Source organism: Pseudomonas putida, from assembly GCF_030159595.1.
In the GTDB taxonomy this organism is placed as follows: Bacteria; Pseudomonadota; Gammaproteobacteria; order Pseudomonadales; family Pseudomonadaceae; genus Aquipseudomonas; species Aquipseudomonas putida_AC.
In genome coordinates this window covers 437696-487636 of sequence record NZ_BSKJ01000005.1, presented here as the reverse complement: position 1 = coordinate 487636, position 49941 = coordinate 437696, and the positions used below count along the sequence as shown (strand labels likewise).

40 protein-coding genes and 1 pseudogene are annotated in these 49941 nt (G+C 62.2%); 21 read left to right on the top strand and 20 right to left on the bottom strand.

Annotation, left to right across the window (positions count from 1 at the left end):
• From QQL85_RS14610 to QQL85_RS14565, 10 genes are all read left to right on the top strand, one after another.
• Positions 1-1206 (top strand): acetolactate synthase large subunit (locus tag QQL85_RS14610; RefSeq protein WP_284368774.1); only part of this gene is annotated, 1206 nt, incomplete at its 5' end.
• Between the two features lie 147 nt (positions 1207-1353).
• A complete protein-coding gene (locus QQL85_RS14605; protein ID WP_284354238.1) occupies positions 1354-3291 on the top strand; it encodes a flavin monoamine oxidase family protein in 1938 nt (645 codons plus the stop codon).
• A 145-nt stretch (positions 3292-3436) separates the two neighbouring features.
• The gene (locus QQL85_RS14600) at positions 3437-4333 is read left to right on the top strand and encodes a nitrilase family protein (protein WP_284354237.1); all 897 of its coding nucleotides are present in this window, start codon (positions 3437-3439) and stop codon (positions 4331-4333) included.
• Positions 4334-4343: 10 nt separating this feature from the next.
• Positions 4344-5498, top strand: a complete 1155-nt coding sequence (locus QQL85_RS14595) for a hypothetical protein (RefSeq protein ID WP_284354236.1) — start codon at positions 4344-4346, stop codon at positions 5496-5498.
• Positions 5495-6484, top strand: coding sequence for an asparaginase (locus QQL85_RS14590; protein ID WP_284354235.1), 990 nt, complete (start codon positions 5495-5497; stop codon positions 6482-6484). The genes QQL85_RS14595 and QQL85_RS14590 overlap by 4 nt, the downstream gene beginning before the upstream one ends.
• Positions 6485-6575: 91 nt before the next feature.
• Complete coding sequence (locus QQL85_RS14585) at positions 6576-7127, top strand: UPF0149 family protein (protein WP_284354234.1); 552 nt, start codon at positions 6576-6578, stop codon at positions 7125-7127.
• Between the two features lie 476 nt (positions 7128-7603).
• The gene (locus QQL85_RS14580; RefSeq protein WP_284354233.1) at positions 7604-8233 is read left to right on the top strand and encodes a glutathione S-transferase family protein; all 630 of its coding nucleotides are present in this window, start codon (positions 7604-7606) and stop codon (positions 8231-8233) included.
• A 27-nt stretch (positions 8234-8260) separates the two neighbouring features.
• Positions 8261-10297: a pyridoxamine 5'-phosphate oxidase family protein gene (locus QQL85_RS14575; RefSeq protein ID WP_284354232.1), complete on the top strand. Its 2037-nt coding sequence runs from the start codon at positions 8261-8263 to the stop codon at positions 10295-10297.
• Between the two features lie 56 nt (positions 10298-10353).
• Entirely contained in the window at positions 10354-11250 is an 897-nt protein-coding gene (locus QQL85_RS14570; RefSeq protein ID WP_284354231.1) for a LysR family transcriptional regulator, read from the top strand.
• Positions 11251-11407: 157 nt separating this feature from the next.
• Positions 11408-12703, top strand: coding sequence for an MFS transporter (locus tag QQL85_RS14565; RefSeq protein WP_284354230.1), 1296 nt, complete (start codon positions 11408-11410; stop codon positions 12701-12703).
• 49 nt (positions 12704-12752) lie between these two features.
• On the opposite strand, the gene QQL85_RS14560 is transcribed toward QQL85_RS14565, so the two are convergent.
• The 11 genes and pseudogenes from QQL85_RS14560 to QQL85_RS14510 all read right to left on the bottom strand — a co-directional run bounded on the left by QQL85_RS14560 (position 12753) and on the right by QQL85_RS14510 (position 26271).
• Positions 12753-13622, bottom strand: coding sequence for an aldose 1-epimerase (locus tag QQL85_RS14560; RefSeq protein ID WP_284354229.1), 870 nt, complete (start codon positions 13620-13622; stop codon positions 12753-12755).
• A gap of 24 nt (positions 13623-13646) precedes the next feature.
• A complete protein-coding gene (locus QQL85_RS14555; protein WP_284354228.1) occupies positions 13647-14570 on the bottom strand; it encodes an EamA family transporter in 924 nt (307 codons plus the stop codon).
• Positions 14571-14626: 56 nt separating this feature from the next.
• Complete coding sequence (locus QQL85_RS14550) at positions 14627-15907, bottom strand: TRAP transporter large permease (protein WP_019472239.1); 1281 nt, start codon at positions 15905-15907, stop codon at positions 14627-14629.
• Complete coding sequence (locus tag QQL85_RS14545) at positions 15908-16435, bottom strand: TRAP transporter small permease (RefSeq protein ID WP_284354227.1); 528 nt, start codon at positions 16433-16435, stop codon at positions 15908-15910. It abuts the gene before it with no gap.
• A 67-nt stretch (positions 16436-16502) separates the two neighbouring features.
• Positions 16503-17474 carry a TRAP transporter substrate-binding protein gene (locus QQL85_RS14540; protein WP_284354226.1) on the bottom strand — a complete coding sequence of 324 codons (972 nt, stop codon included), beginning with the start codon at positions 17472-17474 and terminating at the stop codon, positions 16503-16505.
• Positions 17475-17539: 65 nt separating this feature from the next.
• Entirely contained in the window at positions 17540-18421 is an 882-nt protein-coding gene (locus QQL85_RS14535; protein WP_284354225.1) for a glucurono-1,5-lactonase, read from the bottom strand.
• 26 nt (positions 18422-18447) lie between these two features.
• Positions 18448-19254 (bottom strand): NAD-dependent epimerase/dehydratase family protein, encoded by an 807-nt coding sequence (locus QQL85_RS14530; RefSeq protein ID WP_284354224.1) that lies wholly within the window; start codon positions 19252-19254, stop codon positions 18448-18450.
• A 231-nt stretch (positions 19255-19485) separates the two neighbouring features.
• Positions 19486-20723: pseudogene (locus tag QQL85_RS14525) on the bottom strand (OprD family porin).
• A gap of 703 nt (positions 20724-21426) precedes the next feature.
• Positions 21427-22677, bottom strand: coding sequence for a ribonucleotide-diphosphate reductase subunit beta (locus QQL85_RS14520; RefSeq protein ID WP_003254823.1), 1251 nt, complete (start codon positions 22675-22677; stop codon positions 21427-21429).
• Between the two features lie 443 nt (positions 22678-23120).
• Positions 23121-23252: a hypothetical protein gene (locus tag QQL85_RS14515; RefSeq protein WP_256589582.1), complete on the bottom strand. Its 132-nt coding sequence runs from the start codon at positions 23250-23252 to the stop codon at positions 23121-23123.
• 139 nt (positions 23253-23391) lie between these two features.
• Positions 23392-26271 carry a ribonucleoside-diphosphate reductase subunit alpha gene (locus tag QQL85_RS14510; protein WP_284354223.1) on the bottom strand — a complete coding sequence of 960 codons (2880 nt, stop codon included), beginning with the start codon at positions 26269-26271 and terminating at the stop codon, positions 23392-23394.
• Positions 26272-27040: 769 nt separating this feature from the next.
• On the opposite strand from QQL85_RS14510, the gene QQL85_RS14505 reads away from it, so the two are divergent.
• Entirely contained in the window at positions 27041-27739 is a 699-nt protein-coding gene (locus tag QQL85_RS14505) for a response regulator transcription factor (protein ID WP_284354222.1), read from the top strand.
• On the top strand, positions 27736-29343 hold the full coding sequence (locus tag QQL85_RS14500) for an ATP-binding protein (protein WP_284354221.1): 1608 nt from the start codon (positions 27736-27738) through the stop codon (positions 29341-29343). Before QQL85_RS14505 ends, QQL85_RS14500 begins: the two co-directional genes overlap by 4 nt.
• A gap of 3 nt (positions 29344-29346) precedes the next feature.
• Here QQL85_RS14500 and QQL85_RS14495 read toward each other — a convergent pair whose 3' ends face one another.
• Together QQL85_RS14495 and QQL85_RS14490 are read right to left on the bottom strand one after the other, a co-directional pair.
• The gene (locus tag QQL85_RS14495; protein WP_284354220.1) at positions 29347-30048 is read right to left on the bottom strand and encodes a 4'-phosphopantetheinyl transferase family protein; all 702 of its coding nucleotides are present in this window, start codon (positions 30046-30048) and stop codon (positions 29347-29349) included.
• Positions 30049-30124: 76 nt separating this feature from the next.
• Positions 30125-30919, bottom strand: a complete 795-nt coding sequence (locus tag QQL85_RS14490) for a dienelactone hydrolase family protein (protein ID WP_284354219.1) — start codon at positions 30917-30919, stop codon at positions 30125-30127.
• A gap of 129 nt (positions 30920-31048) precedes the next feature.
• Between QQL85_RS14490 and QQL85_RS14485 the strand changes: the two genes are divergently transcribed.
• From QQL85_RS14485 to QQL85_RS14470, 4 genes are all read left to right on the top strand, one after another.
• Positions 31049-31654 (top strand): outer membrane beta-barrel protein, encoded by a 606-nt coding sequence (locus tag QQL85_RS14485; RefSeq protein WP_284354218.1) that lies wholly within the window; start codon positions 31049-31051, stop codon positions 31652-31654.
• Positions 31655-31741: 87 nt separating this feature from the next.
• The gene (locus QQL85_RS14480) at positions 31742-32419 is read left to right on the top strand and encodes a response regulator (protein WP_087502856.1); all 678 of its coding nucleotides are present in this window, start codon (positions 31742-31744) and stop codon (positions 32417-32419) included.
• Positions 32416-33762, top strand: coding sequence for an ATP-binding protein (locus QQL85_RS14475; protein ID WP_284354217.1), 1347 nt, complete (start codon positions 32416-32418; stop codon positions 33760-33762). The genes QQL85_RS14480 and QQL85_RS14475 overlap by 4 nt, the downstream gene beginning before the upstream one ends.
• A 349-nt stretch (positions 33763-34111) precedes the next feature.
• Positions 34112-35434 (top strand): dicarboxylate/amino acid:cation symporter, encoded by a 1323-nt coding sequence (locus QQL85_RS14470; protein ID WP_284354216.1) that lies wholly within the window; start codon positions 34112-34114, stop codon positions 35432-35434.
• 63 nt (positions 35435-35497) lie between these two features.
• Here the strand turns inward: QQL85_RS14470 and tsaA are convergent, their stop codons facing one another.
• From tsaA to QQL85_RS14450, 4 genes are all read right to left on the bottom strand, one after another.
• Positions 35498-36190: a tRNA (N6-threonylcarbamoyladenosine(37)-N6)-methyltransferase TrmO gene (gene tsaA, locus QQL85_RS14465; RefSeq protein ID WP_284354215.1), complete on the bottom strand. Its 693-nt coding sequence runs from the start codon at positions 36188-36190 to the stop codon at positions 35498-35500.
• 6 nt (positions 36191-36196) lie between these two features.
• Positions 36197-36658, bottom strand: coding sequence for a DUF1456 family protein (locus tag QQL85_RS14460; protein ID WP_284354214.1), 462 nt, complete (start codon positions 36656-36658; stop codon positions 36197-36199).
• A gap of 47 nt (positions 36659-36705) precedes the next feature.
• Positions 36706-37416 carry an rRNA pseudouridine synthase gene (locus QQL85_RS14455; protein WP_284354213.1) on the bottom strand — a complete coding sequence of 237 codons (711 nt, stop codon included), beginning with the start codon at positions 37414-37416 and terminating at the stop codon, positions 36706-36708.
• 77 nt (positions 37417-37493) lie between these two features.
• The gene (locus tag QQL85_RS14450; RefSeq protein ID WP_284354212.1) at positions 37494-37946 is read right to left on the bottom strand and encodes a GNAT family N-acetyltransferase; all 453 of its coding nucleotides are present in this window, start codon (positions 37944-37946) and stop codon (positions 37494-37496) included.
• Between the two features lie 198 nt (positions 37947-38144).
• Between QQL85_RS14450 and QQL85_RS14445 the strand changes: the two genes are divergently transcribed.
• From QQL85_RS14445 to QQL85_RS14430, 4 genes are read left to right on the top strand one after another with little or no spacing between them, the layout of a single operon-like run.
• Positions 38145-38816, top strand: coding sequence for a hypothetical protein (locus QQL85_RS14445; RefSeq protein ID WP_434482134.1), 672 nt, complete (start codon positions 38145-38147; stop codon positions 38814-38816).
• 57 nt (positions 38817-38873) lie between these two features.
• Positions 38874-39668 (top strand): DUF6502 family protein, encoded by a 795-nt coding sequence (locus tag QQL85_RS14440; protein ID WP_284354211.1) that lies wholly within the window; start codon positions 38874-38876, stop codon positions 39666-39668.
• Positions 39665-41356 carry a DUF5666 domain-containing protein gene (locus tag QQL85_RS14435; RefSeq protein ID WP_284354210.1) on the top strand — a complete coding sequence of 564 codons (1692 nt, stop codon included), beginning with the start codon at positions 39665-39667 and terminating at the stop codon, positions 41354-41356. The genes QQL85_RS14440 and QQL85_RS14435 overlap by 4 nt, the downstream gene beginning before the upstream one ends.
• 54 nt (positions 41357-41410) lie before the next feature.
• A complete protein-coding gene (locus QQL85_RS14430) occupies positions 41411-42160 on the top strand; it encodes a hypothetical protein (RefSeq protein WP_284354209.1) in 750 nt (249 codons plus the stop codon).
• Positions 42161-42228: 68 nt separating this feature from the next.
• On the opposite strand, the gene rimO is transcribed toward QQL85_RS14430, so the two are convergent.
• Entirely contained in the window at positions 42229-43560 is a 1332-nt protein-coding gene (rimO, locus tag QQL85_RS14425; RefSeq protein ID WP_284354208.1) for a 30S ribosomal protein S12 methylthiotransferase RimO, read from the bottom strand.
• A gap of 234 nt (positions 43561-43794) precedes the next feature.
• Between rimO and QQL85_RS14420 the strand changes: the two genes are divergently transcribed.
• Positions 43795-45705 (top strand): potassium transporter Kup, encoded by a 1911-nt coding sequence (locus tag QQL85_RS14420; RefSeq protein ID WP_284354207.1) that lies wholly within the window; start codon positions 43795-43797, stop codon positions 45703-45705.
• A 34-nt stretch (positions 45706-45739) separates the two neighbouring features.
• Here QQL85_RS14420 and QQL85_RS14415 read toward each other — a convergent pair whose 3' ends face one another.
• Together QQL85_RS14415 and mprF are read right to left on the bottom strand one after the other, a co-directional pair.
• The gene (locus QQL85_RS14415) at positions 45740-47032 is read right to left on the bottom strand and encodes a virulence factor family protein (RefSeq protein WP_284354206.1); all 1293 of its coding nucleotides are present in this window, start codon (positions 47030-47032) and stop codon (positions 45740-45742) included.
• Positions 47032-49674 carry a bifunctional lysylphosphatidylglycerol flippase/synthetase MprF gene (gene mprF, locus QQL85_RS14410; RefSeq protein ID WP_284354205.1) on the bottom strand — a complete coding sequence of 881 codons (2643 nt, stop codon included), beginning with the start codon at positions 49672-49674 and terminating at the stop codon, positions 47032-47034. Before mprF ends, QQL85_RS14415 begins: the two co-directional genes overlap by 1 nt.
• Positions 49675-49941: the final 267 nt, after the last annotated feature.

Genomic DNA, 49941 nt, shown 5'->3' with positions numbered 1-49941 from the left:
GAAGAAGAAAAGCCGGGTGCGGTACACCTGGAGCTGCCAGAAGACATCGCCGCCGAGCAGACCGACGCACTGCCGATCCCGCGCAGCCTGCACCGCCGTCCGCTGGCCGAGCATGTGGCCATCGAAGCCGCCGTGCAAAAGCTGCAAAACGCCCGTAACCCGATCCTGGTGATCGGCGCCGGCGCCAACCGCAAGATGACCGCCAAGGTCCTCAAGCAGTTGATCGACAAGACTGGTATTCCGTTCATCACCACCCAGATGGGTAAAGGTGTGGTCGATGAGCGCCACCCGCGCTTCCTGGGCAACGCAGCGCTGTCGTCAGGTGATTTCGTGCACCGCGCCGTCGAAGCGGCCGACCTGATCGTCAACATCGGCCACGACGTGATCGAGAAGCCGCCATTCTTCATGGTCCGTGGCGGCACCGAGGTCATCCACATCAACTTCCGCTCCGCCGAAGTCGATGCCGTGTACTTCCCGCAGGTGGAAGTGATCGGCGACATCGCCAACGCCGTGTGGCAAATCGGTGAAGCGCTGACCGAGACGTCGCACTGGGACTTCACCCGCCTGATGGCCATCCGTGAAGCCAACGAAGCACAGATCGCCGAAGGCGCCGACGACAACCGCTTCCCGGTCTACCCGCAGCGCCTGGTGGCCGACATCCGTCGCGTACTGCCATCCGAGGGCATCGTTGCCCTGGACAACGGCATCTACAAAATCTGGTTCGCCCGCAACTACAAGGCGCACAAGCCGAACACCGTGCTGCTGGACAACGCCCTGGCGACCATGGGTGCCGGCCTGCCTTCGGCCATGGCGGCGCACCTGGTGCACCCCGACCGTCCGGTGATTTCGGTGTGCGGCGACGGCGGCTTCATGATGAACAGCCAAGAGCTGGAGACGGCTGTTCGCCTGGGCATGCACATCACCGTGGTGATCCTGCGTGACGACGGCTATGGCATGATCCGCTGGAAGCAGGCCAACATGGGCTTCACCGATTTCGGCCTGGACTATGGCAACCCGGACTTCGTCAAATACGCCGAAGCCTACGGTGCCAACGGTCACCGTGTGGAAAGCGCCGAAGGCCTGCTGCCGTTGCTTGAGCACTGCATCAAGACCCCCGGCGTACATGTGATCGACTGCCCGGTCGATTACAGCGAGAACGACCGCATCCTCAACAGCGAGCTGCGTGAGCGTGCGCTGGCGGTGTAACGCCTAACGCCCTTATCGGGACTGCAAGCTGGCACCCACAGGTATCTCACGATTCTGTGGGTGTTGGTTGGTGGCACATAACCAACACTTCACACATCTCAATGTCGATCATGCTCAGGCTCTTCAATTCATGGAGAGTACGAGAACATGACCATCGGTTCCACCCACAATCACCCTGCTGATCTGGCCATTGAGCCATCCTCGCCCATGCAGCCGTGGGCCGCGCGTTTTCCGAATCCTCCAGACCTCTGCTTCGACTATCGCCGTTTGGTTGAACAACAGGGAGGTGTTGCATGTGCCGCCCAGCCGGAGCATCGGATCTGTATTGTTGGTGCTGGCGTAACGGGGCTAACCGCTGCTCGGGAATTGTTGCGCTGTGGTTTTACCCGCATCACCTTGATTGAGCAGTCTCAGCGCGTGGGCGGTCGCCACCTGACAGTGGTGAACAATGAGGGCAATTACAAGCAGCCTTCAACCCCATTCGAGATGGGGGCCATGCGTATGCCTTTGTTCAACAGGACAGGCGAACCGCCTAAAGATGGGTGCTCGCTTATGGCTTACTACGCGAAGCTGTTCAAGCTACGGCTTTCCGATTTCCCGAACCCAGGGACACCTTGGGTGAATGCAACCGGTATCTATCTTCGTGAGGGGCAACTAGAGGGGGAGGGGACGCCGGAGCTGCTGGTTTGGCGTAATCCAGAAGGGGATACTCCTCCACCTACCGCAACGCTGCAAAAGGTCTATGAAAAATGGCATCGCTTCGCCAGGCAGTTTGCCGAGCGCATCGCCATGGTATATGGCACGCAATGTTGGGCGTCGACATGGCAGGCTGTAGTCGAGCGCTATCACCTGTTGTCATTCAGGGATCTGGTGCATTTGCCCATGCTCACTGCATGGAATCCTGCAAACCCTGGTGATTTTGGCGGGTTGGGCATGAGCAGTGAAGAGTCGGCCATTTTCTATTCAATCGGCATTGGTGATGGTAGCTGGGGTGCGTTTTACGACGTCTGCTGCCTGTACCCCCTGCGTACTGCAATCTTTGGCTTCAGCAGTCATTTGCAACTGGTGCATGGCCGTGTTGATCAGGATGGAGTGCCTTATGCTGCGCCGTATCTGGAAGCCAGCAATGTTCCTGATAGTAGAGGGCTGATGTTCAAAGGGCCAGCCTATATCGGTCTAGCGGCGATGGATGAAAGCCTGTTGTTTCTGGATACAGGAATGAACGGCACTTCGCTTTATGATCACCTCCTTCAACAAGATAACGGGCTGTTGACGGACACCTCGGTCCGTTCCTTACAAAAGCTTGAAGCGGGTCGTATTCGGGTTGGATACTGCTGGCACTGCAGTGATCCTGCGAATCAAAGCCTCCAATACGATGACTTCGACAGTGTGATCTTGACCACCCCTTCCTGGTTGATCGAGACCAACATCCGCCTCGACGGTTTCAGCCGTCAGATACTGCCGCAGTCGATTGTGGACGCGTGGAAGCACGCTCATTGGGAAACCAGCTGCAAAGTCTATGCGCCACTGAAGAAGCGTTATCTGGACCGTAAGTCAGCGTTACCCCAGATCCTCGTCACCGATAGCTTTGTCCACGACGTCTACGCCTATCGGTACAACGACCGTTACCCCGACGACTGCATCCTGCTCAGCTACACCTGGGAAGACGACGCGACGAAATTGACCGCATTCACTGATGAAGAACTGGCCAACAAGTGTGTCGAGGAACTCGACCGGATCCTCCTGCGCTGTAGCAATGTGGGTGAAGCCATATCGCCCTACATCGATACCCGAAACATCCGGATACAGCGTTGGATCACCGACAGAAATGCGCTTGGTTGCGCGAAGTTGTATCGGGCAGGCACCTACTACGATGCAGTAGGCCTGATGAAATACAACCGAGATTTCAGTGCCAGCTCAGGGCTGTATCTGGCTGGAGAGTCCTTCTCTGTTGACGCTGGCTGGACCGAGCCGTGTTTACGCACCGCGCTCGATGCAGTCATCAACCTCTGCAATCGAACAACTGCAGTATTCAATGGTGGCTTCACCCTGGAGCACTACCCACATTACCAAGTTGGGAAATAGCGACGTTTGGGTGTTTTTGTGGGCGTTTTCCTACTGCAACTAATCGCTAGTCCTTCGACCCCATAGGACCTGCCCGACTGTCCCTCCCAAGCCCAACCCCGCTCTACTGGCGACCTTCCAAAACAACCACAAAAAGGAAGCCGCCATGTCTGAGCATTGCACCCCTGTCAGCCCCGTATGTATCGCTGTCATCCAGTACGACCCGCAGGTTGGTCTCGAACACTGCGACGGCAATTTGAGCAAAGGCCTGGCACTGGCTCGGCGTGCGGCGCGTGAAGGTGCGAACCTGATCGTGCTGCCCGAGTTGGCCAACACCGGCTATACCTTTCACTCCCGTGCTGAGGCCTACGCCCATGCCGAGACGTTGCAGGCAGGCCGCAGCCTGAAAGCCTGGGCAGCGTTCGCCAGCGAGCATCAGGTATATCTGGCAGCAGGCTTCGCTGAGCGTGACGGGCTGAAACTTTACGACAGTGCCGTATTGTTCGGCCCCGACGGCCTGCTGGGGCACTATCGAAAGGCTCACTTGTGGAATCAGGAAAAGCTCTGGTTCACCCCAGGCGACCTCGGTTTCCCGGTGTTCGAGACGCCCATCGGCCGTATCGGCCTGCTGATCTGCTGGGATATCTGGTTCCCGGAAGTGCCGCGGCTGATGGCGGCACAAGGCGCCGACATCATTTGCAGCCTGAACAACTGGGTGTGGACCCCACCACCGCTGTTCGACGAAGCAGGGCGTTGCATGGCCTCGTACCTGACCATGACCGCCGCGCATGTAAACAATGTCTATATCGCCGCCGCCAACCGTATCGGCAATGAACGGGGAGGGCGCTTCCTCGGTTGTTCGTTGATTGCCGGTACCAATGGCTGGCCTATCGGGGAAGTTGCCAGTGCGCAGGAGGAGAGCATTCTGTATGCCGATGTCGACCTCAGCAGCGCGCGTTCAGCACCGATCTGGAACAGCCTCAACGACCTGCAGCGTGACCGCCGCACCGATCTCTATGATGCGGCGCTTGGCTATCGCCTGCATGCGCCTATGCCACGCTGAGGACCCGCACATGAAGGTATTTTTGTTGCCCGATCGGCAGCGCTCCCCTGTGCTGATCTTCACTTGCCTGTTGATGCTGCTGGTAGCGAGTCTGCTCCTGGGCCAGTGGCCGGACTACGCGCAACTGGCTACGACGCTCGACCAGCCTCTGAGCCGCTTGCGCTGGATAGTGGGTGATATCAGCGAGGTGGCTTTCTACAAGCATGAACTGCCTGCCTTGGGCCTGCTGCTGGGGGCTTGCCTGGCACATTGGGCCCATGTTCGTGGGTATCGATGGCAGGGCTTCGCCATCTGCTACGGCAGCGGGCTGTGGCCATGGGTGTTCATCAGTTCGCTGATGGGCTTGCTGCTGAGCCACACGTTGTGGGGATGGACCTTGACCAGTGGCACCTGGCAACCCACCTTCGTCGCCTTCGTGTCATTACCGGCAGCCATGGTACTGCTGTTTGGTGCGGGCTGGCGGGTGACGTTGACCGGCGCACTGCTGGGCGCGCTACTGGTAACGCCGGCTAGCCTGCTGATAGTCAATTACCTGTGCTATCCGCTGCAATTGCCGGTGGTGGTCGGCAACGTGAGTGGCATGGCTGTGGCAAGCCTTGTCGCTTTCCTGCTGTGCAAACGCTTTCCTGCATGGGTGCGCCCAAGCCAGGCACCTGTCGCTGTGGAGCCTGTCGCCAGCCAACCCGACTACGGTGTGGTCTGGACCTTGCGGCGTGTGCTGGCCGACTTCAGCGAGGCACCATTCTTTGGCAATGAACTGGCCAGCCTCGGTCTACTACTGGGCGTTTTGCTGGCTTACCTGTTGGCGCCGGCGGCCCCGGCGTACGGTTCAATGCTGGTGATGCACATCGTGGCCGGGCAGGCCATGGCGTCTCTGGTCGGGATCGTATTCTGGCGTGGCCAGTGGCAAGCCCGTGGGTGGTACCCTACCTACATTCCGATTGTCTCGATCGTGCCGGCCGCAGTGCTGACGCATGGAGGCAGTTGGCAAGTAGTCGTGGCCAGTGCAGTGCTGGGTGCGCTGGTGGCTCCTCCGCTGGCAGTGGCGATCACTCAGCGGTTGCCGGCCTATGTGCATGGCTACATCGGCAACGTAGTCTCGATGGCCATCAGCACGTTGGGGATCGTACCGCTGATCGGGTTACTTGTGGGGGGAGAAGCATGATTGAGCATTCGGGCCTGCCCAGGCTGTCGATCGCCAGTTTGGGAGGGACGGTCAGTATGCAGGCTGCGGCGGTTGGGTGTGGTGTAACGCCAACCCTGGATTGTGAGCAGCAACTGCTTCAGGTCCCACAGTTGCGGGAGATGGCGAAGTTGAACGTAACGTCATTGTGCCTGGTACCCAGTGCATCGCTCAGCTTCAGGGCGCTGCTGGATGTGCTGGCTTGGGCTCGCAGCGAGGTGGAGCGCGGTGCCCAGGCCGTGATACTGACCCAAGGCACCGACAGCCTAGAGGAAACGGCCTATTTCCTGGATCTGCTCTGGCCATTCGATGCGCCATTGGTGATGACCGGAGCCATGCGCTCGGCCAGTCAGCCAGGCAACGATGGCCCGGCCAACCTGTTGGCTGCGGCACAGGTTGCATTGGCACAAGGCAGCAATGGGCGTGGTGTGCTTGTGGTGATGAATGATCAGGTCCATTGCGCGGTAAGGGTTCGCAAGACGGCCAGCTTGGCGATGGCGGCATTCGAGTCGCCTGGCTTTGGCCCTCTGGGCGAAGTTGTAGAGGGCGTTGCGGTGTATCGCCATCCGCTTGACCGACGCGAGGTGCTGCCGTTGCCAGGCCGGACCGACCAGCGCGTTGCCCTGCTGGAGGCCTGTCTGGGCGCGGACACAGCGCTGCTGCAGGCAGTGTCCACACTGGGTTACGAAGGGCTGGTCATCGCCGGCTTCGGTGCTGGCCACGTTTCCGGTAGTTGGTCTGATGTTCTGGACCACCTAGCGTCAACCTTGCCGGTCATTGTTGCCACGCGTACAGGTAGAGGCCCAACAGCCCAGGCAACATACGGTTTTTCCGGCGCCGAGATCGACTTGCAAAAGAAAGGCGTGTACATGGCCGGGCAACTCTGCCCGCGCAAGTGCCGCATCTTGCTGTGGCTGCTGATTGGCACCGACCGGCAGGATGAGCTGCGGAGCTGGTTGCCCAGCTGAAGAATCTGCCCGCGCAGTGGTATACGCGGGCAGCCCTTGCTGCATTGCTGTGCTAGGGTGCTCACACTTTTGCTTCCCAGGATGTACACCCATGCTCCCCGCACTCAGCGAAAAAGAACTCGACCGCCTCGAAGACCTGTTGATCACCTACGGCAACGACTACTCGGTGCTGAACCTGGCCGAGCTCAATGGCTTTTTCACCGCACTGACCAGTTCCCCGGTCACCCTCTTCCCGGAGCAATGGCTGCCTGTGGTAGCCGGTGGTAAGGTGCCGAAGTTCAAGAAACCTGCGCACGAAGAAGCGTACACCGCGTTGATGCTGCGCTATGCCAACCAGGTGGCAGAAGCGCTGGGTGACAACGTCGACCACTTCGAGCCGCTATTCGAAGAAAACGAAGGCGAGGAAGGCAATGTGATCGTCATGGAGGAGTGGTGCTTCGGTTACATGCGAGGTACTCAGGTCGCTGGCTGGGAGGTGTTGCCGCCGGAACAGGATCAACTGCTCAAGGCCATTTCGCTGCATGGGCTGGAAGATAACTTCGAGTTGTTGGACCAGATGAGCGAACACGATATTCAAGCGTGTGTGCCCCTGGTAGTCGAGGCTGCACGCAAACTTTACCGTTTCCACCGGCTACAAAACTGAAGCGTATGCCTATCGCGACGACCGACCAAGAGCTGGACTGCTTTTCAAGTATGGCAATGATGACGCCATACTTGATCTCAGTGAGCTCGACGGTTTCTTTAATCCCTGTGTAGCTCGCCACGTCTCGTGCTTCCGAGTGAGTGGCTGCCTGAAGTGGTAGGTGGCAAACTGCCGGACTTCAAAAGCAAGGCAAAGGCTCGGCGGTATGCGGTCGCGAAGAGAATTTCGCTGTTCTGGAAACGATGCGTCTCGAAGAGCACCAGGCCACCGTACCGCCGGTGGTTGATGCCGTGCATGTCCTTTATCTTTACCAGCTACAGCAGCGAATGAGTTGATATCGATTACCGGTGTGGGAATCCGAAATTATTGCGCTGCGCGAAATTATGGTTTCCCCACCACACGGATTCTGCTCCCAGCCGAACAGGTGCAGCATGTGCTCCATCAGCCCACTCCGGTGCTGACCAGGAGCCAAGCCCATGTTGAACCCCATCAAGCTCTACAACTTCCCCAAGTCCGGCCACGCCCACCGCATCGAGCTGATGCTCTCGTTGCTCGACCTGCCCACCGAGCTGGTATTCGTCGACCTGGCCAAAGGCGCGCACAAGCAGCCTGACTTCCTGGCCCTCAACCCGTTCGGCCAGGTACCGGTCATCGATGACAACGGTACGGTGATCGCCGACTCCAACGCGATCCTTGTCTACCTTGCCAAAAAATACGACAACGGCACCTGGCTGCCCGAAGAACCCGTCGCAGCCGCCCGCGTGCAACGCTGGTTGTCGGTCGCTGCAGGCCCGCTGGCCTTCGGTCCCGCCGCCGCCCGATTGGTGACCGTGTTCGGTGCCGCGTTCAACACCGACGAAGTGATCACCCGTGCCCACACCCTGCTCAAGGTGATCGACGCCGAGCTGGCCAAGTCGCCCTTCCTGGCAGGCAGCACACCCACCATCGCCGACATTGCCAATTACTCGTACATCGCCCACGCCCCCGAAGGCAACGTGTCGCTGGAGCCCTATGCCAACGTGCGCAGCTGGCTGGCACGTATAGAGGCGCTGCCGGGCTTCGTGCCCATGCCACGCACTGTGATCGGGCTGCAGACCAGCGCCTGATACCCCGCCATCGGGAGGAACGCCGCCATGCAACAGACCCCGGACCACCGCCCCTCGCCCTGGCATGCGGGCGAGAAAACCCTGCAGGAAAAGGTCGGTGTAGCAGAGCGCATGGAGGCGTTCGGGCAAAAGGTCATTCGTGACTACATGCCCGACCAGCACCGCACGTTCTATCACCAGTTGCCGTTCATGGTGGCGGCCAGCGTTGACGCTCAGGGTCGGCCCTGGGCGACGCTGCTGGAAGGGCCAGAGGGCTTTGTTCGCTCGCCCGAGCCTCGGCAACTGATGATCGACACCACGTTGCCAGCAGATGACCCTGCCACCCCGGGGTTGGTCGCCGGGCAGGCAATCGGCCTGCTGGGCATCGAGCTGCACACCCGCCGACGCAACCGCCTCAACGGGCAGATCCGCCAGGCTGCTGCGGGGCAATTGCAGGTGACGGTGGAGCAGTCGTTCGGCAACTGCCCGCAGTACATCCAGCTGCGCGACTATACCCGCGTCACCGAACCGGCCCAGGGGCGCGTCGATGCGACAACACTGGATGCCACGACCGTCAGCATGATTCAGTCTGCCGACACGTTCTTCGTCGCCAGCTATGTCGAGCATGAAGGCGGCCAGCGCTCGGTGGATGTTTCCCACCGTGGCGGTCGGCCAGGGTTCGTCAAGGTCGAAGGCAAGACGCTGACCATTCCCGACTACGCGGGCAACCTGCACTTCAACACCTTGGGTAACTTGTTGGTTAACCCGAGGGCAGGTTTACTGTTCATCGACTTCAGCAACGGCAACGTACTGCAGATGTGCGGGCGTGCCGAGGTGCTGCTGGAAAGCCCGGCCATCCAGGCGTTTGAAGGTGCAGAGCGGCTGTGGACGCTGGAGGTCGAGCAGGTGGTGTGGCGGCCGGCTGCGGTTTCCCTGCGCTGGGCCTTCAAGGAGTACGCACCGACCAGCCTGATGACAGGCATCTGGGCCGAGGCCGATGCGCGTTTGCAGCAACGTCAGCAACAGCGCCAATGGCAAGCCTGGCGCGTGCTGCGGGTCGAGCAGGAGAGCCGCGATATCCGTTCGTTCTACCTGGAGCCGCCCGCCGATAGCGCTGTGGCTTTTACGCCCGGGCAACATGTTCCGGTGCAAGTCCAGCGCGACGGTGAAGCGGCGCTGATCCGCACCTATAGCCTGTCCAGTGCACCTTCCGACGGCTACTTGCGCATTAGCGTCAAAGCCCAGGGCCCGGTTTCCCGGCATTTGCATGAGCGCATCGTGCCAGGCGATGTGCTTAACGTGCGCCCACCCATGGGCAGCTTCACACTGGAGCTGCAGAGCACGCGGCCGCTGGTGCTGATTGGCGCGGGGGTGGGTATCACGCCATTATTGGCCATGCTGCGCGAGCAGTTGAACAAGCCTCAGACGCGGCACATCCACTTGTTCCATGGCGCGCGTAGCCTGGCCGACCTGCCGTTCAGGGGGGAGCTGGCGAGCTTGCGGCAACAGGCGGGAGGCTTGCTGCACATCCATCGTGCCCTGAGCCAGCCAGAAGACCATGCGATGATTGGGCAGGATTATGAGTTTGCCGGCCGCTTGGGTATCGAGCAGGTCAAGGCGACACTGGGGCTGGACGACTACGATTTCTACCTGTGTGGCCCAGGCAGCTTTACCCAGGACCTGTATGAAGGGCTGCGCGGGGTGCATGTGCCAGATGCGCGGATTCACGCTGAAGCCTTTGGCCCGTCGACGTTGCGGCGGCACACGGACGCCGACCAGCCCGCCTTGCAACAGCCGCCTGCCGCCAGCGAGCCCGTACCTGTATATTTCGCGGCGTCGGCCAAGGAGGCGCGTTGGGCACCGGGTAGCGGCACCCTGCTGGAACTGGCCGAGGCGCGTGGGCTGGCGCCGGAATTCAGTTGCCGTGGTGGGTCATGCGGTACCTGCAAGACCAAGCTGGTGAGTGGCCAGGTGCATTACCCGAACCCACCGGCAGAGCTGCCGGAGGCGGGATCGGTGCTGATCTGTTGTGCAGTGCCGGCGCAAGTGGAGGCGGGGGCACAGGCGCTGGTGCTGGATATCTGATACACCAGTGCCACGGATAATCGATAATCCCCACCCCCCCAATGCCGGGAGCCCGCATGGACCAGATCCACCTGATGAAGGTGTTCGTCGCCGTAGGCGAACTGGAAAGCTTCGCCGCCGCCGCCCGCCGCCTGGACATCTCCCCTGCCGCCGTCACCCGCGCGGTCAGCGCCCTGGAAGACCAGCTCGGGGTCAAGCTGCTGCTGCGCACCACCCGCAGCGTGCGCCTGACCGAAGCTGGCGGCCGTTACCTGGAAGACACCCGGCATATTCTCGCCAGCATCAACGAGGCCAACGCCGCCGCTGCCGGTATCAACGCCACCCCTAAAGGTGACCTGGCAGTTACCGCGCCGATCCTGTTCGGCAAGAAGTTCGTCATGCCGTGCATCGTTCGCTACCTGCAGCAGTACCCGGAAGTCGATGTTTCTGCCTACTTCCTCGACCGAGTGGTGAACATGGTCGAGGAAGGCATGGACGTGGCCGTGCGCATCGGCCCCTTGCCCGACTCCGGGTTGAAGGCGTTGCGGGTTGGCAGGGTGCGGCGCATGTTGTGCGCATCCCCCGATTACCTGGCGCGCCATGGTGTGCCTAAGCATCCCTCGGACCTGGCCGGGCATGCGGTAATTGGCACCACCAACCTGTCGCCCCGTGCCGGCTGGCGCTTTGGGGTGACAGAAGAGCCGACCATGGTGCGCATGAAGCCGCGGCTCACGGTGACCAGCAATGATGGGGCCATCGCTGCTGCCAGCGGCGGGCTGGGGATTGCCCGGCTGTTGTCGTACCAGGTGGCAGATGAGCTGGCCAGTGGGCAGTTGCAGGTGATCCTGGCCGAGTACGAAGAGGCGCCTTGGCCGATTCATGTGCTGCACCGGGAGAGTAAGTATGGCTCGGCCAAGGTCAGGGCCTTCATCGACATGCTGGCGCAGGCGCTGCGAGCCCAGCAGCTGGATTGAGATCGTACAACAATGCTCGAAATGACTTGAAATAATAATTGTTGTACGACGACCTATGACATGGCACTCTTTCACCTGAAACAATTTGTCGCAAATAGCCCTGCCGGCGTTTGCGCCAATCGCTCGCCACTCTAAAAACAAGAAATTCAGGTGAACCATGAAGATGAAAGGCATCCGTTGGTGGATGGTCAGCCTTGTCACGGCTGGGCTCGTCGTCAACTACCTCGCCCGTAACACCCTCTCGGTGGCCGCCCCCACCTTGATGACCGACCTCTCCATCAGTACCGAGCAATACGCCAAGATCGTCGCCAGTTGGCAGGTGTGCTACGCCCTCATGCAGCCGATCGCCGGCTGGTTTATCGACTTCATCGGCACCAAGCTGGGCTTTGCCGTGTTTGCCATGGCCTGGTCAGTGGCCTGTGCCGGCGCGGCCCTGGCGACCGGCTGGCAGAGCATGGCGTTCATGCGCGGGTTGCTGGGCATGACCGAAGCCGCCGGCTTGCCGGCCGGGGTCAAGGCCACCACCGAGTGGTTCCCGGCCAAGGAGCGTTCAGTGGCGATCGGCTGGTTCAACATCGGCTCGTCGCTTGGCGCCTTGCTGGCACCGCCTCTGGTGGTATGGGCGATCCTGCACAGTGGTTGGCAGCTGGCATTCGTGCTCGTTGGCGTCTCGGGCATCGTCTGGACCCTGCTTTGGATGCTGCTGTACAAGCACCCGCGCGACCAGAAACGGCTGAGTGACGAAGAGCGCGACTACATCCTGGCCGGGCAGGAAGCGCACTTCAAACAGGACACCCGCGAGAAGGGCGCGTGGAAGCGCATTTTCAAGAGCCGCAACTTCTATGCTATCGCTTCGGCGCGGATTCTCTCCGAACCGGCCTGGCAAACCTTCAATGCCTGGATTCCGCTGTACCTGATGACCGAGCGGCACATGAACATCAAGGAAGTGGCGATGTTTGCCTGGTTACCGTTCCTCGCAGCCGACATCGGCTGTGTGCTGGGTGGTTACCTCAGCCCGATGTTCCACCGTTACTTCAAGGTGTCGCTGTTCACCTCGCGCAAAATGGTGCTGGTGTTCGGTGCCAGCTGCATGATCGGCCCGGCCTGCATCGGCCTGGTGGAAAGCCCGTACACGGCCATCCTGCTGTTGTGCATTGGCGGATTTGCCCACCAGACGTTGTCGGGGGCGCTGTACTCGATCACCTCCGACTCGTTCAGCAAGGACCAGGTGGCCACGGCGACCGGCATGGGTGGCATGTGCGGATACCTGGGGGCGGCGGCGTTTACCCTGGTGTTCGGCGTGCTGGTCACGCAGATTGGCTACAGCCCGTTGTTCGTGGTGCTGGCAGCGTTCGATATCGTGGCGGCGGCGTTGGTGTGGAAGGTGGCGCGAGAGGTACGGACGCCATCTTCGGAGAAGCCGGTAATGGCTTCGACTGAGGCGCTTGCATAAGGCTTGAGATTTTGGGGCCGCTTTGCAGCCCCAATTCCAGGTGACACGATTACAGCGCCTGATACCGCAGCTTGAACCCCAGGTTCATCGCTTCCCCACGCTGCAACAACCTCAGCCCTGGCCGCCCCGGCAGGTGATGCGCATTGACCGGGTGAGTAACCGGCTCAAAGCAGAAAAAACCTTGCCCCTGCGGGCAGAACAGCAAGAAATGCTCAGCCCCACTGGCACTGCACGCCAAGCGGTATCCGGCACCGGGCTGTTCGATCACGCAGTCCCCCGGCCAGCCATTGAAGGCGTGGTCCACGACCGTGTCAGGCAAGCCTCCCTGGGTTTCAAAACGCCAACGCTCTGGTATCTCAGCCTCATACGAAGGCAGTCGACCCGCCTCGGCCAGCCATACCTTGCGTGCCGCTGCATACAGCTTGGTATCGGGATATCGCGGGAAATAGGGATGCAACCCCAACCCATACCAGTTAGCCTGCTCATCCAGGTGCGTGACATGCAGGTCCAGGTTCAGGCACCCCTCGTGCAAATGCACATCCAACGTAGCCTGGTAGGCAAACGGCACTTCACTGTGCAGCGTCAGGCGTGCGCGGCGCTCGCTGTGGTGCTCCACCTGCCAGGCCTGCTGCCAGGCGCTGCCATGAATCGGGTAAGCGTCGTGCGTGGTATTGGGCGCCAGTGCCTGCCAGCCTTCGGGCCGGGAAAAGCCACCCTCGGCAATGCGGTTGGACCACGGAGCCAGCGGGTAACAGGCAAGCCGTCGCGGGGTACCGCTGGCCAGCGCGGCCGCGTCGGAATGGCGCAGCAACGGCTGCCCGGTTGCCTTCACCTCCCAGTTGACCAGGCTGGCGCCCAGCTCCGGGGCCAGGCTCAGGCGGGTCAGGTTGTCGTGCAGGTGCAGCTCGGTCACGGCCATTCAAGGCTCCTTTCAAATGAACAGTCAACGGGCCCGACGGTAGGTAAGCAGCACGATGCCGCACACCACCACGGCAGCGCCGATCAGTTGCTGGGTACTCAGGTGCTGATCGAGCAAGGCCCAGCCCAGCAGCAGTGTCGCGATGGGTTCGACATTCATCACCGGCGCGTTCTGCGCCATGTTCAGCCTTGGCACACACACAAACAGCAAGGTGAAGGCCAGGCCGTACAGCACCACCAGGCTGCCCAAGGCGACCCAGCCACCGCTGCTGCCGGGCAGTGACAAGCCCGACGGCATCACGCCGCTTGCACCGGCAACCAGCATGCTGGAAAACACGATCAGCAAGGTCAGCAGGCTGCGCACCGGCCCGCGTACGGCAGCCAGTTTGTGATCGGTGATCCACAAGGCGCAGGCAAAGGCACAGGCGGCGCCGAAGGCCAGGCTGACGCCCAGCGCCCAGTGCGGGTTGGCCGCGCTGCTATCGCCCAAGCGGGCCGGCACATCCAGCGCCAGTACCAGGCCGCACAGGATCAGGCCCATGAACAGCACCGTACGGCCGGTCGGTCGCGCGCCACCCAGCGCCCAGGTAAGCAATGCCAGCAGCATCGGGAAGGTGTTGCCCACCAGCAGCGCCAGTGCCACCGGGATGCGCGCGACTGCCGAGTACAGGCACAGGCTCTGGGTGGCGATCAGCAGGCCTAGCAGCAACTGCCAGTGGCGGGTACCGGCGGGCAGGCCGATCGCCTGGCGTTGCCACAACAGCAGGCAGGCCAGCACCAGCAAGGTGATGCCTGAGCGGCAGAGAATCGCCAGCAGTACGCCGGTGCCGTCATCGAAGGCGATGCGGGCGGCGATGTGGTTGCCGGCGAAGGAACAGGCCATCAGGACCAGCAGGGCGATTGCCAATTTACGCGGGAACAGCGAGGCAGCAGAGGATGGGACAGCCATGTGCAGGATCCATTTGCAGACAGAGCCAGGGGGCCGCAGCGCGGCCCCCATTTCAGTTACAGCACCACGCTAGGCAGCCACAGTGAGATGGCTGGAATGTAGGTCACTGCCATCAGCACCAGGAACAGTGCCAGGTAGAACGGCAGCAGCGCTTTCACCGTCGACTCGATGCTCACCTTGCCGATGGCCGAGCCCACGAACAACACAGCCCCCACCGGCGGTGTGATCAAGCCTATCCCCAGGTTCACCAGCATGATCATGCCGAAGTGCACCGGGTCTACGCCGATGCCGGTGATTACCGGCAGCAGGATCGGCGTAAGGATCAGGATCAGCGGCGCCATGTCCATCACCGTGCCCAGCAGCAACAGCATGAAGTTGATGCACATCAGGATCACATAGCGGTTGTCCGACAGTGTCAGGAACGCCGTGGTGATCTTCGACGGGATCTGCATCAGCGTCATCACATAGCCGAAGCTGGCGGCGAAGCCGATCAGGATCATCACAATGGAAATGGTGCGTACCGTGCGGTGCATCAGCTTGGGCAGGTCGCGCCACTTGTAGTCGCGGTAGATGAACATGGTCACGAAGAACGACCACACCACCGCCACGGCTGCCGATTCGGTCGCGGTGAACACGCCCGACAGGATGCCGCCCAGGATGATCACCATGGCCATCAGGCCCCACAGCGCCTCACCGGCAATTTTCAGCGCCTGGCGCAGCGGGATCACTTCGCCCTTGGGGTAGTTGCGCTTCTTGGCGAAGATCAGGCACAGGCCCATCATCACCGCGCTCAGCAGCAAACCGGGCATGACACCCGCCATGAACAGCGAGGCAATCGATACCGTGCCGCCCGCCGCCAGCGAGTACAGCACCGAGTTGTGGCTGGGCGGGGTCAGCAGCGCCTGTACCGAGCCACTGACGGTCACGGCGGTGGAGAACTCGCGCGGGTAGCCCTTGCGCTCCATCTCCGGGATCAGCACCGAGCCCACCGAGGCAGTGTCGGCCACCGACGAGCCGGAAATCGCCCCGAAGAAGGTAGAAGCCATGATATTGACCAGTGACAACCCGCCGCGCACGAAGCCCACCAGCACCCCGGCAAAGGCCACCAGCCGCCGTGACATGCCGCCTTCGGCCATGATCGCGCCGGCCAGCACGAAGAACGGAATGGCCAGCAGCGAGAACTTGTTAACGCCACTGGCCACCTGGATCATCATCGCCTGCAGCGGGATGTCGATCCACCAGGCACCGATCAGCGCCGACAGGCCCAGGGCATAGGCCACCGGCATGCCCAGCAGGATGAGCGCAATGAAACTGCCCAACAGAATGAACGCATCCATTTATGCCGCTCCTTCGCTTTCTTCTGTAGGGTCGAAACGCACCACCTTGCGGTGGCTCTGGTCGCCCAGCAGGAGTTTTTCCACGACAAACACCAGGGTCAGCACGCCACCGATCGGGATTGGCGCATAGGTCATGCCTACCCGCACACCCGGCAGGGAGGCCAGAAACTGGTTCCAGGTGGTGATGCACAGCTTGGTGCCGTAGTAGGCCATGAACACGCACACCAGAATCATCAGCACCTGCACCAGCAGCGCGACCAGTTGGCGCTGCAGCGGCGGCAGGCGATCAGTAATCATCGCCACTGCCATGTGCGCCCCGGCCCGGTAGCTGGCGGCGGCGCCGACGAAGGTGAACACCACCATCAGCAGGATGGCCACCGGCTCCGGCCAGCTAGAGCCGGTGCCGAGCACATAGCGGGCGAAGATGCCCCAAGGGATGATCAGCGACATGGTCAGGATCGACAGGCCGGCGACCCAGATGCAGCCGCGGTACAGCGAGTCGTTTGCACGCAGGAACAGATTTTTCATGGGCATCACCAAAGCGGCAGGGCGGCGGGCACCGCACTGCCGAGGTTCGTTCGGGAAGGGGCCGCTGTTACTGGACGGCGTCGATACGCTTCATCAGGTCGGCGTACTGCGCGCCGTATTTTTCACGCACTGGGGCGGTGGCGTCGTAGAACGGCTTCTTGTCCACGGTGATGAACTCGACACCGGCGGCCTTGAGCTTCTCTTCGCTGGCGGCGGACTTGGCGTCCCACAGTGCGCGCTCTTCCATCTGCGCTTCGCGTGCGACCTTCTTCACCAGCGCCTGCTGCTCAGGGCTGAGCTTGTTCCAGGTGGTTTTGGACATCACCACCGGCTCGGGCAGGATCAGGTGGCCGGTCTGGGTGTAGTACTTGGCGCTCTGGAAATGGTTGTGCTCAAGCAAGGTGGGCGGGTTGTTCTCGGCGCCATCGATCACGCCGGTTTGCAGGGCGCTGAAGATTTCCCCGGTGTCCATGGCGATGCCGTTGCCGCCCATGGCGTTCATCATGTCGATGAACAGCGGGTTGCCCTGCACGCGAATCTTCATGCCCTTGAGGTCTTCCAGGCTGCGTACGGGTTTTTTGGTGTAGATGCTGCGCGTACCGCCGTCCATCCAGGCCAGGGCCACCAGGTTGAAATCGGAGTGGGTGATCTTGTCGAGGATTTCCTGGCCGATGTCACCGTCGATGATCTTGCGCATGTGTTCATGGTCGCGGAACACGAACGGCATGTTGAACACGTTCACATCCGGCACCACCGGGCCGACGATCCCCAGGCTGACGCGGGTCATCTGCACGGCACCGATCTGTGCCTGTTCGATCACTTCCTTTTCCGAGCCCAGCACGCCGCCGGCGAACATCTTGAAGGTGATGTCGCCATTGCTGGCTGCTTCAAGCTTTTTGCCCATGTTTTGCTCGGCCACCACTGTCGGGTAGCCGGCCGGGTGGATCTCGGCGAACTTGATGTCCAGTGCCGACGCGGGCATGGCCACGCTGAAGGCGAAGGGGAGTACGGCAAGAAGCAGCTTGCGTTTGAACGTCATGATGAAACTCCGTGTTTTTTATTATCTGGTTTCGTACGTGCAAGTGTGGGTGTGGCAGGTGGGGCTCAGCCCCGGTAGGCAGGCTCCTCCAGGCCTTTGGTGCCAGGGTTGAGGGCAAATACCCCGCCAGCCAGCGGCTGGTCGCTGAGGTCGATGCCCGCAGGGCGGATCGAAGTGACGTAAAGGGTGTCGAAGTGGGTACCGCCGAAAGCGCACATCGCGGGCTTTTTCACCGGCACGCTGAGCGAGCGGTCCAGGCGGCCATCGGGTGTGAAACGGTGGATCTGACCGGCATCGTTGCCGCAGATCCAGTAGCAGCCGTCCTGGTCGACAGCCGCGCCGTCGGGGCGGCCAGGGTAGCCGCGCATGTCGACGAACAGCCGCTTGTTGTGCGGCGTGCCGCTGTCGGTGTCGTAATCGAAGGACCAGACTTTTTGCACGTTGGGGTGCGAGTCAGACAGGTACATGCGCGTGCCGTCGGGGCTGAAGGCCAGGCCGTTGGGCACGATCATGCCGTCCTGCTGCAGGTGCAGTTGGCCTTCGCCGTCATGCCGGTACAGCGCGCCAACGTGCGCACCTTGTTGCATGTCCAGCAGCATGGTGCCGGCCCAGAAGCGACCCTGGCGGTCGCAGCGGCCATCGTTGAAACGCATGCCAGCCTGGGCGTGTGGCACGCTGCTGAGCAGGCGGCAGTCCAGGCTGCCGTCGGCCTTGGCCTGGAGTTGGAAGATGCCGCTTTCCATGCCGGCGACCCAGCCCTGGCCGCTGCGGGCGATGCAGGCCAGCATCTCATCACCTTGCCAGACCTGGTGCTTGCCATCAGCCACCTGCCAGCGGTGCAACTGGCAGGCGGGAATATCGACCCAGTACAGGGCCTGCTCACCGTGGTGCCACACCGGGCTTTCACCGGTGCCGTTGCGGGCGTCAACGATCAGTTCGCAGTTCATGGCCGTGCCTCCTGGCGTGCGTGGGTTCAGTTGAACGGGCCGGCCACGGCGAAGGCGCCGCCCTGGTAAACCATGCTTGGGTCATCGGCGGCGGGCGCCGGCTGGGCTTCAACGGCAGCGCGGAAGGCTTCGGAACTGTCCTTGGGTACATAGCCAAGGTGCTCGGCATGGCGGTTGTCCCACCACACGGTGCGGTTGTCGGAGGCGCCGTAGACGATGGTGTGACCAACGTCGGGCGTGAACAGCCCACGCTCGATCAGTTGCACCAGGTCGTCGTAGCTCAGCCAGGTGCAGAGCATGCGCGGGTTCTGCGGTTGAGCGAACGACGAGCCGATACGAATGCTGACGGTCTCGATGCCGTAGCGGTCGAAGTAGAAGCTGGCCATATCCTCGCCGTAGCACTTGGACAGCCCGTAGTAGCTGTCGGGGCGGCGAGGGGAGTGGGCGTCGATGCGCTCGTCCTGGCGGTAGAAACCGATGGTGTGGTTGGAGCTGGCGAAGATGATGCGCTTCACCGCGTGTTTGCGTGCCGCCTCGTAGACATGGAACACGCCGCAGATGTTGGGGCCGAGGATGTCTTCAAAGGAATGCTCGGTGGACACGCCGCCGAAGTGGATGATGGCGTCAACGCCTTCGACCAAGGCATGTACCGCAGCCTTGTCGGCCAGGTCGCAGGTGATCACTTCTTCATGCGGGCCCGCGGCAGGTGCCATGGGGCTGATGTCGGAAAGACGCAGGACCTCGGCGTAGCCTTGCAGGCGTTCGCGAAGGACCTTGCCCAGGCCGCCTGCGGCTCCGGTGAGCAGCAGGCGATTGAGGGGAGTAGGGGTCATGGCCGGCTCTTGTTGTTAATTGTTGTAGGTTGTCGTATGACTAAGCTGATTATTGGCGGTGGGTTTGGGTGTTGTCAATGAGGGTTGTATGGCTTTTACCGGCCTCATTGCCGGCAAGCCAGCTCCCACAGGTACTGCACATGCCTTGAAGTCAGCGCGGTCGGTGTGGGAGCTGGCTTGCCTGCGATTGGCCGCAAAGCGGCCCCAATAAAGGCAGCGCCGATGTTCCGGTTACAGCAACGACAACGGATAGTTAAAGATCAACCGGTTCTCATCGAACTCGTTGTTGCTGTAATCCCGCCGAATCGACGAATTCCGCCATTTCACACTCAAATCCTTGAACGCCCCGCTCTGGATCACATACGCCAACTCCGTCTCCCGCACCCACTCCTTGCCATCGGTCACCGACCCGGTATGCACATCACGCCCGCTGATATACCGGTTCATCAAGGTCAGCCCCGGCACCCCGACGGTGACGAAGTTGAAGTCATGCCTTACCTGCCAAGACCGCTCGTTGGCATTGTCAAAACTGGAGTTGTAGCTGTCGTTGGCCAGCGTCCCGCCACTGGTGCCATTGACCCGCATCCAGGTATCGCCATCGACCTTCTGCAGGCCCACCCAGAAGGTATTGCCACCGTATTTGGCCGAGAACATCCCCGAATAGGTCTTGTTGTCCAACTGCCCGGCGCGCTCGGCGCCGTCTTCATCACCATGGAAATAGCCCAGGTTGGCGCCCAGGGTCCAGTCGCCCACCGGCTGGCTATGGCTCAGTTGCAGGTACTGCTGCTGGTACACATCCTTCAGCACCGCATTCCACAGCCCCACCAGCGTGCGGTCCTGGTTGAACTTGTACTCGCCACCGACGAAGTTGAAGCGGTCCGACACGCCGCCGCCATAGCTCATGTCCTCCATGCTGGCGTCGTTACGCGGGCTGTTACCGCGGAATTGGCCGCCGTACAGGGTCAGCCCCCAATCTCGTTGGACGTGACCTGCCCGCCACGGAACGTCTGTGGCAACGAGCGCCCGTCGTCCGAACGCAGGATCGGCAGCACCGGCATCCACTCGCCGATTTTCAGCTCGGTCTTGGAAATGCGCGCCTTGCCGGCTACTGCCAAACGTCCGTAATCATCCGCCGGTTTGCCATCGTCATGGCGTGGCAGCAACGCCGTGCCATAGGTACCGCCGCCGCCATCGAGCTTGACCGACCACAATCCCAGCACATCCACACCGAACCCGACCGGTCCCTCGGTGAACCCCGAGCGGGCATCGAGAATGAAGCTTTGCGTCCATTCCTCGGCCTTGCTCTGTGGATTGGCGGGGTTGGTGAAGTTGCGGTTGATGTAGAAGTTGCGCAGCCCGAGGGTGGCCTTGGCATCCTCGACAAAACCCGCAGCCAGGCTGGAGCCTGGCAGGCCGGCGATGACCCCGGCGCCAAGCAGGGCGAGCGGAAGGGTATGGCAAATTTTCATTATTGTTGTGCTCCCGAAGGGTGTGGCAGCCCGTCCACCGGGCACGCACAAGCGGCCTGCGGCAGGGGCGGGTAAGTAACGGGCCGGTCAGGGCCAGGGGTGAATGCGCGGTAACCGGGTGCTAGGTACTGGCGGGCGTATGCGAGCAAGCCGGTGGAAGAGGGGTGTGCAACAGACGTGGGTGTATCGGGATGAGTGTCGACATGAGTTCGTCCACTGATTGTTGTTTTTGTTATGTGTTGTCGTACAACTGTGGGCGATTATTAGCAAGGGGGAAGTGGGCTGTCAACGCCTGATGGCATGGCAATCATGGGCGAAGGCAGCAGAAAATGGCGGCAGCAGCTCTACCGTGAGCGCTCTATGGACATACTACGACCAAGGTAGCCCCTTGCACTGTGCCAACAGCGGGCACCATCTTCTGTGGGAGCAACGGTCTTGCACACATTCTAAAAGTTGGCGCATCACTGTGGGGGCGGGCTTGCCCGCGGTACAAACCGGAGACATCGTTTACATTTCAAACCGGGGACATGGCAACCTCCAAGATAGCGATGTAAGTATCGCTTCTTGGTGTCCGTTGTCACGCGGCAGGCCCAGCTGTTCGCTAGGCTTGGCTTATGGCGCCCAAACCTGAGTCATTCGGCCATTTTCTGGCCAATAAAAAAGGCTGCCATTCGGCAGCCTTCTCGATGCTCAGCCCGGACGATCAGTCCCAGCTCAACGCACCACCCGTCTGATACTCAATCACCCGCGTCTCAAAGAAGTTCTTCTCTTTCTTCAAGTCCATGATCTCGCTCATCCAAGGGAACGGGTTGGTAGTCCCTGGATATTCTTCTTTCAGGCCAATCTGGGTCAAACGACGGTTGGCGATGAACTTGAGGTAATCCTCCATCATCGCCGCGTTCATGCCCAGTACGCCGCGAGGCATGGTGTCACGGGCGTATTCGATCTCCAGCTGGGTCCCTTGCAGGATCATCTGGGTCGCTTCTTCCTTCATCGCCGCGTCCCACAGGTGCGGGTTCTCGATCTTGATCTGGTTGATCACGTCGATACCGAAGTTCAGGTGCATCGACTCGTCACGCAGGATGTACTGGAACTGCTCGGCCACGCCGGTCATCTTGTTGCGGCGGCCCATGGACAGGATCTGGGTGAAGCCGCAGTAGAAGAAGATGCCTTCCAGTACGCAGTAGTAAGCGATCAGGTTGCGCAGCAGCTCTTTGTCGGTTTCGACGGTGCCGGTGTTGAACTCCGGGTCGGAGATGGCGCGGGTGTACTTCAGGCCCCAGGCGGCTTTTTTGGCGACCGACGGGATCTCGTGGTACATGTTGAAGATCTCGCCTTCATCCATGCCCAGCGACTCGATGCAGTACTGGTAGGCGTGGGTGTGGATCGCCTCTTCGAAGGCCTGGCGCAGGATGTACTGGCGGCACTCCGGGTTGGTGATCAGGCGGTACACGGCCAGGGCCAGGTTGTTGGCAACCAGCGAGTCGGCGGTGGAGAAGAAGCCGAGGTTGCGCATGACGATGCGGCGCTCGTCTTCGGTCAGGCCGTCCTGGCTCTTCCACAGGGCGATGTCGGCGGTCATGTTGACCTCTTGCGGCATCCAGTGGTTGGCGCAGCCGTCCAGGTACTTCTGCCAGGCCCAGTCGTACTTGAACGGTACCAGCTGGTTCAGGTCGGCGCGGCAGTTGATCATGCGCTTTTCGTCTACCGCAACGCGGGCAGAGGAACCTTCCAGCTCGGCCAGGCCTTCAGCAACGTCGAGGGCGTCGAGGGCGGCCTTGGCACGTTTGACGGCTTCGGAGTCAGACGCAGTGGCAGCACGGGCTTCCAGGGCGGCGGCACCACCGGCGCTGTCGAGCTTGTCGAGGGTGGCGGCGGCAGCGGCCTGCGCAGGGGTGTTGCCTTTGGCGGCTACTTCGCCGTCTTCCTTGTCGAATTCGTCCCAGCTCAGCATGGTGATTGGCTCCTGCTTGAGGGTCGCCCTGGGGCAACCGGTTGGATTTTAAGAATGTGATGCCTGACGCACGGCCAATGGGCAAATGATCAGCTCGAGAGGCTGACTCTCGTTTACATCTGAATGTGTTCTGACTTGTACCTGGCCAGGCCTCGGGGAGGGGCCAGGACAATTGAATGGTGCTCTTTTCAGAGGGCGCAAAGTATACCGGAATTCACCTTCGATCGGGGCGCGTGTGTTGCTGGCGAGGGTAACTTTTTCGACCGGTTTTGCGTGCGTCCGTTCACGAAATGGCTGTGTTCGTCTACGGGGGGAGAGTGTAGCGCCAACCTATATGTTGTGCCAGTTTAAATTTCGAGACACATCATATGGTGTTTTTGTCAAAGGGCGTGTTAGCCGAACGGGCCTCAGCGCGGGCTTGCCGGCGATGAGGCCCGGCAACACTAGCTGCGGTGGGTATGCAGCGTTTCGACAATGTGCGTCTTGGGCTGCTTGCGTGCTGCTTCGACCGAGGTGAAGCGGCCGGTTTCTGCGTTACGGCCAATCTTGCGAGTTGCCACTTTTTTCCGCGCCATGGGCTTGCGTCCTTTTTAGAGAGGTCCAGTCCTTTTACCGAACCGCATACGCAGCGGGAAAAGGGCAGGGCTTCTCAGTGACGCAGATACAAAAATGCCGCGCGGGGCACCCGTAGGCACCCCGCGCGGCATTCAGGCCTTACTGGCAGGCTTCGCAGTCAGGCTCGTCGATCGCGCAGGCCTTCGGCACTGGCGCTGGGCCGGCTGCCTGGACCGGGGCGCTGTCGCCACCGCTGGAAACAGCGTTGAGCTTGCCGGTATTGATGGTCGACTTTTCGGTGCTGGTCGCGGCCAGGGCACGGAGGTAGTAGGTGGTTTTCAGACCACGGTACCAGGCCATGCGGTAGGTCACGTCCAGCTTCTTGCCCGAAGCACCAGCGATGTACAGGTTCAGCGACTGAGCCTGGTCGATCCACTTCTGGCGACGCGAGGCAGCATCGACGATCCACTTGGTTTCCACTTCGAACGCAGTGGCGTACAGGTCTTTCAGCTCTTGCGGGATACGCTCGATCTGCTGCACCGAACCGTCGTAGTACTTCAGGTCGTTGATCATGACCGAGTCCCACAGGCCGCGGGCCTTCAGGTCGCGGACCAGGTACGGGTTGATCACGGTGAACTCGCCCGACAGGTTCGATTTCACATACAGGTTCTGGTAGGTCGGCTCGATCGACTGCGATACGCCGGTGATGTTGGCGATGGTCGCGGTTGGCGCGATGGCCATGATGTTCGAGTTACGAATACCTTTTTGTACGCGGGCACGCACTGGCGCCCAGTCCAGGGTCTCGTTCAGGTCGACGTCGATGTACTTCTGGCCACGGGCTTCGATCAGGATCTGTTGCGAATCCAGTGGCAGGATGCCCTTGGACCACAGCGAGCCCTGGAAGGTCTCGTAGGCGCCACGCTCGTCGGCCAGGTCGCAGGACGCCTGGATGGCGAAGTAGCTGACCGCTTCCATCGACTTGTCGGCGAACTCGACGGCAGCGTCGGAGCCGTAGGCGATGTGCTGCAGGTACAGTGCGTCCTGGAAGCCCATGATGCCCAGACCGACCGGGCGGTGCTTGAGGTTCGAGTTACGCGCTTGCGGCACCGAGTAGTAGTTGATGTCGATCACGTTGTCGAGCATGCGCACGGCGGTGTTCACGGTGCGTTGCAGCTTGGCGGTGTCCAGCTTGCCGTCGACGATGTGGTTCGGCAGGTTGATCGAGCCCAGGTTGCAGACCGCGATCTCGTCCTTGTTGGTGTTCAGGGTGATCTCGGTGCACAGGTTCGAGCTGTGGACCACGCCCACATGCTGCTGCGGCGAACGCAGGTTGCACGGGTCCTTGAAGGTCAGCCACGGGTGGCCGGTCTCGAACAGCATCGACAGCATCTTGCGCCACAGGTCTTTGGCCTGGATGGTCTTGAACACCTTGATCTTGTTGTACTCGGTCAGGGCTTCGTAGTACTCGTAGCGCTCTTCGAAGGCCTTGCCGGTCAGGTCGTGCAGGTCTGGCACTTCCGAAGGCGAGAACAGGGTCCACTTGCCGTCATCGAAGACACGCTTCATGAACAGGTCAGGGATCCAGTTGGCGGTGTTCATGTCGTGGGTACGACGGCGGTCATCACCGGTGTTCTTGCGCAGCTCGATGAATTCTTCGATGTCCAGGTGCCAGGTTTCCAGGTAGGCACATACGGCGCCCTTGCGCTTGCCACCCTGGTTCACGGCAACGGCGGTGTCGTTGACCACTTTCAGGAACGGTACAACACCCTGGGACTTGCCGTTGGTGCCCTTGATGTAGGAGCCCAGTGCACGCACAGGGGTCCAGTCGTTGCCCAGGCCACCGGCGAATTTCGACAGCATGGCGTTGTCGTGGATCGCGTGGTAGATGCCCGACAGGTCGTCTGGCACGGTGGTCAGGTAGCAGCTGGACAGCTGCGGGCGCAGGGTGCCGGCGTTGAACAGGGTCGGGGTCGAGGCCATGTAGTCGAAGGACGACAACAGGTTGTAGAACTCGATCGCACGGGCTTCTTTTTCTTTCTCTTCCAGCGCCAGGCCCATGGCCACACGCATGAAGAACACCTGAGGCAGCTCGAAGCGCACGCCATCCTTGTGGATGAAGTAGCGGTCGTACAGGGTCTGCAGGCCCAGGTAGGTGAACTGCTGGTCGCGCTCGTGGTTGATCGCCTTGCCCAGTTTTTCCAGGTCGAAGTCGGCCAGGGCCGGGTTCAGCAGCTCGAACTCGATACCTTTGGCGACGTAGGCCGGCAGGGCCTTGGCGTACAGGTCAGCCATCTCGTGGTGGGTGGCGCTGTCGGCTACATTCAGGAAGCCCAGGCCTTCGGCGCGCAGGGTGTCCATCAGCAGGCGGGCGGTGACGAACGAGTAGTTCGGCTCGCGCTCTACCAGGGTACGGGCGGTCATCACCAGGGCGGTGTTGACGTCCTTGATGGCCACGCCGTCGTACAGGTTCTTCAGGGTTTCACGCTGGATCAGGTCGCCATCGACTTCGGCCAGGCCTTCGCAGGCTTCGCTGATGATGGTGTTCAGGCGCGCCATGTCGAGCGGCGCCAGGCTGCCGTCAGCCAGGGTGATGCGGATGCTCGGGTGCGGCTCGACCACGGCGTCGGTGTTGGCGCGGGTGGCACGCTCCTTGGCACGCTGGTCTCGGTAGATCACGTAGTCACGGGCGACTTTCTGTTCGCCGGCGCGCATCAGGGCCAGTTCGACCTGGTCCTGAATTTCTTCGATGTGGATGGTGCCACCCGATGGCATGCGACGCTTGAACGTGGCGGTAACCTGTTCGGTCAGGCGCGCGACGGTGTCGTGGATGCGCGACGAAGCGGCAGCGGTGCCGCCTTCAACTGCGAGGAACGCCTTGGTGATGGCCACGGTGATTTTGTCGTCAGTGTAAGGGACGACAGTGCCGTTGCGCTTGATCACGCGCAGTTGGCCAGGTGCGGTGGCGGCCAGATCCTGATTGGAATCGGCGGCCTGCGGCACCTTGGCTTGCGGGTTCTCGCGAGTTGTGTCGGTTTGCATGGGTGGGTGTCTCCACAGTTTCTATAGTGTTCAGGCGCCTTTTGGGCGCCCACCGTTCCGTCCACTTGCTCGATGCCCCGGCGGGGATGCGCAATGCATGCGCATCCGCCCGCGCGGGCGTACCGACTTCGGGACAGACTCAGGAATAAGGGGCAATAGCTTGCCGCTCCCTGGCCGAAGTCAAAGGTTCTAGGTGGTAAACCCAAAAACCGGTGCTGATGAGTGCCTGGCGTTGCCTGCAACACTCATACCCGAACAAGGCCCTGGAAGGGCTTGCCTCGGTCGCCTCCGCAGGAGCGGTTTGGCTGCTGAAATCACCTGAAGTTCAGCCCGGAAAATCGCTCGATTTTGCGGGTTGACTTTTGTGTGTGATTTTGCACGAACCCCAATATGTAGTGGTTCGCTGCGATCGGGATACAAGATAATGCGGTATCGGGGTGTTTGCAAGGCGAGCGCCTGTGGATAACGTGTGCGTACTTTGTGGGTGAATGGTGGGTATTCGCTGTAGGCCTTGTGCCAAGTGGTTTGCAGTATTTTTCTGCGCCTTGCTGCCCCAGGGCAGTTTTTTTCGGGCGCGAACGCTATCACAAAAAACGGTTCAGTCGAGGGGCTTCGGGCGGGTTGGCAGCGCCGGAGGTGCTACTGAGTATCCAGGGGGGATGTTGCCTTTTGGTTAAAGGGTTATGTTCCTTGTATCGGCCTCTTCGCGGGTAATTCCGCGAAAGGTCCCGCACAGGCAACACAAAAACAACACGCAAAGGCAGAGGCCATGGACCACCCCGTACCGCGTATCCTCATTGTCGAAGACGACCAGCGCCTGGCCGAGCTCACCGCCGAGTACCTGCAGGCCAATGGCTACGAGGTCAGCGTCGAGGGCGATGGCGCCCGGGCAGCACGGCGCATCGTCGACGGCCAGCCCGATCTGGTCATCCTCGACCTGATGCTGCCCGGCGAGGACGGCCTGAGCATCTGCCGAAGGGTGCGCAGCCAATACCCCGGCCCGATCCTGATGCTTACCGCCCGCAGCGACGAACTCGATCAGGTCCAGGGCCTGGACCTAGGGGCCGACGACTATGTCTGCAAGCCGGTACGCCCGCGCCTGCTGCTGGCGCGCATCCAGGCCCTGCTGCGCCGCAGCGAAACCGTGGACAGCAAGCGCCAGGACCTGGTCTTTGGCGCGCTGCGTATCGACAACCGCCTGCGTGAGGCCCGCCTTGGCGAGCAACTGATCGAACTGACCGGCGCCGAATTCGACCTGCTCTGGCTGCTGGCCAGCAACGCTGGTCGTGTCCTGACTCGTGAGCAGATCTTCACTGCGCTGCGTGGTGTGGGCTACGACGGCCAGGATCGCTCCATCGACATCCGCATCTCGAAAATCCGCCCCAAAATTGGCGATGACCCGCTCCAGCCCCGGCTGATCAAGACGCTACGCAGCAAGGGCTACCTGTTTGTCGGCGAGGCGCCATGAACAACTCGATCTTCCTGCGTATCTACGGCGGCATGTTGGCGGTGCTGGTGCTGGTAGCGCTGCTCGGCGTGCTCAGCCTGCATCTGGTCAACGAAGTGCGCGCAGCCCAGCACCGCGAGGGCCTGGCCCAGGGCACCCTCAGCCTGATGGCCGACAACCTGGCCATGCAGAATGAAACCGAACGCAAACGCTCGTTGCTGATCTGGGAGCGCCTGCTCGGCGTGCCATTGGCGCTGCAGCCGATGACCGCACGCAGCCTCGACGGCGGCCAGCGGGCGCGCCTTTACCGTGGCCTGGTGGTGGTCGAGAAGACGGGGCCACATGCGGCGCAAGTGCTGCGCAAGGTCGGCCAGGAAGACTTGATGCTGGTCGCGCAGATCAAACAGATCAGCGAGCAGCTGGCGCGGGCCACCCTTTATTTGCTGGCTGACGAACTGGTGCGCTACCCGGTCACCGAGCAGCAGCAGCGGCTGGCACAGATCAAGCAGGAAAAGGGCTTCGGCTTCGGCGTCGCCCTGCAGCGTATCGAGCGGGTAAGCCTGGATGATGACCAGCGGCGTCGGGTCGAGGAGGGTGACACAGTAATGGCGTTGGGGAGTGATGGCGACTCGATCCGTGTGTTTGCCGGGCTGGCAGGCTCGCCCTGGGTGCTGGAAATCGGCCCGTTGTACCAGCTCAACCCGTATCCACCGCAGTTGCTGATTCTGATCGCCTTCCTCGGCCTGTGCCTGATCGGCCTGGTGGTCTACCTGCTGGTGCGCCAGCTGGAACGCCGTGTATCGGGCCTGGAGGTTGCAGCCACACGTATTGCCCAAGGTAGTCTGGACACCCGAGTTCCCGCCGGTGACGCCGACTCTGTAGGACGCTTGGCCGCTGCCTTCAACGGCATGGCCGAGCATCTGCAGCGCTCACTGACCATGCAGCGCGAGCTGGTGCGGGCGGTGTCCCACGAGCTGCGCACGCCGGTTGCGCGGCTGCGCTTTGGCCTGGAGATGATCGAAACGGCCACCACCGAACAGGCGCGGGCCAAGCACCTGGCGGGCATGGACGGGGATATCCAGGACCTCGACAAGCTGGTTGACGAGATGCTGACTTACGCGCGTCTGGAACAGGGCGCGCCAGCGTTGAAGTTCCAGCGGGTCGACCTGGATGCCTTGCTCGACCGGGTGATCGAAGAACTGGCCCCGTTGCGTGCCGGAGTGCGGGTGGTGCGCGGCGATTGCCAGGGCGCGGATGCCGAAGGCGCTTGGGTCGAGGCCGAACCCCGCTACTTGCACCGGGCCCTGCAGAACCTGGTCGGCAATGCCATGCGCCATGCCGAGTCCGAAGTGCGTCTGAGCTACCAGCTGGGGCAGCAACGCTGCCGCATCGACGTGGAAGATGACGGCCCCGGGATCCCCGAGGGTTTCTGGGACCGTATTTTCACCCCGTTCACCCGCCTCGACGACAGCCGCACCCGGGCGTCGGGTGGGCATGGCCTGGGCCTGTCGATTGTGCGGCGGATCATTTACTGGCACGCGGGCCGGGCCACGGTGGGGCGTAGCGAGAGACTGGGCGGCGCTTGCTTCAGCCTGAACTGGCCGCGACAACAGGCACCGCTGTAAGGGTCAGACGCTGACCAGGCTGAGCAGGTGGCCGTCCTGCAGGCTGAACTGGCCTTGCAACTCGGCGCCTTGGCGCCACTGCGGCGACAGATCGGTGAGCAGACGCAGGTGGGCCAGGCCTTCGGTGGACCAGTCCAGTATTTCGGCGTGCTCGAAGTAGAAGCGCTGGCGGGTCAGCGGGTAGAGGGTCTTGAACAGGCTTTCCTTCAGCGAGAAGGTCAGGGTGACCGTCAGGCCGAGTTGACGGCGGTCCAAGCGTTCGAGTTCGGGCGGGGTGAGGATTTCGGCCATCAGCCGTTCGGCGCGCTCGTCATCCAGCAAGGCCTCCTGATCCAGGCCCAGTCCCTGGCAGCTGCCCTCGGCGGCGACCACGGCGGCGGCCCAGCCTTTACCGTGGGTGATCGAGCCGTGGATGCCCGCCGGCCAGATCGGCGAGCGGTCCTCATGGGTGCCGGGTATGTAGTCGCGACCGTCCAGGCGCTGCAGCGCAGCGCGGGCGCATACGCGACCGGCCAGGTACTCGGCCTGGCGCTTGGCCACCGAGCGTTGCAGGCTGGCGCTGGGCACGACGCCGGCGCGCTGGAAGTCGTCGGGTGCCAGGCAGGCAGGGTCGAAGGCACAACTGACCAGCACCGCGCCGGGCAGCGGGCGGGGCAAGGGCCAGCGGTGCTGGAGTGGGGCGCAGCAGGCGGGGAGAGTGTTCATGGGGGCTATTGTGCCAGCCGCAGCGGCGGTGTGGGAGGTGGTATAGCAGGGGGCCGCAAAGCGGCCCCGGCGATCTCTATTTGAACACCTGCTTGAAGAACGCCTGCATATCCGCCCAAGAACTCACGTCCGCCGCCTTGTTGTAGCCAATGTCCGGCCCGCCATGCTCACCATGGCTCAAGCGGTCGGCATCCGGGTTGGTGAAGCCATGCTTGGCCCCCGGAATGTTGACGAACTGGTAGTTGACCTTGGCCGCGTCCATTTCCGCTTTGAACGCATTGACCTGCTCTTCGGTGACCATGCTGTCTGCGGCGCCGTGCTCGACCAGTACATAGGCCTTCACCTTGCCGGCCTGGGCCGGCGTCTGCGTGGCCAGTGCACCGTGGAAGCTCACCACGGCATCGAGCTTGTCCACGCCGCGTCGTGCTGCATCGAGCACCACCTTGCCGCCGAAGCAGTAACCGACGGCACCTAAGCTGCTCTTGTCGGTGTAAGGCTGTAGTTCCAGCAGTTTCAGGCCGGCGTCGAAGCGCTCGGCGGCAGCCGCCGGGTCTTTCATCGCTTCGGCCATGAACGCTTGGGCATCCTGCGGATGCTCGGTGTGCTTGCCGTCGCCATACATGTCGATGGCCAGCGCACTGTAGCCCAAGGCCGCGAGGTCACGGGCGCGGCGCTTGGCATAGTCGTTCAGCCCCCACCATTCATGCACCACGACGATACCCGGACGCTTGCCTTGGACTGCATCGTCATAGGCGTAGTAGCCGATCAAACGCTTGCCGTCGGCGTCCTGGTAAGGAATTTCACGGGTCACTATCGCCGCTTGGGCGAGGGAGGCGCTGCACATCAGGGTCAGGGCCAGCAGGGCACGCATCTTTACTACTCCTTGTCTTGCAGACAGTTCGTTCAGCCGGGGTTCAGCCAGGGTTCAGTCGCGGTTCAGGGTGCCCTCCTTACTCTAGCTTCCAGACCGAAACAGCGCACCCAACTGGAGTAACCCGCCATGAAAACCTTCAACACCCTGCTTGCCGCCATGGCCGTCTGTGCCGCTGGCATCACCACTGCCCAGGCCGCCGACGACAACTTCGCCAGCCTGACCTACGGCCAGACCAGCGACAAGGTTCGCAAGTCCGGCCTGCTGCAGCGCAACACCGACCAGCTCAACGCCGATGGCATCATCGGCAAGGAAGACACCTGGGGTGTACGTGTGGGCAAGATCAATGACCAGGGCCGCTACTACATGACCTACGACAACGTCTCGGGTGATCACAGTGGCCTGAAGTTGCGCCAGGAAAACCTGCTGGGCAGCTACGACCTGTTCCTGCCGGTGGGCGATACCACCAAACTGTTCGGCGGTGGCAGCCTGGGCATGACCAAGCTCACCCAGGACTCGCCAGGCGCCAGCCGGGATACCGACTACGGTTATGCCTACGGCCTTCAGGCCGGCGTGATCCAGGACATCACCGACAAGGCTTCGGTGGAGCTGGGCTACCGTTACCTGCGTACCAATGCCGCGACCGAAGTGGGTGAGCGTGGTGGGCCGAAAGACGGCACCCTGCGCCTGACCAGCAGTGCGCAGACCTACCTGGCTGCAAGCTACAAGTTCTGACGGGCGAGCCGCGTTATCCTGTAGCGGCCCTTTCGCGGGCAAGCCCGCGAAAGGGCCGCTACAGGCAATACATATAAGGAGTTGCACATGAAACTGCTGGTGGTCGAGGACGAAGCCCTGCTTCGCCATCACCTCTACACCCGCCTGGGCGAAAGCGGCCATGTGGTCGAGGCGGTCGCCGATGCCGAGGAGGCGCTGTACCAGGCCGGGCAGTACCACTTCGACCTGGCCATCATCGACCTGGGCCTGCCCGGCATCAGTGGACTTGAGCTGATCACGCGCCTGCGCAGCCAGGACAAGACCTTCCCCATTCTCATCCTCACCGCCCGTGGCAACTGGCAGGACAAGGTCGAGGGCCTGGCCGCCGGTGCCGACGACTACCTGGTCAAACCGTTCCAGTTCGAAGAGCTGGAAGCACGCCTGAATGCCCTGTTGCGCCGCTCCAGCGGCTTCACCCAGTCGACCATCGCCGCAGGCCCGTTGGTGCTCGACCTCAATCGCAAGCAGGCCACCCTCGACGAGCAGCCCCTGGCGCTCACTGCCTACGAGTACCGCATTCTCGAATACCTCATGCGCCATCATCAGCAGGTGGTGGCCAAGGACCGCCTGATGGAGCAGCTGTACCCGGGGGATGAGGAGCGCGACCCGAATGTCATCGAAGTGCTGGTCGGCCGCCTGCGCCGCAAGCTTGAGGGCGAGCGCGGCTTCAAACCCATCGACACCGTGCGCGGCCTGGGCTACCTGTTCACCGAGCGCTGCCGATGATCCGCTCCCTGCGGGTGCGCTTGATGCTGGCCGCCGCCGTGCTGGCGCTGCTGTTCATGCTGGCGCTGCTGCCAGCCTTGCAGAAGGCGTTCAGCCTGGCCTTGCAGGAGTCGATCGAGCAACGCCTGGCCTCGGATGTGACCACGCTGATATCCGCCGCGCGCATCGAACATGGCCAGTTGCAGATGCCGACCCTGCTGCCGGACGAGCGCTACAACCTGCCGTACACCGGCCTGCTTGGCTACATATTCGATCGCGACGGCAACCTGGTCTGGCAATCGCGCGCCACTGCTGACCGGCACATCAACTACCGCCCGCGTTATGACGGGCGCGGCAACGAGTTCGCCCGTATTCACCAGGGCGATGGCGAAGAGTTCTTCGTCTATGACGTCGAGATCAAGCTGCTGGGAGGTCAGAGCGCCGCCTACAGCATTGTCGCCCTGCAACCTGTGAGCGAGTACAAGGCCACCCTCAACGGCCTGCGGGAAAAGCTCTATCTTGGCTTTGGTGCAGCCTTGCTGGCGCTGATGGCGCTGCTTTGGGCTGGCCTGACCTGGGGCTTGCGCTCGTTGCGTCGGCTTAGCCACGAATTGGACGAAGTGGAGTCGGGAGCGCGTGATGGCCTGAGCGGCGAGCACCCTCGCGAGCTGCTGCGCCTGACCCGCTCGCTCAACCGCCTGTTGCGCAGTGAGCGTGAGCAGCGCACGCGCTACCGCGATTCGCTGGATGACCTGGCGCACAGCCTGAAGACGCCGTTGGCCGTGTTGCAAGGTGTGGGCGAAAGCCTGCAGCAGCGTAGCGGCGAGCGCGAGCAGGCGTGGGTGTTGCAAAGCCAGATCGAGCGCATGAGCCAGCAGATCGATTACCAACTGCAACGCGCCAGCCTGCGCAAGAGTGGCCTGGTGCGCCACAGTGTGATGTTGCGACCGTTGCTGGATAGCCTGTGCAGCACCTTGGCCAAGGTTTACCGGGACAAGCGGGTAAACGTGGCCCTGGAACTGCCCGATGCGGCGCAAGTGCCGATGGAGCAGGGCGCCTTGCTGGAAATGCTCGGCAACCTGCTGGAAAACGCCTACCGCCTGAGCCTGGGCCAGGTGCGGGTGAGCCTGGAGCAGGCGCCCAGGCAATTGACCTTGTGTATCGAGGACGATGGGCCGGGGGTGCCTGCCGATCAGCGTGAGCGCATTCTGGAGCGCGGCGAGCGGCTGGACAGCCAGCATCCTGGGCAGGGCATCGGGCTGGCGGTGGTCAAGGACATCGTCGACAGCTATGACGCCGAGCTGAGCCTTGGGGATTCGCCCTTGGGTGGGGCGGCGTTCAGGATCACCTTCAACCTCGAATGATTCGCTGGCGCTGCCGGCCCTTTCGCGGGTAAACCCGCGAAGAGACCGGCACAGGCAAACCGCAATGGGCGGATTCCCGCCAACACCCCTGTACAAATCCCGCCACCAGGCGGAAATCCGCCAGCCTTCCTCAGCCAAATCGCCCTGTCGTTGGGCATTAATCCCTAGCAAATACGGCCTTTGCACCCTTCATGGGCATTTTGGCACCACCCTTGCTATTGATCCTGTCAGAGGCCTGCCCAGGCAGCTCGAACACAACGACAAATCCCTCCAGGTGCAGGAGGGTTAGCGATTCAGGTGCCCCATCACCCTGGGAAGGGTGAACCGGCACACTTGAGGAAAATGAGCCATGACGACACGTCAGCCGCTGTACAAATCCCTGTATGTCCAGGTGATCGTTGCCATCACCATCGGCATCCTGCTCGGCCACTACTATCCGGAAACGGGCGTCGCCCTCAAACCCTTGGGTGACGGCTTCGTCAAACTGATCAAGATGGTCATCGCCCCGATCATCTTCTGTACCGTGGTCAGCGGCATCGCTGGCATGCAGAGCATGAAGTCGGTCGGCAAGACCGGCGGTTACGCGCTGCTGTACTTTGAAATCGTCTCCACCATCGCCCTGATCATCGGCCTTGTCGTCGTCAACGTGGTCAAGCCAGGCGCTGGCATGCACATCGACGTCACTACCCTGAACGCCAGCAGTGTGGCCGCCTATGCCGCCGCCGGCGCGCAGCAGTCCACCGTCGGCTTCCTGCTCAACGTCATCCCCAACACCGTGGTCGGCGCCTTCGCCAACGGCGACATCCTGCAAGTGCTGATGTTCTCCGTGCTGTTCGGCTTCGCCCTGCACCGCCTGGGCAGCTACGGCAAGCCGGTGCTGGACCTGATCGACCGCTTCGCCCATGTGATGTTCAACATCATCAACATGATCATGAAGCTGGCCCCGATCGGTGCCTTCGGCGCCATGGCCTTCACCATCGGCCAGTACGGCGTAGGTTCGCTGGTGCAACTGGGCTACCTGATGGCCTGCTTCTATATCACCTGCCTGCTGTTCGTGCTGGTGGTGCTGGGCGGCATCTGCCGCGCCCACGGCTTCAGCGTCATCAAGCTGATCCGCTACATCCGTGAAGAACTGCTGATCGTGCTGGGTACTTCCTCGTCGGAATCGGCCCTGCCGCGCATGCTGGCCAAGATGGAGCGCCTGGGTGCCAAGAAGTCGGTCGTCGGTCTGGTGATCCCGACCGGTTACTCCTTCAACCTGGACGGCACCTCGATCTACCTGACCATGGCTGCGGTATTCATCGCCCAGGCCACCGACACCACCATGGACATCACTCACCAGATCACCCTGCTGCTGGTGCTGCTGGTGGCTTCCAAAGGTGCTGCTGGCGTCACCGGTTCGGGCTTCATCGTCCTGGCTGCCACCCTGTCGGCCGTTGGCCACCTGCCGGTTGCCGGCCTGGCGCTGATCCTCGGCATCGACCGCTTCATGTCCGAAGCCCGTGCCTTGACCAACCTGGTGGGTAACGCCGTTGCCACCGTGGTCGTGGCCAAGTGGGTCAAGGAAATGGACAACGACAAGCTTGCCTCGGAGCTGGCCTCAGGTGGCGCACCGCTGGTCGATACCCGTCCTACCGATGACCTGGGCGTGGCCGAAGGCCCGGCCCGCTGATCGCGGGATGGTTAAATGAAAAAGGCGACCCTTGAGGTCGCCTTTTTCATGTGCGTGCCGAGTTCAGGCCAGCACGACTTCCAGCACCCGGATCACCTCCGGCTGCGGGTAATGCCACCTCACTTGCACATCCCAGAACTTCACCCCATACACCCGCTCGGCGGGTGGTACCTGATAGGCCGGTCGTGGGTCCTGAGCCAGGCATTGCTCGATCAGTTCCACCAGTGGCTCAGCCAGGCGTAGCGCATGCTCGCGGGCCTGTGGCAGGGCGTTTCCGTCCCACTGCACGGCAATTGCAGCGGGTGCTTCACTGGCCATCTGGTTGCTGGCGCCGACGATGCTGTCGGCGTAGGGCACATAGGGCTTGATGTCCAGTACTGGCGTGCCATCGAGCAGGTCGATCCCGGACAGTAACAGGCGGCCGGGCTCTACACCCTCCAGGCGCACCACTGACTGGCCGATGCCGTTGGGCCTGTGGGTGGCGCGGGTGGCGAACACGCCGATGCTCTTGTTGCCACCCAGGCGCGGCGGTCGCACTTTCAGGCGCGGCTTGTCTTCCAGCGCCTGGTGGAACAGGAACAACAGCCAGACATGGCTGACCTGCTCCAGGCCTTCGACCGCATCACCCTGATTGAACGGCGGCAGCAGTTCGAGCACGCCGCGCGCCGCAGGCGCCAGCTGGGGCTGGCGCGGGATCGCGAATTTCTCCTTGAAGCAGGAGTGGACGATGCCGACCGGAGCAACTGTATGCTGCATGGCCACTCAGCCGCGCACGCGCACGGTCAGGCCCTTGAGGAAATTGCGCAGCAACTGGTCGCCGCATGGGCGGTAGTTGTCGTGGCCGGCCTTGCGGAACAGCGCGCTGAGCTCAGGCTTGCTGACCGGGAAGTTGACCGACTTGAGGATCACATGCAGGTCGTCTTCCTTGAGTTCGAAGGCCACCCGCAACTTCTTGAGGATGAGGTTGTTGGTCACTGGCAACTCGACCGGCTGCGGCGGGCGGCTGTCGTCCTTGCCGCGACGGTAGATCACCAGGCCATCGAGGAAGTGTGCCATTACCCGTTCAGGGCACCGGACGAAGCCTTCCTCTTCTTCCTTCTTCAGGTAGGTGGCCAGCACCAGGGGATGCACTTCGAGGCCGGAAAGCCCAATGATCTCGGCCATCTTGGCGTCGTTCACCTTGAGCATGTAGCGCAGGCTGCGCAGGACATCGTTGTGGTTCATTGCTGCAGAATCCTGTTCAGGTGCCACGCGTGTGCGTGGCGCATTGCTTAGAAACGTTCGGTAGTCGCCACATAGCGCCATTGGCCCAAGGGCAATTTGCCCATCGACACGCCGCCCAGGCGAATACGGCGCATGCTTATCAGTTCCAGGCGCAGGTAGGCGCACAGCTCGGAGATTTGCCCGGGTTGCGGGTTTTTCAACACCATGCGCAGGTGGGTCTCGTTCTGCCAGCTGGCCTTGGCCTTGGGCAGCTCGCGATCGTTGCGTGTGGCGCCGCGCGCCAGGCGTTCCAACGCCTGAGGTGTGGTCTCGCCGCGCACTTCGACAATGAACTCCTGCTCCAGGCGACGCAGGTCGGCCTCGATCTTGCGGGTTACCCGCCAATCCTGGGTGAATACCTGCAGGCCGCTGGCACCTCGCTCAAGCGGTGCCACGCAGGCCTGCCGGGCAAAATGCCCATGCAGGGCGCGCACGCCCTCACGGTGGGCTTCGCTGAGGTTGCCCATGTTCATGCTGGCGCGGGCGCTTTCGCTGTCGATGCCGGCCGCTTGGTTAAGCAGCAGGGTCACCGGCTCCAGTGCCTCGATGCGGGCACCGGGTAGTAGCTCTACTTTCTGGTCTTCGACCTTGAACTGCGGTTGCTCGACCACCACGCCATCGACCGTGACCCAGCCACCTTCGATATAGAGCTCGGCATCGCGGCGGGAGCAGCCAAGTTGCTCGATAAGGCGTTTGGACAGGCGGACGGGTTCGGACATGACGGCAATTCGCAAAGGCAGGGAAAGGCCAGCATTGTACCTGCCTGAGCGGCAGAGGGGCTGGGAATCTGTGTCATTTACGCCGTTTTGCACAGCTGCATGTGCAGGAGGGGATAGGGCTGGCCCAGGCCGTCGGTTTCCGAACGGCCGATTACTTCGAAGCCTTCATGCAGATAAAAGCCCAATGCCTGTGGGTTCTGCTCGTTGACGTCCAGGCGCTCGGCATTGAGCTCGTTGATCGCGTAGTGCAGCAGGCGCTTGCCCACGCCTTTACCACGGTAGTCGGGCGCGACGAACAGCATGTCCACGCGCCCGTTGGCGACTCCGGCAAAGCCACAAATGCGTTTCCGGTCCTTGCAGCAGATCAGCATGACTGCGTCGAGGTAGCGGCGCAGTACCTGTTCGCGCAGCAACAGGATGTAGCCCTCTGGCAGAAAGTCGTGAGTGGCGCGTACCGAGTCCTCCCATACCTGTACCAGTTCGCTGTAGTCACTCAAGCGCGGGGTTTGCAACGTCAGTAGCGCAGACATGCCGGTGGTCCTCCATGGCGATAGGGAAAACATAGCAGCCCAACCACCGGTCGGCTTGTCCGTGCAGCGCTTGAATGGCGGTGCGCAGAGGGCTATTAATTAAGCGTGGGAAAAAATCCCACGCATAGAAAAAATAAGACTGACAACAAGATTTCTGACCGATTTCGCGTTCTCGTGGCGATGACCTGGAGACGGACTATGCAAATCCACCTGCTGTTCAAGAAGGCCTTACTGGCGGTTGCCGTAGCTGGCGTGCTGTCGACTTCCATTGTTTTGATCCCAGACTCGATTTCCCATGATTCCAGCGCCTATGCCAAAGATGGCGGTGGCGGTGGTGGAGGTCATGGTGGCGGAGGTGGTGGTGGCGGTCACGGCGGCGGAGGCAGCGGCGGTGGAGGTGGCCACGGCGGTGGTGGCGGGCACGGCGGTGGCGGTGGAAGTGGCGGCGGTGGCGGCCACGGCGGTGGCGGCGGAAGTGGCGGTGGTGGCGGCCATGGCGGTGGCGGCGGAAGTGGCGGTGGTGGTAGCGGCCACGGCAGTGGCGGAGACGGTGGCGGCCATGCCGGCAACAGTGGCAGCGGCCACGACGGTAGTTCAAATGCTGGTCGCAGCGGCAACCATGCTGAAGCAGGTGATGATCATGGCAATCACGTGGGTGGTGAGCCCGGTGACGATCACGGCAATCACGTTGGCGGTGAGCCCGGTGACGATCATGGCAACCATGTTGGCGGTGAGCCCGGGGATGATCATGGTAATCATGTCGGCGGCGAGCCTGGCGATGATCACGGCAATCACATGGGTGGTGAACCTGGTGACGATAATGGCAACCATGTGGGTGGCGAACCGGGTGATGACAACAGCAGGAGCTGACAGGCGTTGATCAGCCCAACTTTACCCCCTTCTATGTTAAGCGCACTGCGGCGTGTCATGCGTCCGCTGGTGCGCTTGATGTTGCGCAAGGGGGTGACCTACACGATGTTCGCCGACCTCCTCAAGGAAGTGTTCGTCGACGTAGCCCATCGCGAGTTTCGCCTGGACGACACCCCGCCCACCGACAGCCGCATCAGCCTGCTTACAGGTGTGCATCGCAAGGATGTCCGGCGGCTGCGCAGCGAAGGTGACAGGGTACTTGCGGCCCTGCCGGAGAACATCACCCTGGGTGCACAGTTGGTCAATGTATGGACCACCTGCCCGCCGTTCTGCTCTGCACCTGGCCGGGCGTTGGCACTGCCGCGTTTGGCGAGTGTTGGCGGCGACTGCTCATTCGATGCCCTGGTGGCCAAGGTCAGTACCGATATCCGTGGCCGGGTGGTGTTGGATGAGTGGCTGCGCCTTGGCATTGTCCGGCTCGATGAGCAGGATTGTGTTCACCTGGAAGCCCAGGCATTCGTGCCGCAGAAAGGGTTTGATGAAAAAGCCGCGTACTTCGGGCACAACCTGCATGACCATGCCTGCGCAGCAGTACACAACCTCAGTGGCCAAGGCCTGCCCTTCTTCGAGCGCAGCGTGCATTACGACGCCTTGAGCCTGTCCAGCGTCGAGCACTTGCGTGAAGTGGTTGCCAAGGATGGCATGCAGACGCTGCTTGCATTCAGTCAGCTTGCAGCAGCGCTGGAAGGCGTCGATGAACCCAGCTTCGAGCAACGTCAGCGCATCACGGTCGGGCTTTATTTCTACACTGAAGCTACCGATCCCGAATTGTCCAAGACGCCAGGCCCATGACCCCCCTCACGCGCTGCCTCAGTGTCGTTGCCTTCGCCCTGGTCATGGGGTTGAGCCTGGTGGCGCCTGCCGAGGTAGCCGCAGCACCGGTTTGCGTCAGCCGCGACGAAGTGGGTATGGCCGGTGCCGCAGGCCTGCAGTTCCCCGGGGGTACGGGCGGTACCGGCGTGCGCAGTGAAAGCGGTGGAGTCGGTGGCACTGGCGCGCCGCATCCGCAGCGCCCAGGTGGCACAGGCGGTACTGGTGCGGTGGCCGACGGTGTGGATGGCACCTACTTCGACCACAGCAGTGGCGGAGTCGGCGGCACCGGTGCGCCGATCCTGCGCCCGGGCGGTACGGGGGGTACCGGCATCGTCGGCACCATTACCGGGTTCGCCTCGATCTGCGTCAATGGCCTGGAAGTGCACTATGGCAAAGACGTACCGGTAAGTGAAAACGGTGCTCCCGCCAGCAGTGCGCACTTGGCCATTGGGCAGGTTGTGGCGGTGGAGGCAGTGGCCACTCAACGCGGCCTGCAGGCCGGGCGAATCTCTATTCTCAACGTCTTCGAAGGGCCGTTGACGGCGCTTCCCAACGCTTCGGCTCCGTTGCGGGTGATGGGCCAACCGGTACGCCTTGCAGCAGGCGCGCGAGTAGCTGAAGGGCTGCGCCCGGGCGAGCCGGTCAAGGTCAGCGGCCTGCGTGATGCCAGGGGCGAAGTGGTGGCGACCCGTATCGAACGGGCGCCGGGCCTGCGAGAGGCCAGTGCTATTGGTGCGATTGATCGCCCGGGTAGCCTGCAGGGTCTGCAACTGGGCACCCACGTTTCCCCTGCGCGGGAGGTGCTGGTGCGCGGCCAGTGGACCGGGCGCCAGCTGGAAGTGGCGCAAACCCGCCCGGACCCAAGCTTGCCGTTTGCTGGCCGTGTCCAGCAGGCGGTGGTCGAAGGGCTGGTGCAGCGTGCGCAGGCTCGGCAACTCGTGGTCGCAGGGATTCAGGTGACGCTGGGGCAGGGTACTGTGATCGTTGGCAAGCCGTCTCTCGATCAACGTGTTCGGGTGAGTGGCGTGCTCAATGGTACTCACGAGCTGCGGGCAACCCGCGTGGAACTCCAGGATGACCGTGCCGACAACCCGGACAGAGGTCATTCGGGGCATGGCAGCGAGCACGGCAGCAGTGACTCTGGTGGTGCCAGTAACAAGGGTAACGACGCAAGCGAGGCGAGCAGTGTCCGCAGTGATGATCACAGTGGGCGCAGTGACGTTGAGGATTCCAGTGGGCACGGTAACGCTGAACGCGTGGACAATTCCGGCAAGTCAGAACGTGTCGAAACCGTGGAACCGCATGAGAGCAGCAACAGCGGCAGATCCGATCGGGTAGAGAAGGTTGAAGTCGAAAGGGTGGAAAAATCCGAGAGGGTTGAGAAAGTAGAAAAAGTTGAGAAGGTCGAAAAACCCGAGAAAGTCGAGAAGGTGGAGAAAGTCGAAAAGCCTGAAAAGGTGGAGAAGGTTGAAAAAGTCGAAAAAGTCGAAAAAGTCGAAAAAGTCGAAAAAGTCGAGAAGGTAGAGAAGGTAGAGAAGATCGAAAAGCCTGAAAAAGTAGAAAAGGTAGAAAAAGTCGAGAAAGTAGAAAAAATTGAGAAAGTCGAAAGGCCGGAAAAGGTAGAGGCGGCTGAAAAAGTAGAGCATCCAGAGCGATCCGGGCGTTAGACAACTAGGCTGGGTAAGTCCGATCACACTTCCTGACGGGATACTGAGGTGCCGATGAGACCGACCCTCCCGCTTCTGGCCTGCTTGCTGTCATGCACCAGCGCCTCGGCTTTGGCCGACACCTTCAGCGCCGCCATCGGCATGGACTACTCAAGCGGCGACTATGGCACGGGGACCACTTCGGAAATCTGGTACATGCCCGTGGTCGGCAAGTATGAAGCCGGCCCCATGACCTACAAGGTCACCGTGCCCTGGTTGCGTATCACCAACCCGGAGGTAGGCCCGAATGGCGATCCCTTGCCCGGCGGGTGCCGGGATGTGGAAAGCGGGTTGGGCGACACGGTCGCCAGTGCCGGGTATGCCTTGCTCGATGGCAGCGACGGCGGCCTGATGCTGGACCTGATCGGCAAGGTCAAATTCCCCACCGCCGATGAAGACCAGTGCCTGGGCACCGGTGAGTACGACTACACCGCCCAGGTTGACATCACCCAGGGCTTTGGCCCAGTCACCGGATTCGCGACACTGGGCTGGAAGAAGTTTGGCGACCCACCCGACAGCGACTTCGACGACCCGGTATTTGCCAGCCTCGGCTTCGCCATACGCGTGGCGGCTGGCACTTCAGCCGGCGCTTCCTACGATTGGCGGCAGAAGGTGGTCTCGACAGGGTCGCAGATCAAGGAACTTACCCTGTTCCTGACCCACAAGCTCAACCAGCAATGGAAAGTCCAGCTGTACGCGGTCAAAGGCTTTTCGGATGCCAGTCCGGATGCAGAAGGCGGCCTGATGCTGTTCCACACGTTCTGACAAAAAAGCCCCTGCTCCGGAATGCCGGGGCAGGGGCTCTTCAGTGTTTCAGCCGTGTTTCAGCCGTTTCAGACAGGCTCTGCCCACATGTCGTACTCGTCGGCATCCACGACACGGCAACGTACTTTGTCGCCTGGCTTGAAGCCATGGTCGCCATCGATGAACACGCTACCGTCGATTTCCGGGGCATCGAAGAAGCTGCGGCCCACCGAGCCTTGCTCTTCGACTTCATCGATCAGCACTTCGATTTCCTTGCCGATGCGCAGTTGCAGGCGGGCGGTGCTGATGGCCTGCTGGTGGGCCATGAAGCGGTCCCAGCGCGCCTGCTTGATGTCGTCCGGCACTTCCTCCAGGCCCAGGTCGTTGGCCGGTGCGCCTTCTACAGGCGAGTACTGGAAGCAGCCCACGCGGTCGAGCTGCGCTTCGGTCAGCCAGTCCAGCAGGTACTGGAAGTCTTCTTCGGTTTCGCCTGGGAAGCCGACGATGAAGGTGGAGCGGATCACCAGCTCAGGGCACTGCTCGCGCCAGTGCTTGATGCGCGCCAGGGTGCGGTCTTCAAAGGCCGGGCGCTTCATCGACTTGAGCACTTTCGGGCTGGCGTGCTGGAACGGGATGTCGAGGTACGGCAGGATCTTGCCAGCGGCCATCAGCGGGATCACGTCGTCGACGTTCGGGTACGGGTACACATAATGCAGGCGTACCCAGGCACCCAGGCTACTCAGCGCCTCGCACAGCTCCAGCATGCGGGTCTTGACCGGGCGGCCATTCCAGAAGTCAGTCTTGTACTTGACGTCGACGCCGTAGGCGCTGGTGTCCTGGGAAATCACCAGGATCTCCTTGACCCCGGCCTTGACCAGGCGCTCGGCCTCGCTCAGCACTTCGCCCACCGGGCGGCTGACCAGCTTGCCGCGCATCGATGGGATGATGCAGAAGCTGCAGCTGTGGTTGCAGCCTTCGGAAATTTTCAGGTACGCATAGTGGCGCGGGGTCAGTTTGACGCCCTGTGGCGGCACCAGGTCGATCAGCGGGTTGTGGTCCTGACGTGGCGGTACCACTTCGTGCACGGCGTTGACCACCTGCTCGTACTGCTGCGGGCCGGTGACCGACAGCACGCTCGGGTGCACGTCACGGATGCTGCCTTCTTCGACACCCATGCAGCCGGTGACGATGACCTTGCCGTTTTCCTTGATCGCTTCGCCGATCACTTCCAGCGACTCGGCCTTGGCGCTGTCGATGAAGCCGCAGGTGTTGACCACCACCACGTCGGCGTCCTCGTAGGTGGGCACGACTTCATAACCTTCCATGCGCAGCTGGGTCAGGATGCGCTCGGAATCGACCAAGGCTTTTGGGCAACCCAGGCTTACGAAACCTACCTTGGGGGTGGCGGGCGTGGTGGACATGACTAACCTCGGTATTGAATGCAGGTCGCCCGGCCGGAATCGCGGGCGATCTTGACGGGCGCTTTGGGCGCCTCTGATCAAAAAGTGCGCAATTCTAGCGAGCGTAACGTCGCTTGACCAGCAGAAATACGACGAACGCTGCGCTATGCTTCGCGCCGTTGCGCGAAGGTGCCTTCGGGGCCTGGCGCTAGAGTGAATACTTAAGGCCGTGATGGCCGTCTGCGGGAGTGGTCGATGGTTCAGGCAAGCAGTCACGCCGAGGGCGGGCACGAGGGGAAGCAGGGCGCGGCGCGGTCGCTGGGCCTGCTCGTGGCGGCGGTCGGGGTGGTTTACGGCGATATCGGCACCAGCCCGTTGTATACCCTCAAGGAAGTCTTTACCGGCGGTTACGGGGTGCCGGTCAATCATGACGGCGTGCTGGGGATCCTGTCGCTGATCCTGTGGTCGCTGTTGTGGGTGGTGTCGTTCAAGTATGTGATGTTCATCCTGCGCGCCGACAACCAGGGCGAGGGGGGCACCATGGCCCTGACCGCACTGGCACGGCGGGCCACGGCGGCCTACCCGCGGTTGCGTACGCTGATGGTGATCTGCGGCCTGATCGGTGCTTCGCTGTTCTACGGCGACAGCATGATCACCCCGGCGGTGTCGGTGCTGTCGGCGGTGGAAGGCATGGGCCTGGCGTTTGACGGTATCGACCACTGGGTGGTGCCGATTTCGCTGGTGGTGCTGGTAGCCCTGTTCCTGGTGCAGAAGCACGGCACCGAGAAGATCGGCAAGCTGTTCGGCCCGATCATGGTCACCTGGTTCGTGGTGCTGGGTGCGCTGGGCGTGCATGGCATCTCGCAGAGCCCTGAAGTGCTCAAAGCGTTCAACCCGGGCTGGGCGGTCAACTTCTTCGTGGTGCACCCCGGCATGGGCGTGGCCATTCTCGGCGCGGTGGTGCTGGCGCTGACCGGCGCCGAGGCGCTGTACGCCGACATGGGCCACTTTGGCCGCAAGCCGATCGCCCGGGCCTGGTTCATCCTAGTGCTGCCCGCGCTGGTGCTCAACTATTTCGGCCAGGGTGCACTGCTGCTGCAAAACCCGGACGCAGCCCGTAACCCGTTCTACCTGCTGGCGCCGGGCTGGGCGTTGCTGCCGTTGGTCGGGTTGGCGACCATGGCCACGGTGATCGCCTCGCAAGCTGTGATTTCGGGGGCGTTCTCCCTGACCCGCCAGGCCATCCAGCTGGGCTACATCCCACGGATGCAGATCCAGCACACCTCCAGCGACGAACAGGGGCAGATCTACATTGGGGCGGTGAACTGGACGCTGATGGTCGGCGTGGTGCTGCTGGTGATCGGTTTCGAGTCGTCCGGCGCCCTGGCGGCGGCCTATGGCGTGGCGGTGACCGGCACCATGCTGATGACCACTATTCTGGTGTCGGCAGTAATGTTGCTGCTGTGGAAATGGCCCCCAGTGCTGGCGGTGCCGATTCTGGTGGGCTTCCTGTTCGTCGACGGGCTGTTCTTCGCCGCCAACGTGCCGAAAATCGTCCAGGGCGGTGCCTTCCCGGTGTTGGCGGGTGGCGTGCTGTTCCTGCTGATGAGTACCTGGAAGCGCGGCAAGCAGATTCTGGTCGAGCGCATCGACGAAGGCGCGCTGCCGCTGCAGCTGTTTATCAGCAGTATCCGTATTCAGCCGCCCCACCGGGTCGAAGGCACGGCGGTGTTCCTCACCGCACGGGCCGACGCTGTGCCTCATGCGCTGTTACACAACATGCTGCACAACCAGGTGCTGCACAGCCAGGTGGTACTGCTGACGGTCGTCAGTGAAGACCGGCCGCGTGTGCCGGAGCAGGAGCGCTTCGAAGTGGAAGCGTATGGCGATGGGTTCTTCCGCGTGCTGCTGCACTTTGGCTTCATGGACGAGCCGGACGTGCCGGCTGCATTGAAGCTGTGCCACCTGGATGATCTGGACTTTACGCCGATGCGCACCACCTACTTCCTCAGCCGTGAGACGGTGATCGCTTCACGGCTGGAGGGGATGTCGCGCTGGCGGGGCAACCTGTTTGCGTTCCTGCTGAAGAATGCCAACGGCAACCTGCGCTTCTTCAACCTGCCGCTGAACCGGGTGATTGAATTGGGAACCCAGGTCGAGATCTGATTGCCAAGGGGCTGCAAAGCAGCCCCAATCATTGTCAGTTCTGTTCGGCGACGCTCGACTTGCCCTGACGTGTCTCGATCTCACCAATCAAGCGCTTGGCCAGCGCTGGGTAGTTCTCGTCGAAATGGTGCCCCCCAGGCAGCTTCAGGCGTTCACCCACCGCGGTCTTCTCGGTGCAACCGCTCTCATCGGTCTCTTCCACGCCATACACGCACACCACCTTGGACGCTGGCAGCCTGGCCATTTCCGGCCCGGTAGGTGCTTCCTGGCCTTCCTTGCCCAGCCAGCCCTCGACTTCGATCTCGAAACTGCCACTGCGGGCAAACGCCAGCAGCATCACCGCATCAATGCGCTGCTGGTCTTCGGCAGGCAGGCGGTTGTAGATCGCCGGCAGCACATCGGCACCGAATGAATAGCCCGTCAGCACGAAGCGCTTTGTGCCCCACTTCTGCCGGTAGTGCTGCATCAGCTCGGACAGGTCGGCAGCGCTTTGCTCCGGGGTCTTGTGCTGCCAGTAGTAGCGCAACGTGTCGATGCCCACCACGGGGTAGCCCAACTTGGCCATTTCCCCGGCCACATCACGGTCCAGGTCGCGCCAGCCACCATCACCGGAGAGGAACAGGGTGACCGTGTCGGTGGTCTGCCCGGCGGGGACCTCGACCACCGGTATCGCCAACGCGTTACCGTCATGGCCAACCAGGGCCTGGGTCAGCTGGGCCTTGAGCACTTGTGGCAGGTGAATGTCGTAGTCGCTGATGCTGGTTTCGGCGTTGGCCTGGTCGCGTACGAAGGCGGCACTGGCGTCATCCGGGTTGTCGTTCCAGGCGACGTTCCAGTGGCCATGGGGCGCCGCCTTGGGCAGCGGGGCCTGGCAGCCGGGTTGTTCCAGGCTGAAGTCCACGGAAATGGCCCGCGCCTTGTCATCGGTCTGGCTGGCCAGCCAGCGCCAGGCCTGGGCGGCACCAGGGCCGATACCGGCGACCAGCGTCGGCTTTTCCGACAGTTCTGTCAGGGCTTGGTCCATGGCCTGTTGCTGTTTGCTGCAGTCGTTCGGCGGCAGGACCACTTGCACCAGCTGGGCTTCGCCGGCCTGGCTCAGGTCCAGCAGTTGCTTGTCGGTCAATGCCTGGTCCTGTGGCACACCGATGGCTACTCGGGCCTTCGGGTGTACGCCAGGGGTCACCCGAGTGATGCGGGTGTCATTGATGCTCAGTTGCTCCAGGCGCGCCTCGGGGGCCGGGCGTGTCCACAGCCAGAAGGCCAGGGCGCCACCCAGGGCGGCCAGCAGCAGGGGAACCAGCAGGTACAGCCAATAGCGTCGGGTCATCAACGTTTCACCAATCCAGTCAGGCCGCCCGCAATCAGGGCGGCAGTGTCGGCCAGTGCTACCAGCGGGTCGAGCCCGGCCGGCACGGCCATGTAGCGGGGTTCCCAGTCCGGTTGGAATTTGTCCTTGAAGCGGCGAAGCCCCTGGAAGTTGTACAACTGCTCGCCTCGGCGGAATACCATCGAACCCAGGCGCTGGGTCAAGGGCGCCCCACGCCGCGGCTGCAGGCCGGAAAGCGGCACCATGCCCAGGCTGAAGCGGGCGTATTCATGGCTTTTGTAATGCAGGATCAAGCCGATCATCATGAATTCCATGGTCAGCTTGGGGGCCTCGGGGTGCGCACGCATGAGGTCGAGGCTGGCCAGTTCATTGCCATGGGTTTCCAGCAGGTTGGCGAAGGCCACCGGGCGGCCTTGGAAGCGAATCAGGGCAATGCGGAAGTGCTGCAGGTAGTCCGGGCTGAAGCGCCCCAGCGAAAAGCCTTTCTCACGCACGTTCTTGCCGCCAAGCCAGGCATCGGAAATTTCCTTCAGCTCCGCCAGTGGTGCGTGGCCGGGCTCGTGGATTTCCAGGCTCAGGCCGTCGCGGCCGCCGCGGTTCCAGGTGTAGCGCAGGTCTTTCATCTCCTTGCCCTTGGCTTCCAAGTCGAAGCGGCGCAAATCGACACGGGCTTCTTCGCCCAGCTTCAGCGCTGTCAGGCCGATGTCCATATAGAAAGGCAGGTTCTCGGCGCGCACCTGGTAGAACACCGGACGGGCGTGATGCAGGTCGCACAGGTCGCGGAACTGCCAGATCATTTCGGCGCGCTCCTGGGCCGGGCCAATGGGGTCGTACAGGGCCACCAGGCTGCGGCCGCGTCGGGCATACATAAGGAAGGCATTGTCACGCGGGTGGAACAGCAACGCTTTGTCGCCCGTCAGGGCCAGGCCGCCGTCGGGCTGGTCGGAGGCCAGCAGGATGCGATTGGCGCGCTGCAGTTCTTCCTCGTCGGGTAGATGGATCACGGGAGGGGCGGTGCGCAGCAGCCAAGTCAGCGCCACGGCAGCGAGCAGCAAGGCGCTGCCCATGGCGGCACGCAGGCCGCGAGGGGCATCGGCATCAAGGGTGAACTGCCACCACAGCTGATGGCTGTAGGGCACATCCTGGTAGGCGAACAGCAGCAGCCACACCGAAGCGCCGACTGCACAGGCGCTGGCCACCAGGAACACCGGCGAGAATGGCAACTCCAGCAGGCGGCTGGGGCGGTAGAACGAGCGCCGGAAGAGGGCCAGCAGCGTAGCGGTGAAGGTCAGCAGGCAAGCCTCCTCCCAATCAAACCCCTTGAGCAGCGACAGCACGGCGCCGACCAACAACAGCACGGTGGTCAGCAGCCAGGCAGCAGAGAGGCGCCGGCGCAGGCCTTGGGCCAGCAGCAGGCACAGCACGCCGATCAGGCTGGCGCCGAAGTGCGAGGCATCGATCAGCCGGTGCGGCACCAGGAAACCCATGTGCTCCAGGCGGGTGTCAATCTCAGGTGTGGCGCCCGAGAACAGCAGTACCACGCCCGACAGGAATACCAGAATCGACAGGATCGGAGCGGCCAGCCCTGAGGCTGCTTTGATGGCCTGCTGTGCGAACAGCAGGCGCCGTGCTTCGTTGGCCAGCAACAGTACACAGGCCAGCAGCAATGGCAGTACCACATAGATCAGCCGGTACAACAGCAGGGCGGCCGCCAGTGGCGCCGCACCGAGCTGGTCGGCAAAGGCCGCCAGCAGGATCGCTTCGAACACCCCGACGCCGCCCGGTACATGGCTGAGCACGCCTGCGGCCAAGGCCAGCAGGTACACCAGCACAAACGCGCCGAAGGGGGGGGCTTCGGGCAGCAGCAGATACAGGACCGTGGCGGCTGCTGCCACATCCAGCGCGGTGATCAGCAGTTGCAGGGCGGCCAGCCGTGCGCCCGGCAGTCGCAGTGTGCGGCGGCCCAGTTGCACCAGCAGGTTATTGGCCAGCGGTTGCTCGGCCAAGCGCCGGCGGTACAAGCCGAACACCAGCAGGGCGGATGCCACCAGCACGGCGGTGGCGACACTTGCCAGCAGGCCCGGTGCCAACCCCAGTGCAGCCGAGGCTGCCGGCAGGTCGCTCAAGGTCGCCAAGGCCGCCAGGGGGGGCAGCGCGCAGCCCAGCGACAGGCTGGCAAACACGGTCATACGTGCGACTTCACCAGCTCCAAGCCCTTGCCGTGCATAGAGCCGGTAGCGCACCGATCCGCCCGAAAGCATCGACAACCCGATGGCGTTACCGATGGCAAAGGCGCTGAAACCGCCCAGCACCAGGCTGCGTGTTGGCAGCTTCACCCCGGCATAGCGGCTGGCCGACCACTCGTAGCCCAGCAAGATCACGAAGCCCACCACCGTCGCCAGCAAGGCGCCCAACAAGGATTGGGCCGGCACGCTGAGCATGGCGTCGTGCAAGGCATAGATGTCCAGCTCGCTCAGCAGGTGGCGGCAGGCAATCAAGGCCATGGTGAACAACACCAGAGTCACTGCCAGGCCGATGGGCTGACGGTAGCGGCTCAGGCGTTCGAGCAAGGGAAGGCGCTGCACGGCACCGGGCAGCGCCGAGGCGAGCGGCACCGGAGGTTCGGGGTTATGGGAAGTCATGGATTGCCTCGGGCGTGCTGCGCGAGGTGGAGGGAAGGTGCGGCCAAGTGAAAGTCCCTTAGGAAAACGTATCCAATACTACTCCGGCCTCAGGCGCTTTCAGCGGCCTGGCAGGGTTAAAGATAGTTCATCCGGGGCACGATGCCTCAAGCCTGCGGGATGGCTGGAGGGGCGGGGAAAACGAAGCGACGAAAAGCAGAGGGGTAGAAACAACAAACCCCGCGCTGCTGTTAAGCAGGCGGGGTTTGTTCTGACGAATATGGTTGC

What these genes read in the sequence shown, in the direction of transcription:
- QQL85_RS14440 (WP_284354211.1), top strand. Translation starts at nt 38,874, where the DNA reads ATGCGTCCGCTGGTGCGCTTGATGTTGCGCAAGGGGGTGACCTACACG.
- QQL85_RS14470 (WP_284354216.1), top strand. Translation starts at nt 34,112, where the DNA reads ATGACGACACGTCAGCCGCTGTACAAATCCCTGTATGTCCAGGTGATC.
- QQL85_RS14575 (WP_284354232.1), top strand. Translation starts at nt 8,261, where the DNA reads ATGCAACAGACCCCGGACCACCGCCCCTCGCCCTGGCATGCGGGCGAG.
- QQL85_RS14430 (WP_284354209.1), top strand. Translation starts at nt 41,411, where the DNA reads ATGAGACCGACCCTCCCGCTTCTGGCCTGCTTGCTGTCATGCACCAGC.
- QQL85_RS14450 (WP_284354212.1), bottom strand. Translation starts at nt 37,946, where the DNA reads ATGTCTGCGCTACTGACGTTGCAAACCCCGCGCTTGAGTGACTACAGC.
- QQL85_RS14560 (WP_284354229.1), bottom strand. Translation starts at nt 13,622, where the DNA reads ATGGCCGTGACCGAGCTGCACCTGCACGACAACCTGACCCGCCTGAGC.
- QQL85_RS14565 (WP_284354230.1), top strand. Translation starts at nt 11,408, where the DNA reads ATGAAGATGAAAGGCATCCGTTGGTGGATGGTCAGCCTTGTCACGGCT.
- QQL85_RS14480 (WP_087502856.1), top strand. Translation starts at nt 31,742, where the DNA reads ATGAAACTGCTGGTGGTCGAGGACGAAGCCCTGCTTCGCCATCACCTC.
- QQL85_RS14545 (WP_284354227.1), bottom strand. Translation starts at nt 16,435, where the DNA reads ATGAAAAATCTGTTCCTGCGTGCAAACGACTCGCTGTACCGCGGCTGC.
- QQL85_RS14495 (WP_284354220.1), bottom strand. Translation starts at nt 30,048, where the DNA reads ATGAACACTCTCCCCGCCTGCTGCGCCCCACTCCAGCACCGCTGGCCC.
- rimO (WP_284354208.1), bottom strand. Translation starts at nt 43,560, where the DNA reads ATGTCCACCACGCCCGCCACCCCCAAGGTAGGTTTCGTAAGCCTGGGT.
- QQL85_RS14475 (WP_284354217.1), top strand. Translation starts at nt 32,416, where the DNA reads ATGATCCGCTCCCTGCGGGTGCGCTTGATGCTGGCCGCCGCCGTGCTG.
- QQL85_RS14605 (WP_284354238.1), top strand. Translation starts at nt 1,354, where the DNA reads ATGACCATCGGTTCCACCCACAATCACCCTGCTGATCTGGCCATTGAG.
- QQL85_RS14595 (WP_284354236.1), top strand. Translation starts at nt 4,344, where the DNA reads ATGAAGGTATTTTTGTTGCCCGATCGGCAGCGCTCCCCTGTGCTGATC.
- QQL85_RS14580 (WP_284354233.1), top strand. Translation starts at nt 7,604, where the DNA reads ATGTTGAACCCCATCAAGCTCTACAACTTCCCCAAGTCCGGCCACGCC.
- QQL85_RS14535 (WP_284354225.1), bottom strand. Translation starts at nt 18,421, where the DNA reads ATGAACTGCGAACTGATCGTTGACGCCCGCAACGGCACCGGTGAAAGC.
- QQL85_RS14570 (WP_284354231.1), top strand. Translation starts at nt 10,354, where the DNA reads ATGGACCAGATCCACCTGATGAAGGTGTTCGTCGCCGTAGGCGAACTG.
- QQL85_RS14585 (WP_284354234.1), top strand. Translation starts at nt 6,576, where the DNA reads ATGCTCCCCGCACTCAGCGAAAAAGAACTCGACCGCCTCGAAGACCTG.
- QQL85_RS14550 (WP_019472239.1), bottom strand. Translation starts at nt 15,907, where the DNA reads ATGGATGCGTTCATTCTGTTGGGCAGTTTCATTGCGCTCATCCTGCTG.
- tsaA (WP_284354215.1), bottom strand. Translation starts at nt 36,190, where the DNA reads ATGCAGCATACAGTTGCTCCGGTCGGCATCGTCCACTCCTGCTTCAAG.
- QQL85_RS14520 (WP_003254823.1), bottom strand. Translation starts at nt 22,677, where the DNA reads ATGCTGAGCTGGGACGAATTCGACAAGGAAGACGGCGAAGTAGCCGCC.
- QQL85_RS14555 (WP_284354228.1), bottom strand. Translation starts at nt 14,570, where the DNA reads ATGGCTGTCCCATCCTCTGCTGCCTCGCTGTTCCCGCGTAAATTGGCA.
- QQL85_RS14515 (WP_256589582.1), bottom strand. Translation starts at nt 23,252, where the DNA reads ATGGCGCGGAAAAAAGTGGCAACTCGCAAGATTGGCCGTAACGCAGAA.
- QQL85_RS14490 (WP_284354219.1), bottom strand. Translation starts at nt 30,919, where the DNA reads ATGCGTGCCCTGCTGGCCCTGACCCTGATGTGCAGCGCCTCCCTCGCC.
- QQL85_RS14420 (WP_284354207.1), top strand. Translation starts at nt 43,795, where the DNA reads ATGGTTCAGGCAAGCAGTCACGCCGAGGGCGGGCACGAGGGGAAGCAG.
- QQL85_RS14590 (WP_284354235.1), top strand. Translation starts at nt 5,495, where the DNA reads ATGATTGAGCATTCGGGCCTGCCCAGGCTGTCGATCGCCAGTTTGGGA.
- QQL85_RS14500 (WP_284354221.1), top strand. Translation starts at nt 27,736, where the DNA reads ATGAACAACTCGATCTTCCTGCGTATCTACGGCGGCATGTTGGCGGTG.
- QQL85_RS14445 (WP_434482134.1), top strand. Translation starts at nt 38,145, where the DNA reads ATGCAAATCCACCTGCTGTTCAAGAAGGCCTTACTGGCGGTTGCCGTA.
- QQL85_RS14485 (WP_284354218.1), top strand. Translation starts at nt 31,049, where the DNA reads ATGAAAACCTTCAACACCCTGCTTGCCGCCATGGCCGTCTGTGCCGCT.
- QQL85_RS14415 (WP_284354206.1), bottom strand. Translation starts at nt 47,032, where the DNA reads ATGACCCGACGCTATTGGCTGTACCTGCTGGTTCCCCTGCTGCTGGCC.
- QQL85_RS14505 (WP_284354222.1), top strand. Translation starts at nt 27,041, where the DNA reads ATGGACCACCCCGTACCGCGTATCCTCATTGTCGAAGACGACCAGCGC.
- mprF (WP_284354205.1), bottom strand. Translation starts at nt 49,674, where the DNA reads ATGACTTCCCATAACCCCGAACCTCCGGTGCCGCTCGCCTCGGCGCTG.
- QQL85_RS14435 (WP_284354210.1), top strand. Translation starts at nt 39,665, where the DNA reads ATGACCCCCCTCACGCGCTGCCTCAGTGTCGTTGCCTTCGCCCTGGTC.
- QQL85_RS14540 (WP_284354226.1), bottom strand. Translation starts at nt 17,474, where the DNA reads ATGACGTTCAAACGCAAGCTGCTTCTTGCCGTACTCCCCTTCGCCTTC.
- QQL85_RS14530 (WP_284354224.1), bottom strand. Translation starts at nt 19,254, where the DNA reads ATGACCCCTACTCCCCTCAATCGCCTGCTGCTCACCGGAGCCGCAGGC.
- QQL85_RS14455 (WP_284354213.1), bottom strand. Translation starts at nt 37,416, where the DNA reads ATGTCCGAACCCGTCCGCCTGTCCAAACGCCTTATCGAGCAACTTGGC.
- QQL85_RS14460 (WP_284354214.1), bottom strand. Translation starts at nt 36,658, where the DNA reads ATGAACCACAACGATGTCCTGCGCAGCCTGCGCTACATGCTCAAGGTG.
- QQL85_RS14510 (WP_284354223.1), bottom strand. Translation starts at nt 26,271, where the DNA reads ATGCAAACCGACACAACTCGCGAGAACCCGCAAGCCAAGGTGCCGCAG.
- QQL85_RS14600 (WP_284354237.1), top strand. Translation starts at nt 3,437, where the DNA reads ATGTCTGAGCATTGCACCCCTGTCAGCCCCGTATGTATCGCTGTCATC.